Here is a 57,522-nt window from a genome sequence, read left to right on the forward strand (position 1 = left end):
GCATAGTTGCGCCGGGGTTTGAATTTTCTGGCTTTGAATTAGCCCTACCTGGTTGGGTTCCGGGAGGAGAAGCATAATGTTCCGCACTCTACTGCTCTGGGTACTCGCGATCTTTTACGCGATTGTCGGTTATTTGCACTTGGCTGCTCCAAGTGGGTTTATGGTCGTAATGCCCGATTGGGTACCTTACCCAGGTGCAGTCGTGTTCTGGACGGGCGTGGCGGAGCTTCTGGGCGCTGCAGGACTGGTGCAACCATGGTGGCCGCAATTACGCAAGGCGGCAGGGATCGGCCTAGCTCTCTACGCGCTATGCGTATGGCCAGCGAACATCAAACATTTTGTCATGGATATGGCGCGTGATGATGGCGGGATGGGCCTGATCTATCATGTGCCGAGAATGATTGCGCAGCCTATAATCATTTGGCTCGCGCTGTGGGTAAGCGGAACGACCAACTGGCCGTTCCGCTCCCGATAGTCGTTCGACTTAGGTGAGGTGCTTAGAAACAGCAGCCGTCATCTTAAACATCGAAATCTGGTCATTGCCAATCACAGCGCCCAGCTTCGCATCAGGATTGATCTGACGCTTGTCTTTGCTGTCCTGCAGGCTGTTGCCTTTGATGTATTCCCATACTTTCGACGTAACTTGCGCGCGGGTCAGTGGACCTTTGCCGATTACGTTCTCGAGCTCGCTCGAGAGAGTTACAGGTTTCTGAAGTGCATTGTTCTTGCCAGCCATGGTATGTTCCTTTCCTAGATTGGCTTCACTTGGTAATATTCCGGTCTGTTAACCGTCGTCATCCTCATCCCAGTTTTCAGCTAGGTCGTCGTCGCCTTCTTCGCGCTTATAGGTACCTGTTAGCACCGCTGCGGCAACGACATGCCCTTCCATCGCCTTGATAAGCTCGGCACGCGAGGCGCCAGGCATCAAGACCATCGGAAGGTCGAGCGCGAAGATCTGAAAAACATATGTATGGGCATCATCGTCCATCGGCGGCGCAGGGAGCTGCCATTCCGAATTGCGTTGAGAATTCTTGCCAACACGCGGAGGAGCTTCACCTTCCAGCAGCATGCCCTTTTGTCCGGGCAAGCCCCAGACGGTCCAGTGACATGTCGGCGTATCACCAGCAGCATCGGCGTCCTCAACCACAATCACAATCTCTTGCGATCCGGGAGGCGGCGCGTTCCATTCGAGAGGCGGCGCAACGGCGTCTTCCTCATCCGCAGTAAAGCACGGATCAAGGCCTTCGCCATCTTCAAATGCGGGGCTGGAAAGAGAGAAACCGCCACGCCCGAATGCGCGCTGATCGGCCAGTGTTGCAATGGTCAGCTTGGCAGCATTCGCATGCGCTCCTTTCAGAGCATCACTCAGCCAAGCGGGAACTTCTGCAGACATTTACATCTCTCTCCTTGAAATAATGTTCTACGCCCCTTCGCAGAGGGCGGCGAGGCTTCGGCACCAGAAATTAGGGCGAAAATCGGGGTTTTCCACCGATGCGGCATAAAAATCGGGGTCAAATTGCCCTTTTTACGGATGAGCAACCATATTTCTGCGCAATCGCCGCTTGCCCAGCCCCCGTTCAGGCGGCATCGTTCAATCAGCAATTTGGATGCCCGGACGCGGGTAGGGACGTATTTCGGAGTAATTTCACCATGGGTATTGGTCGCAATGTGCTGAGCATGACGCTCGCAGTTTCTCTCGTTGCATGTGGCGGAGGAGGCACCAGCACCACACCGCCAACCACCGGCGGCACACCGACACCTACGCCTACGCCTACCCCGACAACCGCCGGCTGTTCCTTGTCCGAACGTCAGGACTTCGCCTTTGCGGTGTTCGATGAATGGTATCTGTTCCCCGATCTGCTCGACACGACAGTGAACAAAGCGGATCACTCGACCGTGCAGTCCTATATCAATGCGCTGGTCGCTCCGGCCCGCGCGCAAGACAAGGACAAAGGCTTCTCCTTCATCACTTCGATCGCGGAAGAGAACGAGCTGATCAACAGCGGCTCCAGCGCCGGCTTCGGCATCCGCTTGGGTTACGACACCGCCAACAATCGCGTGTTCGTGATCGAAGCGTTCGAAACCGCGCCCGCCTTCCCGCAAGGGTTCGACCGCGGCGTTGAGCTGATCTCGCTCGGAACATCGGCAACCACCTTGGAATCGATTTCGACCGTAATGGCCTCCGAAGGACCACAAGGCGTTATCAACCGGCTCGGCGCATCCGACGCAGGATTGCAGCGCACTTTCGTGATCCGTCAGCTCAACGGCACCGAGACCCAAGTAACCGTGACCAAGGCTGATTTCTCGCTCGATGCAGTATCCGATCGCTATGGCGCGCTGACGCTGAACGATAATGGCAAGCTGGTCGGCTATATCAATCTACGCACCTTTATTGTGGCCGACGCGGCAGATGATCTGCGTGCCGCGTTCCAGGACTTCCGCAACCAAGGCATTACCGAGATCATTCTCGACTTCCGTTATAATGGCGGCGGCTTGGTCAGCATTGCCGAATTGATGGGCGATCTGATGGGCCGCAATTCGGTCGGCCAGGTGTTCAGCCGTACCGTCCTGCGCCCGAGCAAGGCCGCGAATAACGAGACAGAACTGTTCGAGACCGAGGCCGGCTCCATCCAGCCGACCAAAGTCGCGGTGATCGGGCGCGGCGGCACAGCTTCCGCCAGTGAGCTGGTGACCAATTCGCTGCTCCCTTATCTGGGCAACAATATCGCGCTGGTCGGGACCAACACATCGGGCAAGCCGGTCGGCCAATTCGGCTTCGATCTTGCCGCCTGCGATGACCGTATCCGCGCCGTGACTTTCCAGACCGAGAATGCCGACGGCGACGGCGAATATTTCAGCGGGCTGGCGGGCGTGATGCCCAACACCTGCCAAGCGAGTGACGACATCTCCAACCAGCTCGGCGATCCGGCAGAGGCCTCCGTCGCCCGCGCCCTAGCTTTCCTAAGAGACGGCGGCGCATCCTGCACTCCGATCACCGGCACACCGGGCTTCCAAGGCGTGCAAAGCACCGGCGCAAGCCAGAAGCAATTGCTGCAGCCGGACAATCCATCAGCCGTCCAGCGCGAAGTGCCGGGGCTGTTTTAAGACACGCGCGACGTATTATTGTCCTAGGCCGTCATCCCCGCGCAGGCGGGAATGACAGGAGGGTGACAAAGGCGACACCCTGTCACCTTCGCGACTTGCTGATTTAGCACATATTTTCATAATGTTAGCTCACATCGCACGAAGGTGACGGACAGAGAACAGGGGCCCCCACCTGTCGCCTTTGCGCGTGTCTTGCTGAGTGGTGGTTGGGGGTGGTGTGAGCCTTAAGTGAGAGGTCGGTCATGGGGACCGCTTAGGCAGATTTGGGGGTGTAGGAAAGTCTCTAAGCGACCAACTGGTGCGGATATTCATCAAAAGTTTCGCCACGCAATTCTCTACCTGCCGCCTTCTTGTTGCGACCGCCCCATTGCTTGAAGAAAAATGCCGTACCTGCCACCCGACAAGCGGTTTCGATCTCTTCAACCCATGCCTGTTCAATCGGCCTCGACTTCGGTCCAGATTCTCCACCAACGATGGCCCAATGAATATCCGACAGATCAACATTAGGAACGGGGCCGATCAACGGTTCGAAAGAAATAAAACGCGTAACTCCGCGAATAGACTTCAGGGCGTCCATTCTTTCGAGAACTGCACTGTCCTCTACAGATGTTCCAACCCAAACATTTTCAAGAGGTCGCAGCCTGCCATCTGCAAACATATCAGCCATGCGGCTTGGTCTCTTGGTAAGGACTTGGAAATGGTGAATTTCGCAATCCGCCATAGTCGTCCAAACATCTTCGATAAACTCACACGGAACGCCCGGATGGAACAAGTCAGACATTGAGTTAACAAAAACTCGTTTTGGCTTTTTCCAAGTGCGCGGTTCGTCGAGTACCTTTCTGTCAAGATTCACTCGACCTGTCCAAACGTGCCGACCGCCACTCTTTCGTGTAGTTCCTTCGTACTTCGCGTGACCCATAGCTTGCAAACGAGCCGCCATTCTCATCGCGTAGCAATTCGTGCATCCTGCAGACTCTATGCTGCACCCAGCCACAGGATTCCAAGTAACGTCTGTCCATTCGATGTGCGAATTTGAGCTCATTTATCTCGGCCTCAATATGTGGTTTGCGATGCGCAATGCCGTTTGATGTGCGGCAGGGCTAGGGTTTGCACAGGCAAACATCAATGAGAAATCGTGAAGCCGCCCTCTCCCAAGAGGAAGATAATTACGCGCTACACCACCAGCAAAAATTTCCGCTAGACGGTCCCGAAACATCTCTGAAAACTGTTTAGCCTTCGCGACTTTTTCCACCCGATCATCGATATCACCGAACAGATCAGCATCAGTCTCTAATGGTCGGACAGCAAGCTCTCGCCAAGCCGTCGAGCCCCACAATTCATCAATCTTTGTCGCGCTCGACAGGAAAGTACCGTCATTTCGAATCTGTCGAGACATCCCATGCACTGGAACAAGGTACCACAAATCTACTTTCTCAGTGGCCGCAAGAGCCCGCATCGTTTCCCATCTTACGCTCAAGCCGAACGGATCAAGAAAAACAACTGCGCGCTTTCTACGATCAGCACCGAGATCTGCTGCAAGCTCGATTAACCTTTGGTTGGCATCCCCCTGTTGAATCTGAATGTTCTTGTCAGGAAATTCGGAGACCAATGCCGTCAAAGACTCAACATTGCTCTGGTCCGCTTCGATAAAGACGTACTCATCGAAAGCTGGAGAAACTTCAAGCGCTCGAACTGGTGACCCGCGAACTACATCATTCGTAGGGAATAAGTCCGGCTCTTGCACCTCTGCCAAAGCTGCACTGCTCTGCGACATCGACGAACCTGAGCCTACAAAGCCATCCACATAACTAAGCCAGAAGCTCTGTTTCTTCATCACGGTCACATAAGCTTCAAGATAGCCAGCCACGGCATCAAGCTTCTTCTTCGTATGCGCTCCACCGAATGATTGTATTTTGTTGCTCATCAATATTTCCTAATATAGTTCAAAGAACATATCATGAACTATGTTGCCTTGGAAGTAATAATTCTCGTGAAGAATTCCATCGGCCAATTTGCCTGCGCGCCGGTCTTCTGCCATCCTCCACGCATGACCAAGACCTACACCACTTTCGCCGAGTTCTGGCCGTTTTACCTGCGCGAGCATTCCAAGCCCACGACGCGGGCGTTGCATTATATCGGGACGACGCTGGTGATTGCGGTCGCGGTATTTGCGGTATGGACGGGCTTCACCACCGGCAATTGGTGGTGGCTGATCGGCATGCCGGTGGCCGGATATTTCTTTGCTTGGTTGGCGCATTTCACGGTCGAGAAGAACCGCCCCGCGACTTTCACCTATCCGTTATGGAGCCTGATTTCGGATTTCAAAATGTGGTGGCTATGGCTGACGCGGCGGCTTGGGCCTGAGCTGGAGAAAGCTGGCGTAAAAGCCGACTAAGGACACCCATCGCCCGCAAAGGTGCCGTCTATCGGCGGGCTGTCAGTGCACAATATGCCGCCCCACTGATAGGCCTCGCGGCCATCGGGCAGGCGGATCATAAACCATGGGTAGCCGTTCATCATTTCGCCGGTTTTGAGCCGTAATGTTACGGGGGTGCCTTCCCGCAGGCTGGTTACGCGGTCAAACTCCATTCCCGGACCGGCGCGGACAATGCCGCCCCATGACCATGCCTGTATGTCCAGCGCTTCCGCCCATTCTTCAGCTTCCTCTCCCGCAAAGCGGCATGTGGTCGATCCTGCTTCGGTCTCCAGAGTGCCTTCGCCGCCCTTGCTGTGAAAGATCAGGCCAAGGCCCGCATATTTCATGCCCGATGCGGAGACGACTTGCCGCATCGGTTCCAGCGTGGGCTCGCCCTCTTCGGTGCCGTCGCCCGAACTGAACTGGACAGATGCGTTGCTGCTATCGCGGGAGGAGATGATGACCAGCAGATCGACATCGCCAATAGACTCGCACACGAATTGGTCATCGAAAGACGCGTGCGCTGCGGTGGGCAGTGCTGCCATGGATGCGAGGCCGATTATGCCGCTGGTGATGAATTTGCCGATCATTGTTTGGTCCCCCGCCAGTTAAACGTTTGGCCTATCATAGCCTGCCATGAACGCTTGCACAAAACGAAGGGCCCAGTGAAAGGCCGAAAAAGATAGGGCGGCCCCTGCACATGCAGGAACCGCCCCAATCATCGTATCAGATGCGCTGTATTACTGCGGCATCAGAACCGTATCGATCACATGGATCACGCCGTTTGATGCTTCGACGTCTGCTGCGGTAACGTTTGCGGTGTTGCCTGCCGTGTCTGTCAGTATGACTGCGCCCATCTTGGCTTCAGCAGTCAATGTAGCGCCTTGCACAGTGACCAGTTCGGCTTTGCCTTGGCCGTCGACAATCGCCGCATCCAGAGCTTCAGCCATCGTTTTGCCGCTGATCACGTGGTATGTCAGAATGCCGGCCAGATCGTCTTTGGCTTCGGGCTTCAGCAGGCCATCTACGGTGCCTTCTGGCAGCTTTTCAAACGCTGCATTGGTCGGCGCGAACACGGTGAACGGGCCTTCGCCCGAGAGTGTTTCGCCAAGGTCTGCTGCGGTGACGGCTGCGACCAGTGTGGCGAAATCTTCATTGCCCGATGCGACTTCGACCAAAGTGCCGGCTGGCTCTGCAGCAACAGCTTCGGTTGCTTCTGGTTCTACCGTGGTGGTTTCTTCTTCCGCAGGGGCGCCACATGCTGACAGAGCAAGTGCCGATGCGAGAGCGGGAATAGCGAATTTCTTCATTGAGTTAGATCCTCGAAATAGGAGAGAAAGGAAATCCCCGGCGGGGGTGCCGAAGGTTCAGGTTTAGCAATGCGCCAGCAAAGCGGTGGTTCCGAATTGGTCAGAATTTGCCCCCAAATTTAACATTGCGGGCCGTCCCTTTGCTTGCGATGATGTAGCTACGGAAGGGGATGCGATATGGATGCACATTCTGACCTTGAGATGATCGATCAGGCCGAGGGAAAATGCCTGTGCGGCGCGGTGGCGGTTGCGGTCAAACAGCTGAAGCCGCTGGTCGATATCTGCCATTGCGACATGTGCCGCCGGTGGGGAGGCGGACCATTTATGGGTGTGAGCGGCGAAGCGTTCAGCGTGACTGGCAAGGAGCACGTCACCAGCTACCCCTCCTCCGACTGGGCGGAGAGAGCGTTCTGTGCAAAATGCGGGTCTAATTTGTGGTACCGGTTCACGCCGACCGACCATCACAGCTTTGCAGCAGGTCTGTTCGATATCGGCGATGGCGCGGAGATCGAGCAACAGATTTTCGTTGACGAGAAACCCGCCTTCTACGATTTTGCGCAGGAAACCCCGATGAAGACCGGGGCGGAGATTATTGAGGAGGCGAAGGCCGCTGGACTTGAGTTCGATTGAACAGCCAGCGGCTCACCCGGATGCTTGCTTCGTGAGCTAGCTAACCTTCTACGGTTTCCAATTCTTTGGCAGCGGCCAGTTCGGCTGCTTCTGCCTGACGTTTTTCGCGTTCGATGCGGGCGACTTCGCGCTCCTGCTCCATCTGTTTCGCACGGTCGGCCATTTCCCGCCATGCGGTTTCAGACCGGAGTGCACGCTCGCGTACATTGTCCAGCGTTGCCGCAGCTGCTTCTGCAGCGGCTTCGTTGGCACGGGTATTGTAGAATTCGAAATTCTGACTCAAAACATCTCTCCTACGGTATCATTCAGGGTAGTACTATGAGAGGCCGGACACGGTTGAACCGCATCCGGCCGCTCGAAAATTAGGCGTTAGCCGGGCTTATGCTTCTGTCAGGTTCACTGCAGAAGTTTTACCGTTACGGCCTGTTTCCAGTTCGTAATTAACGCGCTGTTCTTTATCCAGCGTCTGCATGCCAGCGGCATGAACGGCTGTGATGTGAACGAATGCGTCATCGCCGCCATCTTCAGGCTGGATGAAACCATAGCCTTTGTCGGCGTTGAAGAATTTTACTGTACCGGTAGTCATTATTGGCGTTCCTTTCGAGAACGTAGAACCCTTCACAGCGGAAGTGCTGCGGCAGGGGTATGCATCAGTGCGTGAAATGAAAGGAAGTCGTCGCCAAACGTGGAATCGCCCAAGTGATAGGCGCTATTCCGAAGTCTAAGTACCGAAGTTCCGTCGCAATTTTCGACGTCAGCGGGAGTGTATTAGCACGGTATTGCGGATTCGCCTAATCACTCGCCCGAACGCGGCTGGTCAATCAAGTCTAGGGCATCATATACAGCGCGCCGGAACTTGGCCTGCGCGGCGAGATCAAAGGGCATGACTTGCGTGTAAAACACCACTGTTAGATCGTTTTTAGGATCCACCCAAAACAGTAGACTTGCCGCTCCATCCCAGAAAAACTCTCCTGTCACGCCATAGGGTTCGTCAGCGCTGGTGGGCGGTGCAATGCGCACCGCAAAGTCCAGACCGAAGCCGACTTGCCCTTTTGTTGGAAGGAAATCACGCTCCCTCAGTCCGGCCGGCAAATGATCACGAGACATCAGCGCAATCGTCTCCGGTTTCAGGATTTGGACGCCGTCAAGTGTCCCCTCGTTCTGCAGCATTAGAGCAAAGCGCATGTAATCATCGATCGTTGAAATGAGGCCGTGCCCGCCATTGAATTGAACCGGTTTGACAGTCTCGAAACCGTAAACGTCGGCATCGGGTATCCGGGTAAGGGCACCACTCACATCACGCATATACCCCGCTGCTAGGCGCGGTTTGGCGGTGGCCGGTACAAAATATCCGGTGTCCGACATGCCCAGCGGTTTCAGCACGCGTTCGGTAACAATGTCTTCGTAACTCTGCCCTGTGACCGCTTCTGCCAAGCGTGCTTGGACATCGACCGACGCACCATAGCGCCACTCTTCGCCCGGGTGGCAGAATAGCGGAGTTGCGGCCAGATCAGCACTCATCTGTGCCAGCGGTTTAGAGCGGTCGAAAACATCGGCTTCGTCCATCAATATAGCCACAGGATGATCGCTCCAGCCATATCCGAGACATGATGTATGCCGGAAGATATCGATCACTTTGATCGGGCGGCGCGGGGCCTCAACAATAGGCTGACCATCAGAACCAGTTCCCGCAAAAACCTGAACATCGGCATATTCTGGAAGGTATTTCGCCAGCGGTTCATGCAGGTCAAACAGCCCGTCTTCGTACAACGACATCAAGGTGACGCCGGTGATAGGCTTGGTCATTGAATAGAGGGTCGCCAGCGTGTCACGCCGCCAAGGACGACCGGCTTCACGGTCGGCGAAACCGACAGATCGAAAGTAGATTTCCTGATCAGCTCTATAGACTAGAGCTGACACACCGTTGACCGAGCCGCTGTCGACCAGCTCCGACAGTACCGCGTCAATCTTGCCTGCATCAATAGGTGTTTTTTGCGTTTCACCGCGCACAGCCACGGCAGAACTCATCAACATCACAATCGGCAAGCATAGCATTAACCCGGCGCGTGCAGTCCATGCCATAAAACTCTCCTATTGAACCTCGATATCAGATTTGACAACGAAGGACAATAAACGGGTACTACAGGGTTAGTTGTTCTATCTCAGGGGCTTGGATCGCCCGTAAACGGCTTCGCATCGGTCCAACCGCACCCTTGCAAAGTGCTGTCGCCGATCCGGACGATGACCACATAGGGATAGGTCCAGTCGGACATACCATCGCTACAATCACCTGGCGTGGCGGCCAGATCGAATGCGCTATCGTTATACTGTCCGCTGAAACTGACACCGTTCAAACCTGCAAAGCGTTTGACCGCTATCACTTGTCCATCGGGATCTTCGGGCGTGTCAAAACGGAGCTGGTCACCCGTCACTTCTCCGCCCCAAAAGGGCTCGGTGCCGCTGAAATTGAGCGTATCTTCGGCACCGATTTCGGTGAAGGTTTCGGCAGTATCGGCAGTGACCGTTCCCGGTTCAGCATTTCCCTGACATCCGGTGAGCAAGATGGCGGTAGTACCGATTAACAAATTTCTGATAATCATCGCTAAGCTCCTGCGGTATTGCGAACCATTGAGCCAAAGCTCGTGAACAGCATCTTTGTTTCGGGTCGGAACTCTTTGGGAAGCGATTCCGTCAGTTCCTTCGCGCTACCTGCCTTGGTGCACGGTACAACAAATGTACGCATCGACCAATCAGGGCATTCGCGCGTAGTTTTGTCCTCTCGCCGGATGATCGCCAGATCGCGATGCCTTGCATCGAGCGATACTTTCTCGATCAGCTCGTCGATCACATCGCGGCGCCCCTCAAGAAGCTGCATAAAGTGCTGTCCATTATATGCCAGCATGCCCGTAACACCGGCGAGGGCATTGTTGGTCGCAGCGGCATCGGCCAATGCATCGACGTCTTCGCGCTTTACCCCGTCTGCAACGGTGCTCACATAGATCAGCGAATGCATCGACATCTCCTCCCCCCTTTTCCTTGCATCAGCTTTCCAACGAAAAGACACTAGACGCAATACTGCCAGATATCTTTCTTCGATATTCCAAGCATTTTCAGGTGAATGACCTGCGTTTGACCGTCAATTTTGTTGTGATCGATCCGGCTTTGTCGCGCTTATACAAGCCAGTGCCACCATGCTGCTGCACAGTCGATAATGTTACCGCTTTGGGCAGGTGGGTGAATTTCAAACTCTCACCCCCTGCCCAATTTCCCTTCTAGCGACTCTCGACAAAACCCCGTTTGATACGCAGAGCGCAGGGATGAGCACATCAGACGAAGACTATGTCTACGACGAAGCAACCGGGGAATGGATGCCCGCTTCCGAATTCGCGGCCAAACAGGATGCGGCCGACAGCGCTGATGTCCTGGAAGTGCGCGACGCGGTCGGTAATATCCTTACTGATGGTGACCAAGTTACTCTGATAAAGGACCTGACCGTCAAGGGGGCAGGTCAGACCTTGAAGCAGGGAACTGTCATCAAATCCATCCGTTTGACGGGCGACGATCAGGAGATTGATTGCAAGTATCCAGGCATCAAGGGTTTGGTGCTACGCGCCGAATTTGTCAGGAAACGATGATGACGAAGAAAATAACGCTCAGCCTAACTCTGGCAGTCGCCCTCGCCACCTCCGCTTGCGTGGGCAAGCCAGGACCGGTCGGCAATATCGCCGTTCCGCAGCCCGCCAAGTCGGTCGAGACGAACAAGTATCTGGGCCGGTGGTACGAATATGGCCGTTACGAAGCACCGTTCCAGAAGGGATGCGAAGCAGTCACCGCAGACTATTCTCTGCGCGATGCCAAAAGTTCGGGGGCAAAAATCAAAGTCGTCAATTCGTGCCGGAAGGGTAGCGTTGATGGCAAGGCTGACCAATCAACCGGTCGTGCCAAGATCGTTGAAGGGTCCAATGGCGCAAAGCTCAAAGTCTCGTTTTTTGGCCCATTCTATGGCGATTACTGGGTGCTTGATCGCGGCGAGAACTACGAATGGTCGATCGTCGGCGAACCCAGCGGACGCTATCTGTGGATGCTAACGCGCGATGAAAAACCTGACGCCGAACTGCAAGTCATGCTCAAAAACCGAGTGATCGAGCTCGGCTACGACTGGTCGCTAGTGCGCATAACCAAACATTGATCGGGCCAGCATGAGAGACAGCCTGCAAATCTTTGTCGATGCCGATGCCTGCCCGGTGAAAGAGGAAATCTACAAGGTCGCGGCCCGTCACAAAGTGCCAGTGGTGATCGTCAGCAATTCCCCGTTCCGGATCCCACAAAGCCCACTAGTCAGCCGTGTTGTGGTCAATGACAGCTTCGACGCCGCCGATGACTGGATCGCCGAACGCGCGGCATTCGGCATTATCGTCATCACCGCCGACATCCTGCTTGCCGAGCGCTGTGTGAAAGCCAATGCACAAGTGCTCGCCTATAATGGCAGACCCTTCACTCAGGATTCCATCGGCAGCGCCATCGCCACCCGTGCGATCATGGCTGATTTGCGGACCGGCATGAATGCAGGCGACGGAATTGGCGGCCCACCGCCTTTCAGCAAGCGTGATCGAAGCGAATTTCTTCAGGCACTTGATCAGGTGTTGGTGAAGATGAAACGCTCCATCTGAAACCCGACCGGACTGGCTGGCCGCTTCGCCACGGGACCAATGCGGCGCCTAGCAATATTTGTTGACCGGATTGCCCAAACACAAATTGCGCTCGTAGCGACGCCAGTTCTCAACATCACGCGAGCTGCTACCGAACGGCGTCGTCGGCGTACGCATCTGGCCGGTCGTCGACGTATATCCATTGTTATTCGCTTGAGTGCGCCAAGTGGTTGTGCGCTGCGCAGCGGCTTGCCGACGCAAGTCAGCCTCCAGCTTTGCCTGTGCCTGGCGGTTTTCGTAGTCGACGCGGCGTTTCAGTCGTGCGGCATCTGGGCAGCTTTCCTGCAAACCGGACTCGCACGACATCTTGTGGAATTTGTATGCTCGGCGATGATCCCAATTGGCCTCCAACGCCTCCGCCCAAGCCCGGCAGGCGGACCCGGCACCGTAACGCTCGCACAAAGTGCGCGATAGATCATAGGTGATCGCGTTGTGGTAACCCTTCTGGTTCCGGTAGTAACCCAGCGCTTGCCAGCATGTATTTGGTGACGCGCCCTGCAAGCACACATCGGCCATGACCAAAGCGCGCTTACCCGGATCGGTTGTTTCGAAATCATCCCACGGACGGCACAGATCATACATGCCGGCAAAGCAGGATATCCGCGCGAACATATGAGAGATCGGACGCCCGTCTTCTTCAAAACTGGTTGTGCGGAAGCGCCGATAGCCGATCTCGCAACGGTCCGAGTCACCCGCCATACAGACCTTCATCCAGGTCGTTGCGACATCACGGTCAGTCCGTCCAAACAGTCCTGCCGCCAGTTCGACTGCTTTGTGACATGGCGGTTGGTTCTCGAAACTACATGCTTCGAGATTTGACCACCATTGCGCCTTCTTATCCTGCGCTACGGCACTGCCAGACGACAGCATAGCTCCGCCAAAGATCAACGGCACGAGCAACAGACGAACCAACCGAGAAATCAAAGTCACGCTCCTATCCACGCTTCCCTGTGTGCCAATCAGCTATTGTCGTCAGAGCATTTTTCCATCGCATTGTAGACGGCGCCTTTGCCCTCCCATGTGAAGGGGCCGTAGCTATTGCCATCAATCTCGACTGTGAAAGAGCTGGCGTCCGCAAAGCCTTCATACATCACATCGGAAGCCTCACCAGCGCCCCAGCCGCCCCAGACATATTCGCGGAAACTGCCGGTATTGTAGCCGCCCGAACGCGATGGAGCGCTTGTGCCACTATCAAACTTCACGGTCATGGGATGGTTGGTCTCATTGTCTTCGCCACGAAATTTGCTGACGAACGGTCCCGTCATCCGAAGCGCCAGATTGCCATCGCGCAAGCGGTTGGAAACTTCCGCGCGGATACGCTCGCCATCGTTATCTTTGCCAAATACGCTGATCCGGCAGACGCCGCTACCATATTCCGCTGCCAGTCCCGATGAATCCGCCTGCGGTCCTTCGACCAGCGTGACGCCCTGCAACGCCACCAGACTAGCTGCCAATACGATACTCATTTCGTGATCCCCATTAGTTTACGTCCAATGAGGGGCAGCTAGCACGATCTCCATCGCACCAGTTTGTAAAGAAACGACAATTTTCGCTCAAGCAAGAAAGATATCGCTATCCGTGAATGATCTGGTTCTCACTCCAAGTCGCCGACCACACCGCTGCACTGTTGTCGACCTCGTAGAAGCTCTCCGTATAACCGCCATCTGCTCTCAGTTCGACCACTGCATAGCCATTCTTGACCCGCGTTCGCGCACCATTTGACGGGTCGCCATTGGGCGCTTTGGGATCGGGCGTATTGGCGAAATAATCGACATTGCCAATCGGCTGGCCCGAACTGTTTTCCAGTCCCCATGCGTGGCCAAATGGAATAGATCCGTGCCCGCAGCAACGGCCCTTGGTGATGCTGATCCGCTGGCGGTTCGCCGTATTGAGTTTGTTATAGGCAATCCCGTTATGCAGGTGCCCCCAATACCAAACCGAAGGCGCAATGCCGAGCGCATCGGTCACTTGGGTGTATAGCAAATTGGTGTTCGCCCCTGTCAGATCGCAAGCCGTATGGTGGGTCATAACCATAATCGGCCCGTCATGCCCCTTAAACTGCGATACCCAATCGATCTGCTTGGTGTAGGCCGGTGACCCGATAGCGCCTTCCATATAAAAGTGGTGCGGCTTCTCCGCCGTGGCATTGCCCTGATCCGAATAATAAGCGGAATCGAGCCCGAGAATGAGCCATTTGCCATAGGTCATCGCAAAATAGCTAAGCTTGTCCTGCAGTCCGAACTTGCCACTCTGGTCTAGCGCGGTTTTGTAATACCCCTCCGCTGCGCCATACATCTCGTGATTGGAATTGAGCGTGTAGCTCTTGCTTGCCCATTCCTGCGGCCACAGATCGGTGAAGTTCTCGCCTTCCTCATTTGCGGGCGCGCGCAATGCACCGGTCCCGGCATAATAGGCATCGCCCAGATGGATGACACGATCCATTGCAGGTGCTGCGGTGCTGGTCATATCGCCTAGCACGCGGATCGCAGGACATACTTCGCCGTTGGTCTCATAATATTTGCCGGTTCCCCAATCGCCGACGATACCGAGCGAAAGCGTTTTCGCGGTACTCGTGCTATCTGGATTGATGGCAATTGCGGCCGGCAAGTGCGGCTGCGACCCGGTACGGAAATCCTCAACCAGATGGGGGAACGCCAGATTGACGGCATAGTTGATCGCCGAGATAACCCAGCGATAATCGAGCTGCTCATACTTCCCGAGGCCGATCATCGTGCCATCGGTCCACCCAACACCGCCATCACCAATTGCAGCCAGTACCGCATCATACTCACATGTGGTGATCTTGGTCGGTGGCGCCATTTGCTGGAAGCAATGGAAGACCTCTTGCAGCAATTTATGATCGGCAAGCAGATCGGTCAGTTCGGACGGCGGATTGTGTATCCAATAGAGGATGAAACCGAACTCGATGCTGCCTTCCGCCGGATCAGCGGGAGGATTCGATGGATCTTTGATAAAGTCGAATAGCGCGATCATCTGCTGCTCATCCTCCTGCAGATGCGCAAAGAACGCCTCGAGCGCAGGAATTTTGATCCAACTGCAATCGAGCAGACTATTTTCTAGAATATCCAGCAATCCCTTAGAATTACTTTCACCAGATCCGTTGCTATCATCACTCACGATCATCACCTTCCATTGTTTCAATAGGAAGATAGTACTTATTGCATTCTAGGTTTTGATTGGATGATAGCGACATCAATTGAGCCGCTATTGTCGCTAAGCTCGCTAGTCCGCGGCAATATGTTTGCAAGCCGGATCGCTCAGCACATCGCGATCGTCACCTGGCAGAATCAGGCAGGACGGTTCAATCTTGTGCCACAACGGTTCCGAACCAAAGTGGATATACATCTCGCTCGCAAAGGTTAGCGGATCTTTGTCAGTGTCGATCAGGTCAGGCCCGTATTTGCCGCGCACATCGGCAGGGCGGTACCCCATCAAACGCAGCAGGCTAGGGAATATCTGGAAGTGGCTTTTGCTATCGATATTGGTGTTTGCCGCTTGCTGCCAATCGATGTTGGTGGGTTCACTCTCAAGGACCGCAAGGGGGACTGCGCCCTCCTCGATTACCGCGTTCTTACGGCAGTGGGTGAGAAGTCCGGGACGTTTGCGCTCATGAAACTGCTGGCCATGGTCCGATGTATACACGATGGTGAACGGCAGTGGGGCATCGGAAGCTCCTTCGTATAATCGGTCGAAGAACCCACCGACCGAGCGGGACACTGTCCGCCGATATGCTGCTTTATAGCCGCTCCAGCCATTCGGTCCGGACGCCTCTTCACCCATCGGGATTGCGCCCGATATGATCGCTGCTCCTTCAGCATCAGGTTCGCGAGCTCCTTCGACCGGAACGATGTCTTTGAGCGGAAAATGGGCGCCATATTTGTTGATCAGGATAAACTCGGGGACCGCATTGTTCAGCCGTTTCGCCAATGCGTCTGCAATGTAGAAATCGCGCAGTGACGCATCGATATCCTCGAAATAGACTTCCTCGTCGATCTCCAGCTTCTCGGCATCGGTCATGTAATTTTCGGAGCGCCCGCCGCGCTGGCCATACATATAGATCGTGCGCATGTCCGCTTGCTTTGCATAGGCCCAGATCGACGGAGCTAGCGCGATATTGCGCTGAAAGTCATCGCGCTGCGCGCCAAACCGCAAGCCAACATTGGTGCCCATGCTGCAATTGGTCATCGAACTGGCGACGCCAAAATTGGCGACACCCCAAGATCGACCAGTATCGAGCAAACCGGATCGCTCGCCATTGGGATTCATCAGATCGAGATAAGGCCCGGCCACGCTCTCATCCACGATCAATACGATATCGCCCGCTGGTGCAGCGCCGGTGCGCTGCAATGACACCTCCTCGCGCTCTCCAACATGGCCCTGCGCACTTTCATAGCCGTAAAGCACAGCATAGCTGAGCCCCAGCCATGGCGCTGCGTGGACTTTCACGGCACCTTGCGTCCCGTGGACATTCTTGGTCAGCAAGCCAAACGCGGCGATTGGCAACAAGATCAATCCGGTTTGGACCAACTTGGCATTGAGCCATTTCGGAGATTTTGGCGGCGCCAGCCCGACGCCAAATAATGCCAGCAATGCCGGCAAGCTCGCCCAGGCAATCGTACCGCCATGCATCGCATACATATCGGGCAGCGCACTGCGCGCATCCACCATCGTCACAAAATCGAAAAAGCTGATCGCAACGCCCAACACCGCGCCCGCCCCCAGCACAACCGCCGTCGACAAAGCCAAAGCCACCGCAAGCATCCATCGCGGCGGTGCAAACCGGATATAGGCGGCGGCGAACACCGCCACATACATCAGCCAGAACTTGATCGGCATCACCGTTACCGACCAGCCGCGGTCCCGCCCGGCATAGATCTCGGTCCAAAAGAACAGATCCGCGGCCAGCAGTGCCAACAGCAAAGCGGGCTTCACCACGCTGGATAGGCGCGATTGCGCACGGTCAGTCATGCATTCCGGTTTAGCCAAAAATACCGGCGATGCCACGCATTCCTAACAATCGCTTCACTCTCTGGCCGGGTACCACGACAGGAGGGCCGCCTTGACACAGCAACTGTGTTAATTCAGTAATACAGCATGAAGCGCAAGCTCGCCATCGTTATCTGCCTCTTGTTTCTCGCCTCGGGCCTAATCAGGATTGGCGTGAGCCTGCTGATGATCGGGCAAGCAGAAGGCTGGTGGCTGTTTGACGGCGAGGCGGTGGAAGCGCTCGCAGACACCAAACGCTTCATTGCAGAGGCTGACTCCAATCTGGTCGGCTTCACCCCGCTTACCTATTTCGGATATATCCTGTTTATGGGCGTCACGATCAGCGTGGGCGCAATCGGCCAGATTTGGCGCAAGCCATGGGGCCTGATGCTGATCTGGATTTACGTGCTGAGCCACGGCGCCCTGTTCGTGAACTTTATGACCGTGAACCCGAAAGTAGCCTTATGGGGATTGTCGGTGGTGATGATTCTGGTTCTGATCTGGGCCAATCGAGTGCCCGAGGGCGAGACTGCCTAAGCAGACGCGAACCATGTGCGAGACAAAATCCGGACGAAGGTGACACCGTGTCACTTTTGCCGATCACGCTCAGCCTCTTGTAATACCGCGATTAATTCATCGTCGTAATAGGCGGACGGACAGGGACAGGCGCCCTTATTTTCGCTCCTGCCCGACCCGAAACCGCGCAATGTCTCCAACTCGCCCGGATCATCGGGGGCAGGAGCGCCGGTCTCGACGGTCTCTCCGCTTTCGAGTTTGCCAAGCAAGTCCTCGAAATCGCGCGCATGCTTCTCCGCTGCTGGACCAAGCCGCCCCATCACCGGATTGCCGCCAAACGTCGTCATCCGCATCATCGCGACCATCAGCCGCTCGTCGAACTTGCGATAGGAACCGATCTGCTCGCCCTGAAAGAATACCGGCATCTCCGTCCCGTTCAGCGCGCGGTCGAGCGCCGCATGGGCGAGCACATCGAAGGAATGATGAAACGCAACCTCCCAAGCAAGATCAAACGCCTGCCCCTTCAGCTTGGAGCGGAGCCGATAGGCCGATTGCCGCGACATAGACACCGACATGGCTGCCTGTGTGACCGAATGGGTGGCGGATAGCTGGCGGAGGCATGCAGCTTGTTTGGGGAGGGTCCATGCCCCCGAACGAACGACGCGGCACTCGGTGCGGTTGGGGGGAGTGGCGGAGGTGAGGGATGTGTCGTGCTTGCTTATCCGGCAGGATAAGGCAGATTTTGGGCGTGTAGGAAAGCACGGAGTAAGCATAGCGAACGCAGCGACCCCGCGCAGGCGGGGGTCTAAGGCAATAGGCGCAGCCAATTAGGTATACTAAACCGTATTTCAACGCCATATTCTAGGCTAAACATGTACCGGCGAACGCTATCCATTGCCTTAGGAACGAACAATAGAATGAAAAACACCGCTCCAATTCCTGAATCGGAAATTAGGGATTTCCTAGCCAAGAATCCGGGAATGATTGAACCAGGCATGACCGTCGTCAAGGCAGAGGAGTTTTTACCTAACGACCAAGGTGCGCGTGGTTTCATCGACTTGTTCTGCCGAGATAAGTCCGGAAAGTACGTGATAGTGGAGATAAAGCGCAGTGACGCCGCCAGCAGGGAAGCGATCACTGAACTTTATAAATATACAACTCTTCTAAAGAGAAAATATCTGCTTAATAATACCGAGATCAGGTTGATCGTCGCCTCGACCCATTGGCATGAACTCTTGACTCCTTATTCCGAGTTTTTCCACGATTCGAGCTTTGATATCTCGGCAAAGCAAATCGAACTAGATGATAGCAATAAGCTCGAGTGCCTGACCGATTTGGCACCACTCCCGCCTGTCGAAGAACGTGAGATAATCAGAAGGCACCACATTTGGGAATTCGAAAAGTCCGAGGCTGCTGTCGCAGCCATAGATAAGCTGTCCAATCAGATAGTGTCTTATGGGATCGAGGATTTTGTCATCCTAAGCATACCTTTGAACGAGCCCGTTTGGGGGGTGGAACATATCTTGTATGTGGCGCTGCTCAGTCGGCCTTTCGAATTCTTCAACGCGCTGATTCAACAGAGGTTCTCACCGGAGGAAATCGAAGAATTTGAGTGTTGGATCGAGGACATGTCCGAGCCGTCGGACAGGCTAGGGGAAGCCGCCGACAAGGCAATGGACAGCAGTTCGAGCGAGCGATCCACATGCACAGAGATCAAATCAAGCGGATACCAGATTAGCCATCCGGAAAAGGCTCGGCAGTGGATCCCGGGCCAAGAGAATATTGAGATTCACCGCTTCGGACGCTTCGTAGACAAGACGCTGGACGACCGAAAGATCATCGATGGCATTCTAGGAGATGAGGGCGAATCCTTCTTTCACTTGGACATAGCCTGCTCACTTTCCTCAAAGCCGGAAATACTCAAGGTGAAGACGGCCATCGACAACGTCTTCTTCAACAATCCGGCTTGGCGCCAAGCTTGCCATGATGCGCTGGACTGGGCGTTGGCCACGGATGCCGACAATGTCGAAATTAAGGCCTTCAACAATGACGATATCGTAAGGACGATCGCAGCAGCCGTGTGCGGTACGCCTCAATTCCTGCCTGGCCTCGACATCTCGGTAGATGGCGGCGCTTCTCGCTTTGTAGGATCATTAGGTTGGAACGGACAGAGCGATACGCTTGAGACCGTTACCAAGGAATTCTTTGATTCCGACCTCACTTCCTACATGATGATGCATCATTTCGGTGAGGACAGGAAGATCAATTCAGATCTGATGGAAGCGTTGGGTCTCAAATACACGATCAACCGGCTGGAAGGCGGGCGGCCGGTGGAAATCAGGTTCCGCGGGCGCTCGATCGAAGATGTGAAACGCACATCGAAGGAATTCGGAGAATTCTTGGAAACCAGCGACTTTACAATCGCTTTTGTGCGTCTGCTGGAAGCGGATATGGGCTTCATGAATGCCCGGGCCGAGGCTGAGCAGATACCACTGGAACAGGCCGAGCAGTGGTGCACCGCACAGCGCGATCCAGTCATGGTCTCAAAGAACTTACATTGGAGTGGAGACCTACGAAACTGCGACTTATGTCATCGTGATTTCAACTCAGTGAAATTCATGATCGACGGCAGTATTGAAGGCGGACCATGGGCGTGCATGTGCAGCTTGTGCTTCATGCAGTTAGGCACGGGACTCGGGATAGGAAAAGGCCAGTTGTACGAGCAGACGCCGGAAGGCTGGCTCCAGACCGCAGGAGGCTTTCCTCCAGAGAGCGACGAAGACGATCTGACTTAACCAAGCCTACTACGCTATTGATGTAGCTTCCTTCTCACTCCTCCGCAACTTCACTCTCAGGCAAATACAGTTCCTGCCCCTTATCTTTATAGACCTTGGACATCTCCCGCATCCCTTCCTCAGCAGCCTTGCGGCTTGCTTCGGCGGTATCCGCGCCCAGTTTCTCGCTGGCGATAAAGCCTTCGGGGGACTGGTTCTGCTTTGCCGCGAAATCGCGCACCTCTTGGCTGATCTGCATCGAGCAGAATTTGGGCCCGCACATGCTGCAGAAGTGCGCGGTTTTTGCGCCCTCTGCCGGAAGCGTTTGGTCGTGATATTCCTCGGCGGTTTCGGGGTCGAGCGAGAGGTTGAACTGGTCGCGCCAGCGGAATTCGAAGCGGGCCTTTGACAGCGCGTCGTCGCGGACTTGGGCTGCGGGGTGGCCTTTGGCGAGGTCGGCTGCGTGGGCGGCCAGCTTGTACGTCACCACGCCTACTTTCACATCGTCGCGGTCGGGCAGGCCGAGGTGCTCTTTCGGGGTGACATAGCAAAGCATTGCGGTGCCGTACCAGCCGATTTGCGCCGCGCCGATGCCACTGGTGATGTGGTCGTAACCCGGCGCAATATCGGTCACCAAGGGGCCGAGGGTGTAGAAGGGCGCTTCACCGCAAACGCTCAGCTGCTTGTCCATATTCTCTTTGATCTTGTGCATCGGGACGTGGCCCGGCCCTTCGATCATCACCTGCACATCTTCTTTCCATGCGCAGTGAGTCAGTTCGCCCAGCGTGTAGAGCTCGGCGAATTGTGCCTCGTCATTGGCGTCGGCGATGCTGCCGGGGCGCAGGCCGTCACCCAGCGAATAGGCGATGTCATAGGCCTTCATGATCTCGGTGATGTCGTCGAAATGTTCGTAGAGGAACGATTCTTTGTGATGCGCGAGGCACCATTTCGCCATGATGCTGCCGCCGCGGCTGACGATGCCGGTAACGCGTTTTGCGGCCATCGGGACATAGGGCAGGCGCACGCCGGCATGGATGGTGAAATAGTCGACGCCCTGCTCGGCCTGTTCGATCAACGTGTCGCGGAAGATTTCCCAGGTGAGGTCTTCGGCGACGCCGCCGACTTTCTCTAACGCCTGGTAAATCGGCACGGTGCCGATGGGGACGGAGGAGTTGCGGATGATCCATTCGCGCGTGTCGTGGATGTTGCGGCCGGTGCTGAGATCCATCACCGTATCCGCGCCCCAGCGTGTGGCCCAGACCATCTTGTCGACTTCGCTAGCGACGTCTGACGCGACCGCGCTGTTGCCGATATTGGCGTTGATCTTGACTAGGAAATTGCGCCCGATCGCCATCGGCTCGGTTTCGGGGTGGTTGATGTTGTTGGGAATGATCGCGCGACCACGGGCGACTTCATCGCGGACGAATTCAGGCGTGACGAATTTGGGGATCGCAGCGCCGTAGCTTTCACCGCCCGACGGGGCAGAACGAGCGATCTCGCGGCCGATATTTTCGCGCGTGGCGACATATTCCATCTCGGGCGTGATGATGCCTTTGCGGGCGTAGTGCATCTGGCTGACGTTCTGACCGGCCTTGGCGCGGAGGGGCTTTTTGATCACGTTGGGATATTCGGGCACGCCGCCGCTGCGGTCGGGGCCAAGCTGCCCGTTATCTTCCGGCTTTACTTCACGCGCATCATATTCTTCGACATCACCGCGGCCCGTGATCCACTCACGGCGGAGTTGCGGCAGGCCCTTATTGATGTCGATCTGCGCCGCCGGATCGGAGTACGGGCCAGAGGTATCATAGACGCGCACCGGAGGCTCGCCGCTGGTCGGCTCCAGCTCGATCTCGCGCATCGCGACTTTCACATCTTTGTTGCCCGGCGACGGCACATGGACCTTGCGGCTGCCGCGAATGGGGCCAGTGGTTACGCCGATTTCGATGTGTGAGTTGATGTCAGCCATGCGCGTATTCTCCAAATGTACGGCCAATAGACGGAGAACGGATGTCGGAGTGCCAACAACCCGCTCCCTCCGCCGAAATTAGTCGGTTCAGGTTCAACGGGTCGCAGAATGCCATTCTGCCTCTCAGCGTATTTTTTCAGCCGCATCCAAGATGCGGGGGCAACGCTCCCCGGGGATGCGAGAGTGTTAGGGGTTAATCTGAGTCGGGTCCAGCGGCGGGTTCTGGATCGGGATTGTCGTCCGGCTTAGCATCCGGATCGCAGCCATTGTCTTTGAGGAATTTGCGGAACGTCGGGCGGTGGCGGATTGTATCAAAATCAGAGCTTTCGCGGATTTTCTCGCAATCCAACGATCCTGCGAATTCTCGATAGCGAGCCAACGCAACTACGGCTTCTGTGACCTTATTCATTTTTGCCAGTAGAGAAGCTCTGTTAAATAGCGCCACTTCTCTAATTTCCTGAATTTTCTCATTTTGGCTCCCATCAATTATCTGTTCCGCCAATTCCAAACGTTCAACTGCCTCCTTGTATCTCTCCTGCATGCCCAGACGTGCGCTGAGGTTTATCAAAGACTGAACAATGGGACGATCGTAAGCGGGAACTGCTGCCGCCCGGTATCGATCTACAACCGATTGATAGGTCGCAATAGCCTTCTCGGTTTCATTAGTTTTACCATATGCGACACCTCTATTGTAAAGAGCCCATACAACATGAACCGTAATACTATCGGTATTCACACCGTCAAACTTATCGATAATCTCGTCGCAAATCTTCGCAGCCTCTTCAATTTTGCCTTGTCGACCGAGCGCTACAACACGACTAATGAGCGCTTCACTCAGAATCTCATCTGTTGCTTCTGCTCCAAACAGGTAGAGCAAAGCAGATGCTCTTTCCTCCATGGCATCCCAGTCCTCATCAATATGGGCTGCACTAACTAAAGCTCTAAAATCGTCGAGCGACCGTTCGATACGCGGTTTCTTGAGTGCCTCCGCCGCCAAAATTTTGAGTCCTTGCCGTTTGCTGATTTCCGGCGGAAGCTCTCCGGCCGGCACGTCGAACAACAGCTCCGAAGCCGTTTGTCGATCCTGGCGAATTGCATCTAAATGTTCTTGCGCCTCACTCAACAATGCTCTGATTTCATCAGTTTCGCTGCTAATGGCAGCCTTTGCTTCCACAACTGCTGCGCGGCCTGTACAAGTTGCGACACTGGGCGAAGACACTATCGTTACCGAGCTCCCGCCCGAATTCGCTCCGGCAGCGGGCACCCGCACAGCCGCCAACATCAGCAACACCACTAGCGTGGGCATCACCGCACCGGCAATATCGGCGGTTACTGACGCGCAATTCGGAGCGCTCTCCGGCCGCGTGACTACATTGGAAAACCGCGTTGATGCGCTGACTTTCCAACTTGGTGATGTTGAACGCTCGGCCAATGGCGGTATCGCGGCAGCAATGGCGCTGGGTCAGGGCAAGATCGTCCCGGACTCAGGCATCTCTATGACCGTAGCGGCATCGACCTATGGCGGTCAGCAAGGCTTTGCCGGTTCACTGACCGGTCGGCTTGACGAAAAGGTCTATGTCTCGGCTGGGGTCAGCGGCAATACCGGTGACGGCAAAGTCGGCGGCACCGTCTCGGCTACGTTCGGGTTCTGATCAAGCCGCGGGAGGCCGGATAACGGCGCGGAGCATATTGCCTCGGCAGGTGGGTCAATGCACAGCAACTAGGCATGACTCACCTCTTCCGTCTTGACGCTAACGCCGCGACAATTGCCGAGATCTTCGGTGCCATACAGGGTGATGATCCGTGGTCTGGCGGCCACATTGCGCCTGCCAGTTTCGCTCCGATAATCACCGCGGGGCGCGAACTGATACCCGGGCCGCTGCGCAAGCGCGGCAAGCGGCGGGTCACTCCGCGCGTGTGGGGCGTACCGCCTCCACCCAGCGTTCAATATGACGGGCGCAACGCCGTTCTGACCGTGCGCAATCCGCATAGTCCGTTCTGGATCGGCAATCTGCGCAATAGCGAGTTCCGCTGCCTGATCCCCGCAACCTCGTTTATGGAATGGAGTAGCAGTGTCGATGCTCAGGGCCGCCGTAAACAATTGTGGTTCGCGCCGAGCGATCAACCGGTCTTTGCGATTGCCGGTGTATGGAAGGACAGCGAAGTGCCCAGCTTTGCTCTGCTCACATGCGAAGCCAATGCGGCATTGCGCCGCGAAGGTCGCGACCGGATGCCCGCTATCTTACCCGCTGATCCAAAGGCGCAAGAGCTGTGGCTCCATGGCGAATGGCGCCGTGCAGAAGCTTTGCTCCAGCCCTATTCATCGTCACTGATGTGTTCGGCCGAGCGCGGGCCGCGCGGCTAAAGCCCGATCGCTGCAAGCAGATCTGCGTGCCAGGTGCCGTTGGCCGCGCGGAACTCAAAGCTGTTGGTATACCCCCACACGCAGCCATCAATGTCCGCAGTCCGGAAAGCAGTGCTTACTGCGCTGTAATAGCTGACCCGCTGGTCCATCGGGATGACATCATATGCGCCATATTCGCCCATGAACACCGGCCGTCCGGTCGCTGCCATAAAATCGCGTGCTTTCTGGACCGCGCCTTCCAGCTCTTGCTGATTGGCTGCCGAGCCATAAGTGGTGCCAAGCGGCGGCGGGTTTCCTACCCACGGCGCACCCTGATGGGTGAAGCTAAACGGGTCGTAGAAGTGGAATGTGGCGATCAGATAGGGATCATTTGGTAGCGGCAAGCTCGCCAAGGAATTGATGCCGCTGTAGTCGCGCCCACCGATAACGACGGGCCGCGTCGGATTGGTCGCGCGTACTTCGGCCAGCGCAGGTTCCAGGATCGACAGAAGATTGGCATCAGTGACTTGGTTATGCGGCTCGTTCATCAGCTCGAACCAAACCATGTCATCTGCACCGCTAAACCGCTCTGCAATCTGTTTCCAGATCGCAGTGAATCGATCTTTCTCCGCATCGGGGTTTTGGAACATCGCATCATAGTGGTGATCGTTGAGAATCACCCGGAGACCAGCAGCGCGCGCTTGCCCCACGACCTGCTCGACCCGCGTCATCCACCCTGCGTTCACCGTATATGGCGGCGTGTCAGCGGCATGGTTCGACCAGCGGACGGGCAAGCGGATAGTCTCAAATCCGGCTGCTGCGATATCGGCGAAGTCGGTGTCATTAATCGCACGGCCCCAGCTTCCTTCGGTCGGGTCGGCTTCCAGATGATTGGCCATATTTACACATGCACCAATCCGCGCATCTGCTTGCGTCAACCGCGAGGCGGATGTGGTCTGGGTCGGTGTTGGCGTGGGTGTGGGCGTTGGGGTAGGGGTAGGGGTAGGCGTCGGCGTGGGAGTAGGGGCGGGCGTTACCGAGACACTACCGGTGGATGCACTGCCACCACCGCCGCAACCGATCATCAATGCAAGTGCCGCCGCACAAGCGCTCTTGCCAAGCAAATTTTTCGCTGCCGTCACACGCACAATTCGTCTCCCATCACGCCACTATATGACGATAAGATCTGCCATATGTCAACGTTGTCATATTTGCATCACTGAGGAGTGATTTTGGCTCGCACCACATCTGTGACTATTAACTCTCGCTGCGTTTTGCCGCCATCAAGCCGGCAATCGCGGCGAACACAGTCGCCACTGTTCCGGCAGCACCTGCGGGGAAGATCAGGCTCATTCCCGCGCCGAGTGCACCCACATTGATCAGCACAGCAGCGAGCCCGGCCAGCATAGCAATTCCGGATACAACCTTTGCCGCCATCGCCTTATTCGTCTTGAGCAATGACAAGCCAAAGCCGATCGCCGCGAGACCGACAAATACCTTGGCAAGGAAGTAAAACCAAAACGCCCCGCCCACGACCAACCAGAACATCCAGGTATGTTCTTCGCCCGCCAGTGCGACAGGTTTGAACAGCGACAACCCGATGCCGATTTGGACGAGGTTGAACATGCCAGCCAAAGCAATTGCGGCCCACGCCAGACGGCTACCGCCGCCACGCACCATTGCGATCAAACCGCCCAATGCGATCGCAGCAAAGGCCACGGCTTCAGTCGTCCACACTATTGCAACTTCGCTCCACCGGTCAGTGAAATAGCGCGCGATGTCGGCGTTAGTCAGGCCCGCCGCAGGATCAGCAGGCTGCGGACCGCCGAGTGTCGCCATATACAAAATCTGGGTCACCACAGTCGCGATCAGCGCTACGGTCACGATCTGTGCGGCGCGATGTGCGCTCATATACTTGTCCATCAGACAATCCTCTTTCTAGACCCCATTTCCCTTGATTGCGTATCCAGCAGATGCGGCGCTCCAGCGCTATCGTCACCCGACAAACCGCTCAATCGGTCCGACAGAAGCGTGTGCGAGAACTCCTTCACAATCCCGTACAGTCATTCGGCGTCTGTACGGCCACCATTGACAATCGCCGCCCATCCGCAAAAGAGACTGCAATGGGTCCGGCTGAATGGATCGGCCCGTAGTGTGAGATGGGGACCTCCGCTTGAATACAATCACAACCGACCGGTCGGAGCCTCCGAAGGCTGGCACGATGTCCATCGCGCTGGTCGATGATCATCGGTTGTTCCTGATGGGATTCTCGCTCCTGCTTGAGCGGATCGAGCACGATTGCAGCGTCGAGCCATTCGATACACCAGTCGATCTCTTGAAAGCACTGGATAATGGATCGCGGTTTGATCTGGTGATCTGCGATTTGATGATGAACAGCATGAACGGCCTCGCTTTCATTGCGGCTCTGCGCGGGCGGCATGATGTACCGGTATTGATGATTTCCGGGATCAACACGTCGCCGCCGCTGGCCGAAATGCGCCAGCTCAATGCACAGGGCTTCGTGCACAAATCATCGGACGATGCGGAGCTGGTCGAAGCGATTGAAACGGTGCTGCAAGGAGGCACTTATTTTCCGCATTATGCTCCGGATGGTGACGGCGGTGCTGACGGCAATTTCGGTGATGTTGCAGATATCTACGAGGACGGATCGGAAGTGCCGGTTCTGACCACGCGGCAGATTGAGATTCTCACGCTGATTTCCAACGGTGCAACAAACAAGGAAATCGCGCGGACACTGTCGATCAGCGAGAACACGGTGAAGACTCACATCAAGCAGATTTTCGAATTGCTGAAAGTCAACAAGCGCACTGCGTCAGTTCGGGCTGCCCAAGCCCTCGGCATTCTCTGATTTGAGTGTCTATGCGTTCGCGGGATGCGCGTTCTGCAACATATCTTGCATCGCCACCTGAAGGTCACCGGGCTCAATCGGCTTGTTGAGGTAAATGATGGCATCGCCTTCATTGTAGCCCGCCAGATTGCCGAGATTACCGCTCATCAGAATAGCCGGGATCTGCGCATTACATTCCTCACGAATGGCCGCAATCAGATCAACACCGTCATCATCGGGCCCAAGCCGCTTGTCGATCAGAAGCAGCGCCGGATCGCTTTCGGTCAGTGCAACAATCTCCAGCGCTTGTTTGGAACTGCTCGCCGAGATGACTTGGCATTTCCATGAGGTCAGTACTGCTGCCATCGCTTCAGTGACCGCAGGCTCATCATCGACGAGAACCACTAGCGGAGCCCCATCGAAAGGGTCACCGTCATTTGCGATAGCAGCCGGTCCTTCAGCCTTAGCGCCAGCGAGCGGCACGGAAAGATAGAAGGTAGTTCCCTCGCCCGGTGCGGATCGCAGATCGATACCGATATCGAGCAATTCGCAAAGGCGCTGAACAATCGACAGGCCGAGACCGAGACCGGGTGTGGCACCTTCCCCGCCGACGCGGACATATTCGTCGAAGATCCGGTCCTGATCCTCTTGTGAAATTCCTTGTCCGCTATCGCTGATCGTGATCCGGGCGATCTGTCCGACCCGTTCGGCATAGAAACTAACATGGCCATCTTGCGGGGTGAACTTGCGCGCATTGGAGAGCAGATTGCGCAGGATACGCGCAAGTAGCAGCGGATCGGTTTCAACCTCGACATCGTCGAACTGGACCTTATCCAACGGCGGGCTGCGCTCGTTTGACGTAAATTCATCGACCAGCTTGTGGCATTCCTCTGCCAGTTTCACCGGGACAATACGCGGGACAATTGCCCCGCTATCGATCCGCGAGACATCCACTATGCCCTGCAGCAAATCCTTTTGCGCACGCCACGATTCCTCGACCTTGTCGAGCATGTCATGCTGCGATTGTGTCTCCAGCATGTCGCGCAGCGCCTTCATGAAAAAACCTTGCGATTGGAGTGGCTGCGACAGGTCGTGACTGGTCGCGGCGAGAAAGCGCGACTTCTCTTCACTCGCTTGCAGATAAAGCCGGTTCTGAGTGACGATCTTTTCGTTGAGCGTTCGTGCGTTACGCGCTGCAATCGTCTCCCGCGTATCAATTTCCACTCGCGCGCTGATAAACATTGCGAACAGATAATAGACGATCACACCCATCCCCAGCAGCGCGAGGCCGCCCGGTGCAGTGAAAGCAATATAAAAACCGAGCGGTGGCAGCGAGGTGCTGGCCAATGCGATATAGGTCGCGCGATAGGCAGAGCTCGGCAGCAAGCCGCCGATAGTAATGCTGAACACCGTCAGGCAGCCGAGGAAGATCGTCAGCTCTGACGCATAGTCAATCTGGTAAATCGCGAAGCCGCCCCAGACTAGGCCAGTAACTGCCGAAACGATCCGGTGCCCGCGCAAAAAGCCGCTGACATTTTCCTTTGTAATTCCCTCCCGCGCGGCGAACTTGCCGAAGAAATAGGCAACCACCACCATTGTCGTACCCAGCGCGAACCACACCGCTGCGATCACTCGCGAATTGACCAGCGCCATGATCACCGCCGTGTACACGACGATAAATTCAACCAATACACTGGATCCCCAAGCGCGCTCTTTCAGCAGCCGCGCTTGTTCCATACGCAGCAGCGCAAGATCTTCAGATTCAAGGAGTTCGGGCTGATCCATTACCTGGGGCGTATCACGAAGCCTGCGCAATATGGAAGTCCGGGCCGCGCCGCATGATTACGATCGCCACGCATTTTAGCGCGACCGGGATCAAAGCGAAAAACCCCATAAAGGTCAGCATTGTAACCGGATCATGCGTCCCGCTCTTCTCGAACTCCAGATAACCGAGAACCGGAAACGCAATTCCCATAGGTGCGGCGAAGGCGCATTTCGATACCGCGTTCTTGACCGACAAATACACACCCGACAGCCGGTCTCCCGTGTCACTTTCATGATCGGACGCAATGTCGGCGAGCAGAGATGTTGGCATCACTGCATCGCAGCCAAAAGTACCGCCGATCACCGCGAAGATGATACAGATCGCCACCACATCGCCCTCGCCGAATAGCGGTAATGCCAACAAGGCAACCATGCTGATCATGATCCCTGCCTGCCAGCATTTTGCCTTACCCACCCGGCGCGCAATCGCGAGCCATAGAGGCAAGAACAGCGCGGTCGATAGGAACAGCAGACCAACAAATATCCCGATCAGATCGGGCGCTTTCACGATGAAGGTGACGTATAAAAGGATCAGCCCACTGAACAACGCATTGGCGGTCTGGACGATGAAGAATGGCCCGAGCAGATATTTGTACCGGCTCTCCGCCAAGATGGTTTTGAGTGACGCGCCAATCCCCATGCTGGACCGCTGGTCGACACGGTCACGGCTTGGCACGAAAATGACGAATAACAAGAAGCCCAGCGCCGCCAAACCAATCGCGATCATCGCAATCGCGGGCAGTGAGCCTGATGCGCTGGTCGCCAGCAGTAACGGCATCGTTCCCGCGAGCATTGCACCGGCCACTTGAAAGCCTGCCTTGGAACTCGCCAATCGAGAGCGCTCATCGACATAGGGCGATATCTCCAACCCAGTGGAAGAATAGGGCACATCCAGCATCGTCAGCGAGATGAAGAATACCGCCCCGACAATTATCAGATAGGCTGGCCCGATATCGCCCGGAGGAACAAGCAGAAACCACAAGGCAACACAAAAACCGATAATTCCAGCCGCCATCCACGGCTTACGCGGACCGAAACGGCTGCGTGTGCGGTCACTGAGATTGCCGATCAGCGGATCGGTCAGAATATCCAAGATACGCCCGCCCAGAAAAATCGCGCCGACGACTCCCAGCCCGAGACCCATATCAATCGCGTAAAATGTGGGCAGGTAAGTGAGCAGCGCCAGCCCGGCCATCGCCAGCGGCATGGTCAGCAAGCCGTAGCTGGTCAGTTGCCACGCCGTGAGACGCGGAATATCTCTCTGATTATCCTGTGGAATTGTGCTTTTCATAGTGTCTGAACATTTCGAAAATCTGCGACCGATTCGGTCCAGTCAATCGGATTTCAGCCTCCCCCGCAATCACCCGTTTGGGCGATACAGCCACCCGCCGCGCAATGATAGTCCGCCCCTTAGTTAAGAATCATTAACCAATGAGGGCACCGTTATGATCCGCTTCACCAAATCAAAATCCGCATATCTCCTGAGCGCCGGCGCGGCCGCGTTTGCTGTGGCCAACTTGGCAATGGCGCCTACCGAAGCGCAGGCAGAGGACTGCGTGCTCGATACAGACGATGACGGGATCATAGACGGTTTCGCCAACGCCGAAAGCAATGGCGACGATAACTCATTAGCCTGTGGAACGAATGCAACCGCAACCGGTGGTAGCGCGACAGCAATTGGAGCCAACACAAACGCCACGGGTGGAAGCTCAACAGCAGTCGGCATTGGTGCAACTGCTTCAGGATCGATCAGTACCGCTTTAGGGCAATCTGCTTCGGCAACTAACACCGCAGCCACCGCCATCGGCCCGTCTGCATCAGCAACGGGCAATGGTGGAATTGCTATTGGTTTCCGAACGCGAGCGAGCAGCACAGCCACTGTTGCTATCGGTACGAACGCAAATGCTTCCGGCGGCAACGCGGTCGCAATAGGCGCTGGTTCGATAGGTAGTGGTGGTGGCGCTGCAGCTTTCGGTTCGAGCGCCCAAGCCAGCGCCGGCCGGGCCGTCGCGCTTGGCATATCAGCATCGGCAAGCGGGATTAGCAGCGTGGCGCTCGGTGCGGATTCTACCGCCGACGAAACATTTACCGTTTCGGTCGGCCGCGAAGAAACATCTGTCGGCGCAGGTGACGGCATCACGCGTCGTATCGTCAATGTTGCGGACGCCACAGATGACAATGACGCGGTCACACTGGGCCAACTCAACACCGCTATCGCCGGAGCAGGCGGCGGTAACGACTATGTCGATATCAACAGCACCGGCACAGCCGCGAGCGCAACGGGCGATGATGCTGTGGCGATTGGCGAAAGTTCGACGGCCACAACAGACGGATCGGTAGCCATCGGTCTGGCCAGCGCCGCGACGGGGGCAGATTCGACAGCAGTGGGTGCTGATTCAGCCGCGACAGGTTCCGATGCAACCGCCGTTGGTTCGGGCGCCACGGCAAGCAACTTTGCGTCTGCTTTTGGACGGCTCGCAGTTGCCAGCGGAAGCGAGGCAACCGCAATCGGTCAAAACGCCGATGCAACGGGTGTAGCTTCAATCGCCGTCGGCACTGATGCGCAGGCCACCGCAACTGGCGCTATCTCGATGGGCCGGCAAGCAAACGCATCGCAAGGCGATGCAGTGGCGATCGGCCGCGGATCAATCGCTTCGGCATCCAATGCGCTCAGCTTTGGTGCCTTCGCCAATGCAGCGGGCGCTGGCAGCCTCGCCTTTGGCGGCAACTCGGCAGCATCTGGCGCAAGCTCGATCGCCATAGGCAATGTATCGAACAGCAGCGCACCGAACAGCGTCGCTATTGGCGTAGCTGCGCGCAATGACGCCACACCTTCATTCGGCAACAGCGTTGCCATAGGTGGTTCGGCAAGGACTACGTCCTCCAATGCCGTTGCAGTGGGTTCATCAGCCACCGCCGGAACGCAAGGCACCGCGCTAGGTCAGCGCGCCAATGCAAGCGGCTTCAACTCAACCTCAATCGGTTTCCTGTCGAACTTCAATGTGACTGTCGGGTCACTCAGTACAGCGGTCGGTTCAAACTCGGTCAGCACCGGAACGCTCTCGACCGCTTTGGGCACGCGCGCTAATGCATCCGCCGAACGTTCGGTCGCGCTCGGGTCGGACTCTGTCGCAGATCGCGACGACACCATCTCGGTTGGTAGCGCCACCGCCACACGGCAAATCGTCAACGTCGCCGCGGGTACGCAAAATACTGACGCGGTCAATGTCGCCCAACTCAATGCCGCCATCGCAGGTGCTGGCAATGATTATGTCTCGATCAACTCGACCGGCGCGGCGGCTAACGCAACTGGAACCGATGCTATCGCCATTGGTGAGGCCACCACTGCGACGCAATCCGGATCAATCGCAATTGGCGGCGACGGACTAAACGCAAGCCGTCCGGCTACAGCGGCGACGGGCCAAGGTACGGTGGCAATCGGGCGAGAAGCAGCAGGCGGCGGCAATGGCAGTGTTGCTTTGGGGCAAATTTCCACCACCACCGGCGACCGGGCGATTGCGATTGGTAGCAATTCAAACGGACTAGCGAACGACACTGTTTCGATTGGTGCTTCGTCACAAGCGCTGGCAACGGGTGCGACAGCACTTGGTGTTGGGGCAGCTGCGAGAAATTCCGGTTCTCTGGCACTTGGTCAGTTTGCCGGAGCATCGGGGGACCGCGCGATCGGCATCGGGGCGCAATCTGCAGCCCGCGGCGCAGAATCCATCGCGATCGGCCGCCTGACGCAAGCTCAGTCAACCAACGCGATTGCGATCGGCAACAACGCGGAAGCGCGCGCTTTCAACACAATCGCGCTAGGCACAGATGCACACGTCACCGCAAGCGGCGGTATGGCATTCGGCGAAGAAGCAACGGTCAGCGGTACACGCGGCATTGCGATTGGCGGAGATGGCACAGATGCAGGTGATACAGGCGCAACCGCAGACGGTATTGATGCCATTGCATTTGGTACTGACAGTAATGCCAGCGGTGAAAGCGCGATGGCGCTGGGTGAACTGGCCAATGCCACGGGTGATCGAGGCGTTGGTCTTGGCTTCTTCACGCAAGCGACCGGGCGCGATTCTTCGGCTCTTGGTTCGCACGCAGATGCGTCGGGAACAGAGGCCGTGGCAGTTGGCTTCCGGTCGGAAAGCTCTGGCCTGCAAGCCACAGCTGTGGGGTCTGGTGCACTAGCACCGGGCTTGCGCGCTGCAGCCTTTGGTAACGCAGCAGACGCCGCTGGCGACATGAGCGTTGCGATTGGCGGGCTGGCCAGCGCCGCTGCCGAGCGTTCAATTGCAGTTGGCGGTAATGCGTCAGGTAGTGCCGACGGCTCGATAGCCATTGGCAGTGACGGAACCGATCCCAATACCGTCGGCGCGCTCGCCAGCGGGGTCGACGCGGTCGCCATCGGCACTGATTCCAGCGCCAGCGGTGAAAGCGCCCTGGCACTTGGTGAGCTGTCCAACGCAGAGGGTACGCGCGGAGTTGGCTTAGGCTTCTTCACGCAGGCCACTGGCCGTGATGCAGCCGCGCTTGGTTCATTCGCCGATGCATCCGGCGTTGCTTCACTGTCGGCCGGTTTCCGGTCGGAAGCATCGGGCCTACAGGCCGTTGCTCTCGGTTCCGACGCAATCTCTTCGGGCAGCCGCTCTGCCGCGCTAGGCTATGCATCCGAAGCAGCGGGCGCAGGTTCCATCGCCATTGGCGGTGACGGATCGGATCTGGATACCGCAGGTGCGCTGGCAAGTGCCGATGGCACAGTAGCCGTTGGTCAAGATAGCGCAGCAACCGGCCTCAACGCCGTTGCACTAGGTACGGAAGCCGCGGCCAGTGGTTCCGACGGTGTTGCTCTAGGCCGCTTGGCCGAAGCATCCGGTGACGGTTCAACCGCGCTCGGCCGTCTGGCTAAAGCAGAAGGTGCCAACGCACTTTCACTTGGCGGTCTGGCGACAGCGACCGAAACACGCGCCACAGCGCTTGGCTTCCTTGCCGAGGCTACTGCGACTGATGCCACTGCGGTTGGTTCGCTGAGCGAAGCGTCCGGTACAAACGCAATCGCAGTCGGGTTCAAGGCCGACAGTTCAGGCTTGCAATCATCGGCCATCGGGCCCCGTTCGATTTCGAGCGGTACGCGCTCAAATGCGTTCGGTTATGATGCCAGAGCGACCGGCAGTCTCAGCGTTGCCTTGGGCTCCTTTGCTCGGGCAGGCTTCGACAATTCGGTTGCCATAGGTAACGCGGCAATGGCCACGCGGGCGAACCAAATCGTGCTGGGCACGGCGAGCCATACTTATACGCTGCCTGGACTGCCGCAGATCGCCTCGAACAATATCCAGTCGGGCGATACATTCTACGTCACCGTCGATAGCGCGGGTAATCTAGGCGTCGTGAACACACCAATTGGCTCAGCGCCGCCACCGGCAGCAATGTCGACCGCACCCAGCGACTCGCAAACAACAGCGGCAACGACCAACACGATGATGGCGATCGCTCCGTCATCGGCCCCAACTGTAGCCGCTGCACCAGCACCAGGTAACTTTGCCCAAACAAGCACCGATGGCGGTCCCGCATTGGTATCGAATGCTCCGATTAGTGCAGCTCCTGAAGGTCTCACTGGTCAGTCGATTGTCGAACGGATTGTACCATCGGGCCTGGCCGCACCAACTAACGCGCAACAGGCACCGGGTGATGTGGAGGCTGCAGCGACACCGGCTCTTGCCGCCGCAGGACCGCAGGAACTGACCACCGCAGCCCAACCGGTTCAAGTCGCGGCACTGGGGGAAGAAGCCACCGTTACCGAGCTTCCCCCAGAGTTCGCCCCCGCAGCAGGCACACGAACCACAGCGAATGTCAGCAACACCACAAGCGTTGGCGTGGCGGTTCCAGCTCTATCCGCGGTAACCGACGCGCAGTTCAGCGCGCTCGATACGCGGGTCGGCAATCTGGAGGGTCAAGTGACCGAACTGTTCGATCTGGCGGCCGTGCAAAGCAAGGATCTGCGCCAGAGCATCGCCGCAGTCGCCGCGATGGCACAGCCACACTTCCCAAGCGAAGCGGGTAAGACCAGCTATGCATCCAACGTGTCCTATTTTCGCGGACATGTCGGATTCTCGGCCGGTGTAACGCACCGCTTCGAAGGTGATTTCGCGATCACATTGGGGGCCACCTATGGCGGCGGTAAAAACACCGCAGTCAAAGCGGGTATCGCTGGCGAATTCTAATGCCCATTGGTTAAAACCGGCGAAGCCTGAAACGGAAAGGCGGTGGAGTGCGACCCCCACCGCCTTTCTTATTTTGCAACGAGCAGATTAGGCTTCGGCGTCTGACTTGGACATCAGGATAGCCAGTGCAAGCAATAGCGTAGCCGCAGTTCCAGCGGCGCCTGCAGAGAGAAGAATTACGTTCTCGTCGCCCATGCCCTTTGCCATGCCGAGCAGGTTGGTCAGCAATGCGGCAATGCCGCTCAATATTGCGAGTCCGCCCACTGCTTTGGCCGCACCAGTACCGCGGAGCAGAACCGCACCGAGCACTATGCCAGCGAAGCCGAACGCAAACTTACCGGCGAAATAGAGGAAAAACGCTCCAGCAAGCACAGCATCAAATGCCGGAGCCATTGCCTCGCCAGCTTCTTTGAGAGGGCCGAACATTGCCAGCCCCATTCCGACCTGGATAACGTTCAACGTGCCGCCGACTGCGAGCGCAGCCCAAGCGGCTGCATTGCCCAATTGGCGCGCCAAGGTGACGAGCGCGAGAACCGACAGACCGAGGAAGACGACAGCCTCAGTCGTCCAGATAATCATGCGTGGAGGTGTCCCTCCACCTGAGGAGATTGCGAAGTAAATGATCTGCGTGACGACGGTAACAATCAGCAAGACAGCCGATAGCTTCGCCGCACGATTGGCGGAAATATCCATGATAAAAGTCCCTGTTGCGGGACGCAATTTGTCCCAGTCCCCGGTTCGCACTAGCATGCGAACCGGTTACACGGGAAATCAGAATTTTTTGGTCTCAGCTTTTGCGCCGATTACATCGACTGGCTGGCAATCCAATCGTCGATCTTCTTCTCCAGCACAGGTAGTGGCAACGCACCCGTATCGAGCACTTGCGCATGGAAACCTTTGATGTCGAAACCATCGCCCAATTCAGTCTCTGCCTTCTTGCGCAGCTCCTGAATTTTCAGCGCGCCGACTTTGTAAGCAAGCGCCTGTGTCGGGATCGCGATGTAGCGTTCGACCTCTGCCGTTGCGTCAGTCTGCCCCATCGATGAATTGTCGATCATATATTGGATCGCCTGATCGCGGGTCCACCCTTTGGTGTGGAGCCCGGTATCGACCACTAGCCGCATTGCACGAAGCTGCTCGTCCGCCAGTGTACCCATCCGCTGATAGGGATCATCGAACAGGCCCATCTCGTAACCGATAGTCTCCGAATAGAGTGCCCAGCCTTCGACATAAGCGGTGTTTCCACCGAAGCGCATGAATGCCGGGATATCCTCATTCTCCCGCGCCAGACTGATCTGGAAGTGATGCCCCGGCGCCCCTTCATGCAGATAGAGCGTGGTGTTGCCAATGATATTGCGGCTCGGCAGATCATAGGCATTAAAGTAAAAAATGCCTGGACGCGATCCGTCAGCCGAACCGGCCTGATAGGACCCGCCCGCCTGGAATTTCTCGCGGAACGGCTCGTAGGGGCGAATTTCGAGCGGAGTCTTGGGCGTGAGCGAGAAATAGTCGCCGATCTTGGCATCCACGACTTTACCAATCCGGTAATAATCCTGCGTCAGCCACTCGCGGCTTTCGGGTTGGAACTTTGGATCGGTTCGCAGGTGCTCAAAGAATTCCTGCAGGGTTCCTTCAAAGCCGACCTCCTGTTTGACGCCTTCCATCCCTTCAAGGATGCGTTTCACTTCGGACAGTCCGAGATTGTGCAGATAGTCCGCGCTTAACGGCAACGTCGTCGTGTTCTCGATCATTTGAGCATAGAGAACATCGCCGCCCTTCATTTGACTAAGACCGACGGTTTCGCGCGAGACGGGTAGATATTCTTCGACCAAGAAATCGCGCAGCCGTGCATGGGCAGCGTAAATTGCGCTGATGGCTTCCTGATGATCTGCCTCGAGACGGGCCTTGTCTTCATCGGAAAATTCGTCGGGGAATTTCTTCATCGGACCCCACAAAGGGGATTCTGTGATGCTCTGACCCAGCTGTGTGTTGAGCTGCTCGATCACATTGTTGATTGTCAGCTGCGTTTCGAACACGCCGCTGGCCATGCCCTCACGAAACTTGGCAATCGAGCGATCGGTTATCGCGACATAGTCCTTATGCCGCGATACATTGTTTTCGTAATCTTCCACGGTCGCGAAGGGCGCGCTGCCCTGCCCGCTGGCAAAGGTCGGGTAGAATGTATGGAACCCGCTAAAGTGGTTCACCGGACGCACTTCGGTCAGCGCGCGAATTTCGGGTGCATTACCCTTGAGCGATTGCTCCTGATTATATTTGAAAACGTCATATGCAATCTTATCGGTCGCATTCAGTACCGTGCGGTCAATCTCAGCAAGAGCCGCCAGATTGACTTTTGCGTTCGCGATATCCTGCGCGACATATTCGTCAGTCAGGAAATCACCGATCTTGTCCGCATAACGCATATCACCGCGGAACAGCGCACTGATCGGATTGAGTTTGAGATTGGCTTCGTCAGCAGCTGCGAAGAGTGCCGATAGCTTCTCGCTTTCTACCTCTGCGTTTGGTGCTGACTCCATGACATCAGCTGTTTCAGCCGGGGTAGCCGCTACAGTATTCGCAGAAGCGACCTCGGCATCGTTAGCGCCGCAAGCAGCGAGCGCCAAAGCCGATGCGCCAAGCAGCGCGGTGCGAAGAATCGTCATGTGGTAGTCCCCTGAGAATTGAATTTTCTGACTGTGGGTTAGGCGGGTTGGTGCCGTCAATACCCGGCCCTATCGACCAATGGGTATTGCAGTTCGATCAATCGAGACAGAACCTGTCGCCGCGCCGCGCGATATTGAAGCCGTTTGCCCCGACTTCACGGCTCTCAGCACTTTCTGGATCGCGGATCGGGTTGGTGTGGTTGTAGTGGATGAAATGGACCTTGGCGCGTTCTTTGGGCGGTAGATCTTTCAATAGATCCATCGTCTCGGTGACGCGCGGATGCGGGATCTGCGACATGTCACGGCCAGGTAGCTCATTGTCGTCATAGAAAGTCGCGTCGATAAAAACGGCTTCTATGCCGTCCGTCAAATTTGCGGTCCCGCCGCCAAGCTCATCCATTTTTTGCCAACTGTCAAAGTCGGGCAGATACATCACGGATTTGCCAGCAACGATCATCACATAGCCCACGGTTTCCGAATATTCATCGCGGTGAGGTGCAAGGAACGGCGCAACAATAAGATTCTGATCTACAGCATGAATAGAGGGCGCAGATAGGACTTGGATATCGATATTCTCAAGCTCAACCAATTGGCTCCAGGGACCATTTGTACGTAAAAATTCCGCCATACGCGGCATCGCGTAAACCGGTACATTCTTTGCTCCAGCGGCTTCTCGCCCCAGATAGACCAGGCCGAGATAGTGCCCGATATGCGCGTGGGTAAGGAAGATGCCATCTATACCGAGCCCCTCCTTAGGAGGCTCAATCGCATCAAGCATCGCTAGCTGTTCGGTAATCGCGGGCGTGGCATCGAACAGATATCGCTTCCCCGCGACCCGGTCGATCAGAGCCAGTGAACTCGGTAACAAGCGCGGCCCATCATCATCCGCATTGCCGATCTGCGGTGCGCCAGCATCCTGTCCTGCGCCCAGAACCACCAGTTCGTTCTGGCAAATCGGTGCCTCTTGCGCTGCGGTGGGTGCAACCAACAGCATAGTGCCAAGCATTGTCAGAGTCTGTTTTATCCTATCGGTCATCATGTCCGCTCCGCAATATTCGCATCACAGGCTTATAGGATGTTCGATTGTCCCGATAGGCCATCTTGTTACAGCGATGTCTAAGTGAGGCCCGGAACCTATGCCGCCAACAATACGATATCCCGGAGTATATGTTACGGAGGTGGATGCTTTTCCGCCTTCAGTTGTCGGCGTCGAGACTGCGCTTCCCGCTTTCATTGGCTACACCGAAAGAGCCGATATTGGCGGTAAATCCATGTACGGCAAGCCGGTCAAAGTCGCCTCACTCGCCGAGTTTCTTGCGGTATTTGGTGGACCTTATCAGCCAAGTTTCAAGATTTCAGAGGTCCCTGCACCGGCAAATGCGGGATCGGTTGATGCGACGATTATCGATCGCGCTGCCGGAACCGAACGCTATTATGCGATCAAGCATGACAATGCCGCTCGATTCAACCTCTATCGCAGCATCAAGCTGTTTTACGAAAACGGTGGCGGGACTTGCTACATAGTCTCTGTCGGCACCTTCACCGACAATGGCGCTAACACCGTAGTGGCGAAAGACGACCTGCTGGCCGGAATCGATGCATGCAAAGAAGCGGAAGACGCAACGATGCTCGCCATTCCCGATGCTGTCCTGCTGCCGCCGAATTCGGATCAAAAGTGGGCACAATCGAACGATTTCTACGATGTAGCCAATGCTATGCTGGCGCAGTGTAACACGTTGAAGAACCGCATTGCGCTGATCGATGTGTATGGAACAGGGCACCTCAACGGCGAGACAGCTTTGCAATTCCAGAAGGATCTCAATACGGTCGTATCCGCCTTCCGCGCGGGAATAGAGGCCGATGATTTATCCTATGGCGCGGCCTATTTCCCATTCCTGCGAACGTCCGCTTTTTCGTCAATCGACATCACCTACAGATTCTTCGATCACACCGATCTGAAAGAGATACTCAAGACGCAATGTGCATTGTTGTATCAAGATGCACATAAAGACGCCGTTGATGCGCTGATTGCCAAGATCGACCCTGATCATCACGACGCGCCCGCAGACGACGCAGCAATTGCGACGTTAGAGAGTGAACTAACCTCCGTACTACCAGTACTCAAACAGCTTGAAGATCGTTTGGCGCGCACTTTGGGAACTCTACCCCCCAGTGCAGCCATGGCGGGCGTCATGGCGCGCGTCGACAACACCAAAGGCGTCTGGAACGCTCCGGCGAATGTATCGCTCAATTCTGTGATCGCACCGACAATAGACATTACCAATGATCAGCAAGAGGATTTAAACGTTCCGCTCGACGGAAAATCGATCTGTGCGATACGCAGTTTCCCCGGACGCGGCACGGTGCCGTGGGGTGCCCGGACATTGGACGGCAACAGCAATGATTGGCGCTACATCCAAGTGCGGCGCACGCTGATCTACATCGAGCAATCGATCAAGAACGCGATGATGCCTTTCGTCTTTGCAGCCAATGATGGAAAAACATGGGCCACTGTAGTGTCCGCCATTTCCAATTTCCTGCAGCAGACTTGGGCACAAGGCGGACTGATGGGGAACACCCCGAGCCAAGCTTTTTCGGTTGAATGCGGTTTGGGTTCAACCATGACCGCGCAGGACATATTGGAAGGCTATATGGTCGTGGAGGTCCGTGTATCGATGCTCCACCCGGCCGAATTTATCGCCCTCAACTTCAAACAAAAAATAGCGGAGGGCTGAATGGCCGGAGAAACGCAGGACAATGTGTGGCCAATGCCGAAATTCTATTTTTCAGTCGATCTTGGCGATGGCGAAACCGTCTCATTTCAGCAGGTCGAAGGTTTGGAAAGCGAGAGCCAAGTGATCGAATATCGCCACAGCAATAGTCCGGCCTTCGCCCCAACAAAAATGCCCGGCATCGCGCGGGTCGGCAACATTACCATGCGCAAGGGAATGTTCACCCAGAGCAGCAAGTTCTGGGACTGGTATGAGCAAATAAAGATGAACACGATAGAACGGCGCACCGTTACGGTAGCGCTGCTGGACGAAGTTGGTGATCCAAAAATGACTTGGACGCTGAACAATGCGTTCCCGACAAAACTAACCGGCAGCGATCTGAAAGCTGAAAGCAACGAAATTGCCATCGATACGCTGGAACTTGCTTATGAAAAGCTGACCGTCGCTGAAAAGTAATTTTGCCGTTGGATTATCATTCCACGACCCGCCCGCGCACCATTACCCAATCAACATCTTCAAGCACCGTTACATCGGTCAGCGGATTGCCATCCACCGCGATGATATCGGCTGAATAACCCGGTGCGATACGGCCAATCTCACTTTCAAGCCCAATCACTTCGGCAGCAATTGTGGTCGCACTTGCGAGCGCTTGACGGTTGGTCATCCCGCCTTTGGTCAACAAAGCGAACTCGCCCGCATTCTGTCCATGCGGGAAGACACCGGCGTCCGTGCCAAAGGCAACCTTTACGCCATATTCGCTGGCTCGTTCGACAATGCTTTCTGCAAATGGTCCCACTTCGCGGATTTTGTTCTCGACAACCGGCGTGTAGAAACCCTTGCCAAGGTTCACCCTGATGCCTTGGAACGCCATTAGGGTCGGGACCAGAATAGTACCATTTTCCTTCATCACACGACCAGCCTGCGCATCGATATAGGTGCCGTGTTCGATCGTATGGACACCAGCACGCGCCGCCGCCTCGATACCGCGCGCACCGTGCGCATGGGCGGCAACTTTCAGACCAAGCGATTCAGCCGTGTCGACGATCGCTTTCATTTCGGGATCGCTGAAATGCGCCTCTAGCCCGCGCCCCTGCTGGCTCAGCACGCCGCCGGTAGCAGTGATCTTGATCAGATCTGCTCCGTATTTCGAAGCCGTCCGCACCATCTCGGCGCATTGGGTCGCTCCAGTGCAGGCAAAGCTGGTGCCGAGCGCATCATTCACTTCGCGGCGAAAGCCATTGATGTCGCCGTGCCCGCCGACAATCGCAATGGTCCGACCCGACGTTACAATGCGCGGCCCCGGCACTACGCCCGATGCGGTGGCGCGGCGCAAGGATTGGGTGACTTGATCGCTACGCGAGCCTAGGTCGCGTACTGTCGTGAAGCCAGCGAGCGCCGTGATCCGCGCATTCTTGGCCGCTATCAAAGTGTACCATTCGGGAGGATTGGTCGCAGCACGCCAGAACTCGCCGCTTGGATCGCCCGACAAATGTGTGTGCAAATCGATCAGACCGGGAAGGACGGTCTTTCCGGCAAGGTCGACCACTTCGGCCCCACCGACAGGTTCTGCATGACCGCTTTCAATCGATACGATTTTACCATCCGTGACCACGATGGTCGAAGGACCACTTGCCGCACCCGATGCATCGGCAATCACCGAACCTGCGTGGATATAAGTGGTCTCCGCAAGCGCCGATGACCCGGCTAATGCAAGCGAAACCGCAGCAGCGCCCGCTAGTAATTTGGTAAGCCCGAACATTGTGGTATCTCCCTGTTGCACCCTTCATGCAGCGAACCGTTTGCTTCGGCAAGAACATAGCAAGCCAGCGGAAGGCGAACCAACCGAGCGAGGCCATTCAAACCGGATCAGACAACGCCGCCCATATCCTATCGACCACCGGATTGTTATTTTCGACCGAGCGGTAGATGCGAATACTCATGGCCGACATCCACTCCTTCGGAATCAGTTCCGCCCTTGGAGCGCCCTCTCCAATCAAACTATGCGGAACCCAGCAAAGACCGAGCCGTTTTTCGGCGGCGGTCATAAGACTTTCGGCCAGCGACGCGCGATACTTCGGGACTAGGCGAGGCCCGAAGTCATTTGCGGAAATGATCGACCGGACGACATGCGCCATAAATGTCGAATCTGAATATTTGAGATAAGGAATTTCATTCTTTTCGGCTTCGCCGATATAAAGCCTGGCATCTTGGGGGCCGCAGTAAGGCACCATTGCATCTTCACCGATCACCAGGTTCGGAAATTTTTCCTGGTCGATATCGAACTTTACCGATGGATGACTGTAGCACAAAAACATGTCGCTGCTGCCATTTGTGAGGCTGAGAAGATACTCTTCAACGGTTCTCGCATCGGCAGTGATCGAGATGCCAAAAGGTCCGATCCGTTCGGTCAGATCCGCCACAAGCTTCGGCACGAATGCGAGCGCAAGAGTATGCAAACAGGCGAGATGCACCTCATAGTCTGCTGTGCGCGCCGAGGCGGCAATGCGAGACTGGGCTTCTTCACTCATGGCGACGATCTCTCGTGCTGTCTGGATAAAGTCTTCACCTTGCGGTGTGAGCGTTATTGGATGGTGCGAACGATCCAACAGTTCCGAACCGGCCCATAGTTCGAGCGACTGGATGCGTCTGCTAAGCGCTGACTGGGTGACGTGGCGTGTTTCGGCAGCCCGCGAAAAGCTGCCCAACTCAACGACATGAAGCAGATCTTCTAGCCATTTGATGTCCAACTAGATGCACTCCGCAACGTTATGCAAATTTTGCATAGGTATTTCCTAATTACGAACTGGCACAATGGCAACGACTGTGAGCAATCTATGAACAAATATTGATTTGGGAGGAAAACAATATGTCATCGTTCAAGAGCCGTCTGTTGGTGTTCACTTGCCTTGCATCTGCCGGATTGGTGTTCGGCGGCACAGCCGCGTCGGCGCAAGATAATAGCGAGCCCGATACAACGCTGCCGCGCGACCAGCCTGTGATACCGGATAACGACCCTATCATTGTGACCGGATCTCGCATCGAACGTCCGATCGAAAACTCATCGGTCCCGCTTCAGATACTCAGCGCTGAAGATATCCAAGAAACAGGCACGGTCGATCTGCAAGAGGCCTTGATCGAACTTCCGGGCGTTTCCCCTTCTATTTCACCGCAAAGCAGCAACAATCTGATCCAGACCAGCGGGCTGTCAACAATCAGTCTGCGCCGTCTCGGTGACGATCGCACATTGGCCCTGATCAATGGCAAGCGGGCTGTTTCCAATTCGGGTAACTCGGATCGCGTAAGTCTTTCAACCATACCAGAAGGGTTGTTGAAACGAGTCGATGTTGTCAGCGGGGGATTTTCTGCGGTTTACGGCTCTGACGCCATCGCCGGAGTCGTGAATTTCATCCTCGAAGACAGCTTCGAAGGTCTCGAGTTTAACGCCCGTTATATGACACCCGAGGCAAGCGGAGGTGAAGATTTCCGCGTTGGCTTCACGGCCGCGCAGCGATTTTCCGATGATCGTGGCTACGTCCTGCTTTCAGGAAGCTACCGTGATGTAAACGCCATCCGGGCCGACGCCACGCGCCCGGAATCAATCTTGGCGTTAGAGTTTGACGATCCGCTCAACAACAGTGCAAATAGTTTTGCCAACGAAATCAACCAACCCGGGTGCGATCCGGCCAATGAAGATCGCCATTGCCTGCTCGGATCTCTCAGTCAAAGCACACCCGGGGGCGTGTTCGAGAATACCGACGCGTGGTTCGTCAACGGACGTTGGTTCAATGACCGTTCGCTGCAACCCGACGACCGAACCGGCTCACAAGATTTTCTTGGCGATTTCGACGGGTACAATTTCCGCCCCGGGCTAAGCCTGCTGGGCGCACGCGAGATCTTCAATGTTGGCGCGAATCTGACCTACGAGTTCTCGCCCGCATTCGAAGTTTCGGTGCTTGGTCTGTATAACTTCGTCTCATCGAACACTTTCGGTGGTTTTGAAACGCTCAATCACAGCGATACTTTTGGGCCGAATGCCGGCCAGATCGGGAATATTGCCGCCGATCACCCATTTATTCCGCCCGAAGTCGAAGAAACCCGTTCTGGCTCGGTCGATTATGACCGCCGTTTGGTCGAACTGGGCCAACAACAGCGGCTCAATGATCGCGAAACCTACCGGTTAATGGCCGAAATCACCGGCGAACTTGGACCGAGCTTCCGATACGAAGCCTATGCGACGTTCGGAAAATTCCGTCAGGACCAAGTCAACACCGGTGAATACAACATGCGTAGGGCACAAGATGCCTTGAATGTAGAAGTCTCGGCCGGAGGGGCCGTCCAATGTGCGCGTGCGTTGGCCAGAGCAGAGGGCTGCGTGCCGTTGAACATTTTTGGCGAAGGGACCGTTTCTCAAGCAGCTGCCGACTATATCCGGTATATCGGTAGAGCGGCGCAAACACGCACCCAGTTCAGCACCGGCGCATTCGTGCGCGGAGACCTGTTCGATATCTGGGCCGGTCCGGTCAAGGCTGTGTTTGGCGTGGAATATCGTTATGAGGGGCAAGAAACCTTCGGCGACCCCGATGGTGATGACTTCGCGGGCATCAACGGTGTGCGCGATCTCAACGATGGCGCGACTCGCGACACGCCGGGCTTTGTCCCCGATATCGACTTCGATCAGACCAGCCTCGCAACCTTCCCGAGCGTCGATGTGAGCTACAAGGTCAAGGAAGTCTTCGGCGAGCTCGAAATTCCCTTGATCGACAATATGCTCGATCTGCAACTTGCGGGCCGGATTGCGGATTACAATACAATTGGCACGATCTTTAGTTACAATGCGGGCCTGAGTTTCCGCCCGACCGACTGGCTGCGGCTACGCGGACAATATGCCCGTGCACAGCGCGCGCCGAACTTGACGGAAATCTTTTCTCCGCCTCGCCCTGACGCGGATGGCCTGACTGATCCGTGCGAAGGCCTGTTGCCCGACGGGTCGGGACTGAGCACTTTGTCGGGAACGGGCGGCGAAAATGCCGACCTGGCGATCGTCGCGGCGAACTGTCTCGCAGAGCCAGGTATTCAGGCCTTTTTTGCAGATCCGGCAAACATCGATCCGGACACCAATCAGGTAATCGGTTTCGATGGCCCAGGATCGGTGCAGGGTCCCAATGCCGGTAATCCCAACGTACAGGAAGAGACCGCCGACACATTCACGGCAGGCCTTGTGTTTACACCGAATTTCATTCCCGGCCTGACTTTGGCGGTGGATTACTATCGTATCGAAATCAGCGATGCGATCACCTCGATCAGCACACAAAATACGGTCGATCTATGCTATTCCGCAGCCGACTATCCCAACAACAGGTTCTGCGACGTGATTACACGCAATCCTGCCGATGGCGCGGTTACCGAAGTGATCAACTTCCAAGAGAATCTCAATGAGGAATTGGTCGAAGGCATCGACGCACAGCTGCTGTATCGCTTCGAGCCGGGGTTCATTCCTGGCCGGTTCGACATCGACATGCGCTATAGCCATTATTTCACGGATGAAGTCACTTTCGAAGGGATCGGCGGGACAATCATAACCACCTCGCCGCTCGGCGAGATTGGCAGCCCGAACGATGAATTCCGTCTGCGGGTGGGATATCGCACTGGCGGCTTCCGCCTCTCTTACACCATGACTTACGAAGGCGGCGGGGTTGACGACATCGAAAGCGATCCCAATCCGACCGATGACCGCTTTTATCGAGTTAGTGGGCAGGATTATCATCGTATTTACGCGGCCTACGATTTCGGACCCGACGAGAATTTCAGGATTTTTGGCGGGGTGAACAACCTGTTCGATGACTACGGCCCGTTCGTTCCCACCGGGCTCGACAATGGCAGCTCGCTGAATATCGTCAGCGGCCTTAACGATCCCGCTGGTCGCGAATTCTACGCAGGCGTCCGAGTCCGTTACTAGATTTCCAATGGACGTTCTTTGTGGGGGCCACGGCACCTTCGTTGCCCCTGCTTCGTGCTCCGCCGCAAGCGCGCCGCTGACGGGGATCACTGTCCGCTCGCCCGGTTGCATCGGAAACTACTTTCGGTATTGAGCGTTGCCATAACAGTTCGTCACGAGAGGAAAATTCACAATGACTCGCAAGCTTCTGCTCGCAGCCACTTTGCTTGGCTCGGTATCGATTGCCGCAACCGCATCCGCCCGCCCGATGACACCAGAAGATGTCGCGAAGCTGGAAAGCGTCGGCGCGATTGTTGTCTCCCCTGATGGTAGCCGTGTTGCCTATACGACGTCGAGCATGCCTGATGTCACCGAAGGCGAAGACAATGGTTCTTCCAAGCAGCAGCTCAGCGTTGCGACCGGTCCCGATAATGCGCGCGTTTTCCTGCCTGCTGATGTCAGCCCATCCGGCGTAACTTTCTCACCCGATGGCAGCATGATCAGCTTCAACTGGAAGCATGACGATGATGATGGCCGCGCGGTTTGGGGTATCCCGGTTGATGGCGGCGCACAGCGCAAGCTTGCCGAGGTTGCAGATTCCAGCGTCCGTTCGCACGCTTGGAGCCCCGATGGATCGACTCTCTATATGCTGGTCGGTGCGGAAAAAGATAAGCAACGCGACAAACAGAAGAAGGGCGGCTTCAACGCTATCGTCTATGAGGAAGAAGCGCGCCTTAATCGCATGTTCTCTGCCTCAGTCGGCATGGAAGTCGACGCAGAGCCGGCAGAAATTAGCGTGCCCGGCTATGTCAGCAGCTTCCAGATTGCTCCTGATGGCACAAAGGCCATCGTCAACACTGCCCCAACGCCGAATGTCGATGACAGCTATACTCTCAAACGTGTCAATGTGATCGATCTGGCCAGCGGCAATGTAACCGCGGTCGTCGAGACACCCGGTAAAATCGGCGACGTGGAGATCTCGCCAGACAGCACTAAGTTGTCTCTGATCGCGGGCGTTGACGAGAATGACCCGGCCTCCACCACATTGCACCTCGTGGACATGGCAACTGGCGAATATTCCGCCGTCAATGCCGGTGCCGCTGAAGCAGCCGTGGACGCTGAATTCCTTGGCACCGGGCAACTGGCCACAGTCATCCACAAAGGCGCGACGAGCTTCCTGCGCTTATACGACGCTAACGGCACCCAGCTGAATGAGATTGAAGCGCCAGGCCTCGCAGTGACAGGAATCGATGCTGGCGGTACCCGCGTGGTCTTCCGGGCCAGCAGCGCGGAACATCCCAGCGAATTGTTCGAAGTAGACCAAACGGGCACCATCACCCGCTGGACCAATCACAATGATTGGTTGTCAGACATCACTTTCGGCAAGCAGAGCGTGGTCACTTACACAGCGCGCGACGGACAAGAGATTGAAGGCATTCTGATCGAGCCTGTTGGCGGCGCCCCCGCCGGCGGCGCTCCGCTGATCATGAATGTCCATGGCGGCCCAGAGGCGCATGAGCGCAATGGCTGGCTGACTGCCTATAGCAAGCCTGGCCAAGTTGCCGCAGGCCAAGGCTACGCGGTGTTCTTGCCAAACTATCGCGGTTCTACTGCCTATGGCGTTGCTTTCTCCAAGCAGCACCAGAACGATTATGCCGGCAAAGAATTTAACGACATCATCGATGCGAAGCGGCACCTTGTCGCCGAAGGCATAGCTGATCCTGATCGCACTGGTATCACCGGTGGTTCTTATGGCGGTTATGCCACGGCATGGGGAGCGACCGCGCATTCGGACGAGTACGCAGCCAGCGTGATGTTCGTCGGTATCTCCAACCAGATCAGCAAATTCGGCACGACCGATATTCCGCGTGAAATGTTCAATGTTCATAGCCTCAAATGGCCATGGCAGGATTGGCAGAGCATGCTCGAAGTTAGCCCGATCTACCACGTTGAAAACGCCGAAACACCGATCCTGATTATGCACGGCGCTGAGGATCCGCGCGTTGCCCCGTCGCAAAGCTACGAGCTCTATCGCAACATCAAGGTGCGCAAGCCCGATACGCCGGTGCGGCTCGTGCTCTATCCGGGTGAAGGTCACGGCAACCGCATGGCTGCGGCGCGCTATGACTATAATCTGCGGATGATGCGGTGGTTCGACACCTACCTCAAGACCGGCGACCGCAAGGCACCAATTCCGGGTCCGCGCCCTGAGCTCGCTGAGAACGCCAAGGGCGCGGCGGCTCCGGACGACGAATAAGTCTTAACCTTAAACCGCTAAAAGGCTCGCCGACCGGAGAACGGGAGGCGGGCCATGCGCGGAATATTGGGTTTGATTGTCGGGATTGGACTGGTTGCTTTTGCGGCCGGATATGTGACGACCGATAACGAGCCGCCGCTGTTCTTGCAGATCATTTTGGCTCTGTTCGGTCTCATGCTGATCTGGGCGAGCCTGCACCATTCACGTCTGCGTATGAAACGCTGGTCAGTGCATAATGGCGGCCGCGAGAAGCATGGTTTTGCCCGATTGCAGAGGCATATCAGTGAAGACGACCTCATTGCCGAAGTCACTTTCAAATCAACCTATGATGAGTGGCTGATCACGCTCGATTCAGCGAGCATGAAGGCCAAGCTGGAAACAATCGGCGATGAAGTGCAGGCTGTCGCTTGGCTGGGCGAAGACGGTTTAATCTACGGCTTGGACTTGGATGGACAACGCACTCTGCCGCTCTCACCCGGAAAACCAATCACCCGCGAGATGCGCGAGAAGATGAACCGCCAGAGCCAGCGCCGCGAACTGAGAGCGCAAAAACTCTCGTCTTAGAACGTATAGCCCAGCCCGACGCCGACAAAGAACTGATCTGCCTTACCACGTATCGCGGTATATGGATTGTTCTTCGCATCATCGATCAGCCGCGAATAGCCGCCGATGACCACGGCGTTGAGTCCGCCATTCAGCGCGTTGCCATCCATATCGACGGCCACCAGCGTAGTCGCGCTGACTTTGGTGAAACCGCCATCTGCAACGAACTGCGGCAGGCCGCTTGCCGCGCTTTGGGTTGCGCTCACCGAGTAATAATAGTCAGCGAAATCATCGCTCGCATATTCGGTCCCAAGCGACAGCGATACAAACGTCCCGCGATTGACCGGCGTCGAATAGGTAATGCTCGGGTCAATAACCATACCGCCATGCGCGCCAGCGACATCCCAGCGGATATCCGCGCCCAGTGTCAGGCTATCGAACGGATTGAGCAATTTCGGAAAGCTGATCCCCGTCGCTGCTCCAACCTCGACAGCGCGATCAAGCTCACCCGCAGCGATAACAACCGGATCTTCAATTTGGTCGGCACGATCGTTGCGCAGACGGATAGCAGGGCCAAAAGTGATATTCGGGCCATCATCGGTGTCAGGAATGAAATCGAGCGCCAGCCCGGCTGGACGCGGGCTGATATCAACGCCAGCCACGCTACCCTGCACCACGGGCAGCGGATTAAACACGTAATCGTCCGACCCACTATAGCTGGGGCTATACGCGACACCGAAGCCGATATTGATCCAAGTGTCATCAAACACAGAATCGGGTGGTCCGCCTTGTCCGGCTTGCACGCCCTCAGGCGGACCCGCTGGTGGGCCGGTCGGCGCTTCTTCGGTCTGCGCCAGAGCAGGTGCTGCAGTAAGGGTGAGCGCGCTGCATACGAGCCCGGTTAGAATGCTTCGTGTCATATCAAACCTCTGTTTGATCGTTATTACGGTGCAAGAAGTCCGCTGTTCCTGCCGGGTAGCAATTAACCCATGCCCTGCCATTCTCTAATCGCTTCAAACGGCCAGACGAGCATGATCACATTGAGCGTAAGATTGTCGCGCACGACCATTGCCGCGACAATCTCCATGATAATGGCGAGCACCACGGTGACCCGCACCGGCAATTTCAGCGCGAGATAAAAGCCGAAGCTCATCCAGGCCAGATCGGCCAAAGAATTGATGATGCTATCGCCCGCATAACCAAAATTGACTGTGACCGAGCGATACCGGTCGATCACCATCGGGGTGTTCTCCACGATCTCCCACGCCGCCTCCAATGCGATAGCCAACGTGAAACTCCAGCGCGCAACAGGTTGACCGCCATCTTTGGCTCCCAGGCCGAGTTTCACGAACAGCAACCACCCCAGCCCATAGAACAGCATCCCGTGGATGATATGGCTCGGCGTGTACCAATCTGACAGATGCTGGCTGTTACCTGAGGAATTGATATCACCGTACCACAGGCTGACATAGCCGCATTCGCAGATCGGCGGCCGATCCATCGCGAACAACACGGCGAGCGTGATGAGAACCAGAACGATAGAAGCGATGATCGCCCTGCGGTGAGGAAGAAGTGTGCTTGTCAGTGTCATACCACCTTGTGCCACAGCAGTTTTGTTGTGCAAGGCAATTGCTCCGCGAGAGGTTGCACCCTAGGGCAATCTGATAATGACCGGGCGTTCGCAAACATTACCAGCAGATAGCCGAACCGAGATCGCGATAGTTGGCGGCGGTCTTGCTGGCGGACTGATCGCACTTGCCCTGCGGCGGCGGCATCCGGAAATGCAAATTACCTTGATTGAAGCCGGTGAAACGCTGGGCGGGAACCACCGGTGGAGCTGGTTCGACAGCGATCTCGACGATGCTGGCACTGATCTTATGTCGCCATTCCGCAAGGCCGAGTGGGACGGATATGAAGTTCGCTTTCCTGCATATCGCCGCAAGCTGAACTCGATCTACCGATCTTTAACATCGAGCGATTTCGACGCTGCGTTGCGCCGTGAAATGGGCAATCAAACGATCCTGACTAACCGCCCGGTCGCAGCGCTCGACGGCAAGGGCGTCACGCTCGAAAACGGGCAACGTATTTCCGCACGGACGGTTATCGATTGTCGCAGCTCAAAACCGGGTGAGCAATTCACTGGCGGTTGGCAAATTTTCATGGGTCGCCGCACCCGAACCCACAAACCGCACGGTGTCGAACGCCCGATCATCATGGATGCAACGGTCGAGCAACTCGCGCCCTATAAGGAAGCTGGTGCGTACCGGTTCGTCTATGTTCTACCGCTCGGCGTGAATGAGCTATTTGTCGAAGATACATACTACGCCGACGAGCCTGTGCTCGACCGTAGCGCCTTGTCCAGCCGCCTCGACAAATATTGCGCGAAGCATGGTTGGGACGGCGACATCTTGGGCGGCGAGTCGGGCATTCTCCCTGTCATTACCGGCGGCGATTTCCGCGCCTATCAGGCCGATCAAGAGATTGAAGGTGTCAGCATTGCGGGCGCACGCGGCGGCTTTGTCCATCCGCTGAGTAGCTACACACTGCCATTCGCCGTCGAGACAGCACTCGCGATTGCTGAAGACGCTTTGCTTCCCGGCGAGCAATTGGCTGCTTTGCTGGAAACGCGCGCGCGCCGCCATTGGAAGCGCACCAAATTCTACCGTAAGCTCGGCTCAATGCTGTTCGGCGCCGCGGAACCCGCCAAGCGGTACAAGATATTCGAGCATTTCTACCGCCTGTCTGAATCGCTGGTGGAGAGGTTCTACGCAGGAAATTCACGCCTTGGGGACAAAGCACGCGTCCTTATTGGCAAGCCGCCCGTATCTGTCTTCAGAGCCATCGCGGCTCTGACCGGCAAAGGCGCACCATTGGCTGCGCATAAGGAGAAGAATTAGATGAGCGGCACCACCGTCACAAGTACCGATCCAGGCACCAAGTCGCCCGAATTGGATATTGAATCCGGGCCTAAAGGCGCAGTCGCGCAGACTGCCCGAAACACGGGTAAAACCGCCTGTGTCGTAGGCTCCGGCTTTGGCGGTATGGCGCTCGCCATCCGTCTGCAATCGGCAGGCATTCAGACGACTGTGATCGAAGCGCGCGACAAGCCGGGTGGCCGCGCGTATTTCTGGGAGAAGGACGGTTTTACTTTCGACGGCGGACCAACCGTCATAACCGATCCGCCCTGCCTGGAAGAATTGTGGGAACTGACCGGCCACGACATGAAGGAAGATGTCGAGCTGATGAAGGTCCATCCCTTCTACCGGCTCAACTGGCCTGATGGACACAATTTCGATTATTCCAATGTCGAAGCCGAACTAAACGCAGAGATAGCCAAGCTCGATCCCGAAGATGTCGAAGGATATCGCCGTTTCCTCGAATATTCGGCTGGTGTTTATGAAGAAGGCTACGTCAAGCTCGGTACTATCCCGTTCCTTGACTTCAAGAGCATGCTCAAAGCCGCCCCTGCGCTCGTCAAAAAGCAGGCATGGCGCAGCGTCTATTCGATGATTTCCAGCTTTGTGAAGAGCGAGAAATTGCGTGAGGCGCTGAGCTTCCACACGCTGTTAGTGGGCGGAAACCCGTTCAAAACAAGCGCGATTTACACTCTGATCCACAAGCTGGAAAAAGACGGCGGTGTCTGGTGGACGCGCGGCGGCACCAACCGGTTGATCGCAGGAATGATCCGCCATTTCGAACGGCTCGGCGGGACAATGATGGTCGGCGATCCGGTGGTTCAGGTCCACACGATTGGCAACAAAGCGACCGAAGTTGAGACCAAGAGCGGCTTCAAACAACGCTTCGATGCGGTGGCCAGCAATGCCGATATCATGCATTCCTATCGCGACCTGCTGTCAGACAGCAAACGCGGGAAAGACAATACCAAGAAGCTGGCGCGCAAAAGCTACAGCCCCGGCCTGTTCGTGGTGCATTTCGGACTGGAAGGCACTTGGCCCGGCATCCCGCATCACATGATCCTGTTCGGCCCGCGCTATAAAGGCCTGCTCGATGATATTTACGATCACGGCGTGCTGCCGCAGGATTTCAGCATCTATCTGCACCACCCGACGGTCACCGATCCGAGCATGGCCCCCAAAGGCAAGAGCACATTCTACGCGCTGGTTCCGGTCGCCCATATGGGCAAACTCGCGGTCGATTGGGACGAGATCGGCCCGATTTTGGAAAAGCGCATTCTCGACGAAGTCGGTCGCCGGCTGATCCCCGACATCCATGACCGGATCGTGACCAAATTCCACTATGCGCCGAAGGATTTCGAGCAGGATCTGAACGCGCATTTGGGCAGTGCATTCAGCCTCGAGCCCGTCCTGTGGCAAAGCGCCTATTTGCGCGGCCACAACCGCGACGATGTGATCGACAATTTCTACCTGACCGGCGCTGGCACACATCCCGGCGCGGGTATTCCCGGCGTGGTCGGCAGTGCTAAGGCGACCGCCGGATTGATGATCGAGGATTTAAAGGGATGAGATTTCTAACGTACCCTATCCTTCTTGCAGCAACGATGACTCTGCCAATATCAGTGCAAGCCGAAACGGCGCTCCCTGTACCCGCCGGATATGCGGTAATCGAAGGCACGAATAACAGCTTCTATCTAAAGACCGACAGCATTCGCAGCAACACCACAGGCGGAGGACGGATCACAACAGCGGCAATTTTATCATTCGCGAAAATTGATGGCGACAAAGATATTTACGCGCTCGGCGATTTCCTTGCGAAGTGTGATGAGAAAGAACTGATGCGCACGAAAGTGCTATATGTTTCGGCGGATGAAAAACTATTGGGCCGGGATGACAAAGCTATTGTCGTGCAGGTCGCCGAGGGTTCATCCGACGCCGCCATTCATGCACGCCTCTGCTCAGACTGGGACCAATATGACTAGCATCTTGGAAAGTACGCAATGAAACGAATCGCTGTCTATTGCGGCTCCGCCACACCCGAAGATCCGCGTTATATGGAACTTGCCCACCATGTCGGTGAGACACTAGCGCAGCGCGGCATCGGCGTCGTCTATGGCGGCGGGCGGCTTGGCCTGATGGGATCGGTTGCCTCAGGCGCCCTGGATGCAGGCGGCGAGGTTATCGGTGTAATTCCCGAGGCGCTCGCAGGAAGCGAAGTCGCCAACACGGATTGTACAGAACTCCACACCGTCCCCGGAATGCATGAACGCAAGAAGGCATTCACCGATCTGTCCGATGGTTTCATCACCATCCCCGGCGGCGTCGGGACAATGGACGAATTGTGGGAAGCGATGAGCTGGGCGCAGCTGGGTTATCACAGCGATCCGGTGGGCCTGCTCAACGCATTCGGTTTCTTCGACGATCTGATTTCATTCAATGCGAAGATGGCCGAAGTTGGCTTTGTCAGGCCTGCGCACCAGAATATCCTGATCGCGGCGGACACGATGGACGCACTGCTCGACAAAATGGCCAGCTACGTCCCGCACACGCCGATCTTCAAAATGAAGGCGGATGATTTGTGACCACAGAGCGTCCGCTCGCGCCGTCGCGGTTTATGCGTGACACGCCCAATCAGGCAGGTGGCGGACGCAATCGGGCGGCGCTGGTGGCCAAGGCCCGTGCATCCATCGAAGAAGGATCCAAGAGCTTCGCCGCCGCCTCCATGCTGTTCGACAAGCGCACACGCGAGCGGGTGTGGCTGCTCTACGCATGGTGCCGCCGCTGCGACGATATTGCCGATGCGCAGGACATGGGTGGTGAGCTGGGTGACCAATCCAATCCCGAAGACCGGCTTAAATCGATCCGCGTCCTTACCGACCGCGCCTTTGAAGGGCTGCCGACCGCCGATGTCGCATTCGATGCGTTCGGGCTGGTCGCGAAGGAATGCGGGTTGACCCGCGAAATGGCCGATGATGTGATCGCCGGATTCGCTCTCGATGCCAAGGACTGGCGGCCGCGCGGCGAAGGAGATTTGCTGCAATATTGCTATCACGTCGCCGGAGCCGTCGGAGTGATGATGGCCGTGGTGATGGGCATCGCGCCCGATGATGAAGACACGCTGGATCGGGCTTGCGATCTGGGTCTCGCATTCCAGCTTGCCAATATCGCGCGCGATATCACCGAAGATGATGCGGCTGACCGCTGCTATCTGCCTGTCGAGTGGCTGGTCGAGGAGGATATCGAGCCCGGCCAACATACAAAGCCGCACCACCGGCAAGAACTCGCCGATATGGCGGCCAAGCTGGTCACGCTAATGGAAGGCCATTCCCAGGCCTCCAAATTGGGCGCAGCTAAGCTGCCGTTTCACAGCCGCTGGGCGATCCTGTCCGCCGCGCGCATCTATACCGCGATCGGGCATGAGGTCCGGCGGCTAGGCCCTGCGGCGTGGGATCACCGGGTCTATATTTCTAAAGCCGCAAAGCTGCGCCATGTGTCGGCTGCATTCATTGAGGCACTGGCAAACAATCCGCGCCAACCCGACGAAATGCCGCGCTGGTCTCGCAGAGAGTTAGCAGCAAGCACGACCTAACCAACCGTTCGCATCGAGCGTAGTCGAGATGCCTCGCTTTATGTGTCTCGACTACGCTCGACACGAACGGAGAGTGGTTCTAATCCTGCCAGCATGATCAAAAAGCTCCTCATCGCCAATCGCGGCGAGATTGCCTGCCGCATCATCCGCACAGCCCGCGAAATGGGCGTAGCGACCGTTGCGGTCTATTCGGATGCCGACGCCAAAGCCCTGCACACTCGCTCGGCTGACGAGGCCGTGCATATCGGCCCCAGCCCCGCCGCCGAGAGCTATCTGATTGGCGAGAAGATTATCGCTGCGGCCAAGCAAACCGGCGCCGAGGCGATCCATCCGGGATACGGCTTCCTGTCGGAGAATGCCGACTTCGCAGAGGCGGTGCAGAAGGCCGGTCTGATCTGGGTCGGTCCCAACCCTGACAGTATCCGTTCAATGGGTCTGAAAGACTCAGCTAAGGCGCTGATGCAGGAAGCGGGCGTTCCCGTGACACCCGGCTATCTGGGGGAAGATCAATCGGTAGAGCGTCTCAAGAAAGAGGCCGATGCAATTGGTTTTCCCGTCCTGATAAAGGCCGTTGCAGGTGGCGGCGGCAAAGGAATGCGAAAAGTCGATGCTGCGCAGCATTTTGAGGCCGATCTGGAATCTTGCCGGCGCGAAGCCAAAGCCAGTTTCGGCAATGATGATGTGCTGCTGGAAAAATGGATTACCTCGCCGCGCCATATCGAAGTACAGATCTTCGGCGATAGCCACGGCAATGTCGTGCACCTGTTTGAACGCGATTGCTCGCTGCAAAGACGCCACCAGAAAGTCATCGAAGAAGCCCCCGCACCAGGCATGGATGCTGCAACGCGGGAAGAAATATGCTGCGCAGCAATTCGTGCAGCAAAAGCGGTCGATTATGTCGGTGCAGGCACGATTGAATTTATCGCAGACGCCAGCGAAGGCCTACGCGCGGACCGCATTTTCTTCATGGAAATGAACACGCGGCTTCAGGTGGAGCATCCGGTGACTGAAGAGATCACGGGAGTGGATTTGGTGGAATGGCAATTGCGTGTTGCGAGCGGTGAGGAAATACTGCTGAAGCAAGAGGATTTGGCGATTAACGGGCATGCGATTGAGGCCCGGCTCTATGCGGAGGATCCGGCAACCGGGTTTTTGCCGAGTACTGGGCGAATTGCCCGCTGGCATATGCCCGAAGACTACGTTCGCGTCGATACT

The 57,522-nt window shown here is 56.3% G+C and carries 55 protein-coding genes and 1 riboswitch (2 of these 56 cut by a window edge); of the genes, 25 read left to right on the forward strand and 30 right to left on the reverse strand.

The features are described from left to right. A protein-coding gene (locus J9777_RS09225; protein WP_209348411.1) for a cupin domain-containing protein crosses the window boundary here: on the forward strand, positions 1 to 77 show its end. The gene continues 367 nt to the left of window position 1, outside the view; the window shows 77 of its 444 coding nt (coding positions 368–444); the start codon falls outside the window, past its left edge; its stop codon occupies positions 75 to 77. Next, positions 77 to 475, forward strand: a complete 399-nt coding sequence (locus tag J9777_RS09230) for a DoxX family protein (RefSeq protein WP_209348412.1) — start codon at positions 77 to 79, stop codon at positions 473 to 475. The genes J9777_RS09225 and J9777_RS09230 overlap by 1 nt, the downstream gene beginning before the upstream one ends. A 9-nt stretch (positions 476 to 484) precedes the next feature. On the opposite strand, the gene J9777_RS09235 is transcribed toward J9777_RS09230, so the two are convergent. Continuing rightward, positions 485 to 736, reverse strand: coding sequence for an SWIB/MDM2 domain-containing protein (locus J9777_RS09235; protein ID WP_209348413.1), 252 nt, complete (start codon positions 734 to 736; stop codon positions 485 to 487). Between the two features lie 48 nt (positions 737 to 784). Next, entirely contained in the window at positions 785 to 1,393 is a 609-nt protein-coding gene (locus tag J9777_RS09240; RefSeq protein WP_209348414.1) for a YbhB/YbcL family Raf kinase inhibitor-like protein, read from the reverse strand. 257 nt (positions 1,394 to 1,650) lie between these two features. Here J9777_RS09240 and J9777_RS09245 point away from each other — a divergent pair, with 257 nt between their 5' ends. Then, positions 1,651 to 3,105, forward strand: a complete 1,455-nt coding sequence (locus J9777_RS09245; RefSeq protein ID WP_209348415.1) for a S41 family peptidase — start codon at positions 1,651 to 1,653, stop codon at positions 3,103 to 3,105. A 283-nt stretch (positions 3,106 to 3,388) separates the two neighbouring features. Here the strand turns inward: J9777_RS09245 and J9777_RS09250 are convergent, their stop codons facing one another. Both J9777_RS09250 and tcmP read right to left on the reverse strand, forming a co-directional pair. Then, positions 3,389 to 4,147: a DUF5131 family protein gene (locus tag J9777_RS09250; RefSeq protein WP_209348416.1), complete on the reverse strand. Its 759-nt coding sequence runs from the start codon at positions 4,145 to 4,147 to the stop codon at positions 3,389 to 3,391. Continuing rightward, positions 4,148 to 5,029 (reverse strand): three-Cys-motif partner protein TcmP, encoded by an 882-nt coding sequence (gene tcmP / locus J9777_RS09255; protein WP_209348417.1) that lies wholly within the window; start codon positions 5,027 to 5,029, stop codon positions 4,148 to 4,150. A gap of 123 nt (positions 5,030 to 5,152) precedes the next feature. On the opposite strand from tcmP, the gene J9777_RS09260 reads away from it, so the two are divergent. Further along, positions 5,153 to 5,500: a DUF962 domain-containing protein gene (locus tag J9777_RS09260; RefSeq protein ID WP_209348673.1), complete on the forward strand. Its 348-nt coding sequence runs from the start codon at positions 5,153 to 5,155 to the stop codon at positions 5,498 to 5,500. On the opposite strand, the gene J9777_RS09265 is transcribed toward J9777_RS09260, so the two are convergent. Both J9777_RS09265 and J9777_RS09270 read right to left on the reverse strand, forming a co-directional pair. Beyond that, positions 5,497 to 6,111, reverse strand: coding sequence for an MliC family protein (locus J9777_RS09265; protein ID WP_209348418.1), 615 nt, complete (start codon positions 6,109 to 6,111; stop codon positions 5,497 to 5,499). The genes J9777_RS09260 and J9777_RS09265 overlap by 4 nt on opposite strands. 150 nt (positions 6,112 to 6,261) lie before the next feature. Beyond that, positions 6,262 to 6,831 carry a fasciclin domain-containing protein gene (locus J9777_RS09270; protein WP_209348419.1) on the reverse strand — a complete coding sequence of 190 codons (570 nt, stop codon included), beginning with the start codon at positions 6,829 to 6,831 and terminating at the stop codon, positions 6,262 to 6,264. A gap of 177 nt (positions 6,832 to 7,008) precedes the next feature. On the opposite strand from J9777_RS09270, the gene J9777_RS09275 reads away from it, so the two are divergent. Continuing rightward, positions 7,009 to 7,461 (forward strand): GFA family protein, encoded by a 453-nt coding sequence (locus J9777_RS09275; protein ID WP_209348420.1) that lies wholly within the window; start codon positions 7,009 to 7,011, stop codon positions 7,459 to 7,461. 40 nt (positions 7,462 to 7,501) lie between these two features. Here the strand turns inward: J9777_RS09275 and J9777_RS09280 are convergent, their stop codons facing one another. The 6 genes from J9777_RS09280 to J9777_RS14740 form a co-directional block, all read right to left on the reverse strand. After that, positions 7,502 to 7,744 (reverse strand): hypothetical protein, encoded by a 243-nt coding sequence (locus J9777_RS09280; protein WP_209348421.1) that lies wholly within the window; start codon positions 7,742 to 7,744, stop codon positions 7,502 to 7,504. A 96-nt stretch (positions 7,745 to 7,840) separates the two neighbouring features. Then, on the reverse strand, positions 7,841 to 8,047 hold the full coding sequence (locus tag J9777_RS09285) for a cold-shock protein (protein WP_209348422.1): 207 nt from the start codon (positions 8,045 to 8,047) through the stop codon (positions 7,841 to 7,843). A 209-nt stretch (positions 8,048 to 8,256) separates the two neighbouring features. Then, on the reverse strand, positions 8,257 to 9,543 hold the full coding sequence (locus J9777_RS09290) for a serine hydrolase domain-containing protein (RefSeq protein ID WP_245228557.1): 1,287 nt from the start codon (positions 9,541 to 9,543) through the stop codon (positions 8,257 to 8,259). Between the two features lie 80 nt (positions 9,544 to 9,623). Further along, entirely contained in the window at positions 9,624 to 10,061 is a 438-nt protein-coding gene (locus J9777_RS09295; RefSeq protein ID WP_245228558.1) for a hypothetical protein, read from the reverse strand. A 2-nt stretch (positions 10,062 to 10,063) separates the two neighbouring features. Further along, a complete protein-coding gene (locus J9777_RS09300; protein WP_209348423.1) occupies positions 10,064 to 10,474 on the reverse strand; it encodes a BLUF domain-containing protein in 411 nt (136 codons plus the stop codon). A 97-nt stretch (positions 10,475 to 10,571) separates the two neighbouring features. Further along, complete coding sequence (locus J9777_RS14740; protein ID WP_280842177.1) at positions 10,572 to 10,706, reverse strand: hypothetical protein; 135 nt, start codon at positions 10,704 to 10,706, stop codon at positions 10,572 to 10,574. 72 nt (positions 10,707 to 10,778) lie between these two features. On the opposite strand from J9777_RS14740, the gene J9777_RS09305 reads away from it, so the two are divergent. The 3 genes from J9777_RS09305 to J9777_RS09315 are packed head-to-tail and all read left to right on the forward strand — an operon-like array spanning position 10,779 to position 12,131. Beyond that, a complete protein-coding gene (locus J9777_RS09305; protein WP_209348424.1) occupies positions 10,779 to 11,096 on the forward strand; it encodes an alkylphosphonate utilization protein in 318 nt (105 codons plus the stop codon). Beyond that, positions 11,093 to 11,650: a lipocalin family protein gene (locus J9777_RS09310; RefSeq protein WP_245228559.1), complete on the forward strand. Its 558-nt coding sequence runs from the start codon at positions 11,093 to 11,095 to the stop codon at positions 11,648 to 11,650. The genes J9777_RS09305 and J9777_RS09310 overlap by 4 nt, the downstream gene beginning before the upstream one ends. 22 nt (positions 11,651 to 11,672) lie before the next feature. Further along, positions 11,673 to 12,131 carry a YaiI/YqxD family protein gene (locus tag J9777_RS09315; protein ID WP_209348677.1) on the forward strand — a complete coding sequence of 153 codons (459 nt, stop codon included), beginning with the start codon at positions 11,673 to 11,675 and terminating at the stop codon, positions 12,129 to 12,131. A gap of 48 nt (positions 12,132 to 12,179) precedes the next feature. On the opposite strand, the gene J9777_RS09320 is transcribed toward J9777_RS09315, so the two are convergent. The 4 genes from J9777_RS09320 to J9777_RS09335 all read right to left on the reverse strand — a co-directional run bounded on the left by J9777_RS09320 (position 12,180) and on the right by J9777_RS09335 (position 17,159). After that, positions 12,180 to 13,100 (reverse strand): hypothetical protein, encoded by a 921-nt coding sequence (locus J9777_RS09320; RefSeq protein ID WP_348631969.1) that lies wholly within the window; start codon positions 13,098 to 13,100, stop codon positions 12,180 to 12,182. A 29-nt stretch (positions 13,101 to 13,129) separates the two neighbouring features. Further along, positions 13,130 to 13,636, reverse strand: coding sequence for a hypothetical protein (locus J9777_RS09325; protein ID WP_209348425.1), 507 nt, complete (start codon positions 13,634 to 13,636; stop codon positions 13,130 to 13,132). A 106-nt stretch (positions 13,637 to 13,742) separates the two neighbouring features. Next, positions 13,743 to 15,308 (reverse strand): hypothetical protein, encoded by a 1,566-nt coding sequence (locus J9777_RS09330; protein WP_209348426.1) that lies wholly within the window; start codon positions 15,306 to 15,308, stop codon positions 13,743 to 13,745. 105 nt (positions 15,309 to 15,413) lie between these two features. Then, positions 15,414 to 17,159, reverse strand: coding sequence for a hypothetical protein (locus tag J9777_RS09335; protein WP_209348427.1), 1,746 nt, complete (start codon positions 17,157 to 17,159; stop codon positions 15,414 to 15,416). A gap of 126 nt (positions 17,160 to 17,285) precedes the next feature. On the opposite strand from J9777_RS09335, the gene J9777_RS09340 reads away from it, so the two are divergent. Beyond that, entirely contained in the window at positions 17,286 to 17,714 is a 429-nt protein-coding gene (locus J9777_RS09340; protein ID WP_209348428.1) for a hypothetical protein, read from the forward strand. Between the two features lie 50 nt (positions 17,715 to 17,764). On the opposite strand, the gene J9777_RS09345 is transcribed toward J9777_RS09340, so the two are convergent. Then, entirely contained in the window at positions 17,765 to 18,256 is a 492-nt protein-coding gene (locus J9777_RS09345; RefSeq protein WP_209348429.1) for a hypothetical protein, read from the reverse strand. A 354-nt stretch (positions 18,257 to 18,610) separates the two neighbouring features. Here J9777_RS09345 and J9777_RS09350 point away from each other — a divergent pair, with 354 nt between their 5' ends. Further along, positions 18,611 to 20,488: an endonuclease NucS domain-containing protein gene (locus J9777_RS09350; RefSeq protein WP_209348430.1), complete on the forward strand. Its 1,878-nt coding sequence runs from the start codon at positions 18,611 to 18,613 to the stop codon at positions 20,486 to 20,488. A gap of 34 nt (positions 20,489 to 20,522) precedes the next feature. Here the strand turns inward: J9777_RS09350 and thiC are convergent, their stop codons facing one another. Continuing rightward, a complete protein-coding gene (thiC, locus tag J9777_RS09355) occupies positions 20,523 to 22,433 on the reverse strand; it encodes a phosphomethylpyrimidine synthase ThiC (RefSeq protein ID WP_209348431.1) in 1,911 nt (636 codons plus the stop codon). Between the two features lie 46 nt (positions 22,434 to 22,479). After that, positions 22,480 to 22,615, reverse strand: a riboswitch (TPP riboswitch). 11 nt (positions 22,616 to 22,626) lie between these two features. Next, positions 22,627 to 23,607: a tetratricopeptide repeat protein gene (locus J9777_RS09360; RefSeq protein WP_209348432.1), complete on the reverse strand. Its 981-nt coding sequence runs from the start codon at positions 23,605 to 23,607 to the stop codon at positions 22,627 to 22,629. On the opposite strand from J9777_RS09360, the gene J9777_RS09365 reads away from it, so the two are divergent. Then, a complete protein-coding gene (locus J9777_RS09365) occupies positions 23,588 to 24,085 on the forward strand; it encodes a YadA-like family protein (protein WP_209348433.1) in 498 nt (165 codons plus the stop codon). The two genes, J9777_RS09360 and J9777_RS09365, sit on opposite strands and share 20 nt — an antisense overlap. A gap of 74 nt (positions 24,086 to 24,159) precedes the next feature. Then, positions 24,160 to 24,798, forward strand: coding sequence for an SOS response-associated peptidase family protein (locus J9777_RS09370; protein WP_209348434.1), 639 nt, complete (start codon positions 24,160 to 24,162; stop codon positions 24,796 to 24,798). Here J9777_RS09370 and J9777_RS09375 read toward each other — a convergent pair. Together J9777_RS09375 and J9777_RS09380 are read right to left on the reverse strand one after the other, a co-directional pair. Beyond that, positions 24,795 to 25,925 (reverse strand): glycoside hydrolase family 5 protein, encoded by a 1,131-nt coding sequence (locus tag J9777_RS09375; RefSeq protein ID WP_209348435.1) that lies wholly within the window; start codon positions 25,923 to 25,925, stop codon positions 24,795 to 24,797. The two genes, J9777_RS09370 and J9777_RS09375, sit on opposite strands and share 4 nt — an antisense overlap. A 109-nt stretch (positions 25,926 to 26,034) precedes the next feature. Further along, positions 26,035 to 26,688, reverse strand: coding sequence for a hypothetical protein (locus J9777_RS09380; RefSeq protein WP_209348436.1), 654 nt, complete (start codon positions 26,686 to 26,688; stop codon positions 26,035 to 26,037). A 262-nt stretch (positions 26,689 to 26,950) separates the two neighbouring features. Here J9777_RS09380 and J9777_RS09385 point away from each other — a divergent pair, with 262 nt between their 5' ends. After that, the gene (locus J9777_RS09385) at positions 26,951 to 27,646 is read left to right on the forward strand and encodes a response regulator transcription factor (RefSeq protein WP_209348437.1); all 696 of its coding nucleotides are present in this window, start codon (positions 26,951 to 26,953) and stop codon (positions 27,644 to 27,646) included. 9 nt (positions 27,647 to 27,655) lie between these two features. Here J9777_RS09385 and J9777_RS09390 read toward each other — a convergent pair whose 3' ends face one another. Together J9777_RS09390 and J9777_RS09395 are read right to left on the reverse strand one after the other, a co-directional pair. Then, on the reverse strand, positions 27,656 to 29,410 hold the full coding sequence (locus J9777_RS09390) for a hybrid sensor histidine kinase/response regulator (RefSeq protein ID WP_209348438.1): 1,755 nt from the start codon (positions 29,408 to 29,410) through the stop codon (positions 27,656 to 27,658). 13 nt (positions 29,411 to 29,423) lie between these two features. Next, positions 29,424 to 30,740: an MFS transporter gene (locus J9777_RS09395; protein ID WP_209348439.1), complete on the reverse strand. Its 1,317-nt coding sequence runs from the start codon at positions 30,738 to 30,740 to the stop codon at positions 29,424 to 29,426. Positions 30,741 to 30,894: 154 nt separating this feature from the next. Between J9777_RS09395 and J9777_RS09400 the strand changes: the two genes are divergently transcribed. Beyond that, positions 30,895 to 35,673, forward strand: coding sequence for a hypothetical protein (locus tag J9777_RS09400; protein WP_209348440.1), 4,779 nt, complete (start codon positions 30,895 to 30,897; stop codon positions 35,671 to 35,673). An 87-nt stretch (positions 35,674 to 35,760) separates the two neighbouring features. Here J9777_RS09400 and J9777_RS09405 read toward each other — a convergent pair whose 3' ends face one another. The 3 genes from J9777_RS09405 to J9777_RS09415 all read right to left on the reverse strand — a co-directional run bounded on the left by J9777_RS09405 (position 35,761) and on the right by J9777_RS09415 (position 39,375). Further along, positions 35,761 to 36,366 carry a hypothetical protein gene (locus J9777_RS09405; RefSeq protein ID WP_209348441.1) on the reverse strand — a complete coding sequence of 202 codons (606 nt, stop codon included), beginning with the start codon at positions 36,364 to 36,366 and terminating at the stop codon, positions 35,761 to 35,763. A gap of 110 nt (positions 36,367 to 36,476) precedes the next feature. Next, a complete protein-coding gene (locus tag J9777_RS09410) occupies positions 36,477 to 38,336 on the reverse strand; it encodes a DUF885 domain-containing protein (RefSeq protein ID WP_209348442.1) in 1,860 nt (619 codons plus the stop codon). A gap of 97 nt (positions 38,337 to 38,433) precedes the next feature. After that, complete coding sequence (locus tag J9777_RS09415) at positions 38,434 to 39,375, reverse strand: MBL fold metallo-hydrolase (protein ID WP_245228560.1); 942 nt, start codon at positions 39,373 to 39,375, stop codon at positions 38,434 to 38,436. Positions 39,376 to 39,514: 139 nt separating this feature from the next. Here J9777_RS09415 and J9777_RS09420 point away from each other — a divergent pair, with 139 nt between their 5' ends. Together J9777_RS09420 and J9777_RS09425 are read left to right on the forward strand one after the other, a co-directional pair. Then, positions 39,515 to 41,071, forward strand: a complete 1,557-nt coding sequence (locus J9777_RS09420; protein ID WP_209348443.1) for a phage tail sheath C-terminal domain-containing protein — start codon at positions 39,515 to 39,517, stop codon at positions 41,069 to 41,071. Next, complete coding sequence (locus tag J9777_RS09425) at positions 41,072 to 41,524, forward strand: phage tail protein (RefSeq protein ID WP_209348444.1); 453 nt, start codon at positions 41,072 to 41,074, stop codon at positions 41,522 to 41,524. It begins immediately after the preceding gene. Between the two features lie 16 nt (positions 41,525 to 41,540). Here J9777_RS09425 and J9777_RS09430 read toward each other — a convergent pair whose 3' ends face one another. Continuing rightward, the gene (locus tag J9777_RS09430; protein WP_209348445.1) at positions 41,541 to 42,827 is read right to left on the reverse strand and encodes an amidohydrolase family protein; all 1,287 of its coding nucleotides are present in this window, start codon (positions 42,825 to 42,827) and stop codon (positions 41,541 to 41,543) included. A 97-nt stretch (positions 42,828 to 42,924) separates the two neighbouring features. Continuing rightward, entirely contained in the window at positions 42,925 to 43,815 is an 891-nt protein-coding gene (locus tag J9777_RS09435; RefSeq protein WP_209348446.1) for a LysR family transcriptional regulator, read from the reverse strand. Positions 43,816 to 43,934: 119 nt separating this feature from the next. On the opposite strand from J9777_RS09435, the gene J9777_RS09440 reads away from it, so the two are divergent. From J9777_RS09440 to J9777_RS09450, 3 genes are all read left to right on the forward strand, one after another. Next, complete coding sequence (locus J9777_RS09440; RefSeq protein ID WP_209348447.1) at positions 43,935 to 47,024, forward strand: TonB-dependent receptor; 3,090 nt, start codon at positions 43,935 to 43,937, stop codon at positions 47,022 to 47,024. 172 nt (positions 47,025 to 47,196) lie between these two features. Beyond that, positions 47,197 to 49,260: a S9 family peptidase gene (locus J9777_RS09445; RefSeq protein WP_209348448.1), complete on the forward strand. Its 2,064-nt coding sequence runs from the start codon at positions 47,197 to 47,199 to the stop codon at positions 49,258 to 49,260. A gap of 54 nt (positions 49,261 to 49,314) precedes the next feature. Further along, positions 49,315 to 49,824, forward strand: coding sequence for a hypothetical protein (locus J9777_RS09450; protein WP_209348449.1), 510 nt, complete (start codon positions 49,315 to 49,317; stop codon positions 49,822 to 49,824). Here J9777_RS09450 and J9777_RS09455 read toward each other — a convergent pair. Together J9777_RS09455 and J9777_RS09460 are read right to left on the reverse strand one after the other, a co-directional pair. Further along, positions 49,821 to 50,723: a MipA/OmpV family protein gene (locus tag J9777_RS09455; protein WP_209348450.1), complete on the reverse strand. Its 903-nt coding sequence runs from the start codon at positions 50,721 to 50,723 to the stop codon at positions 49,821 to 49,823. The genes J9777_RS09450 and J9777_RS09455 overlap by 4 nt on opposite strands. Before the next feature lie 62 nt (positions 50,724 to 50,785). Further along, complete coding sequence (locus tag J9777_RS09460; RefSeq protein WP_209348451.1) at positions 50,786 to 51,394, reverse strand: DUF2585 family protein; 609 nt, start codon at positions 51,392 to 51,394, stop codon at positions 50,786 to 50,788. Positions 51,395 to 51,470: 76 nt separating this feature from the next. Between J9777_RS09460 and crtY the strand changes: the two genes are divergently transcribed. The 6 genes from crtY to J9777_RS09490 all read left to right on the forward strand — a co-directional run. Beyond that, positions 51,471 to 52,700, forward strand: a complete 1,230-nt coding sequence (crtY, locus tag J9777_RS09465) for a lycopene beta-cyclase CrtY (RefSeq protein WP_209348452.1) — start codon at positions 51,471 to 51,473, stop codon at positions 52,698 to 52,700. Next, positions 52,701 to 54,287: a phytoene desaturase gene (locus J9777_RS09470; RefSeq protein WP_209348453.1), complete on the forward strand. Its 1,587-nt coding sequence runs from the start codon at positions 52,701 to 52,703 to the stop codon at positions 54,285 to 54,287. Further along, positions 54,284 to 54,700 (forward strand): hypothetical protein, encoded by a 417-nt coding sequence (locus J9777_RS09475; protein WP_209348454.1) that lies wholly within the window; start codon positions 54,284 to 54,286, stop codon positions 54,698 to 54,700. Before J9777_RS09470 ends, J9777_RS09475 begins: the two co-directional genes overlap by 4 nt. A gap of 18 nt (positions 54,701 to 54,718) precedes the next feature. Beyond that, positions 54,719 to 55,300, forward strand: coding sequence for a TIGR00730 family Rossman fold protein (locus J9777_RS09480; protein WP_209348455.1), 582 nt, complete (start codon positions 54,719 to 54,721; stop codon positions 55,298 to 55,300). A gap of 32 nt (positions 55,301 to 55,332) precedes the next feature. Then, positions 55,333 to 56,307 carry a phytoene/squalene synthase family protein gene (locus J9777_RS09485; RefSeq protein WP_209348680.1) on the forward strand — a complete coding sequence of 325 codons (975 nt, stop codon included), beginning with the start codon at positions 55,333 to 55,335 and terminating at the stop codon, positions 56,305 to 56,307. Between the two features lie 93 nt (positions 56,308 to 56,400). Then, on the forward strand, positions 56,401 to 57,522 hold the 5' portion of the coding sequence (locus tag J9777_RS09490) for an acetyl/propionyl/methylcrotonyl-CoA carboxylase subunit alpha (RefSeq protein ID WP_209348456.1). Its footprint extends 759 nt past the window's final position; the window shows 1,122 of its 1,881 coding nt (coding positions 1–1,122); the start codon lies at positions 56,401 to 56,403; the stop codon falls past the right edge of the window.

It is taken from the genome of Pontixanthobacter sp. CEM42, assembly GCF_017812015.1.
Lineage (GTDB): Bacteria > Pseudomonadota > Alphaproteobacteria > Sphingomonadales > Sphingomonadaceae > Pontixanthobacter.

What these genes read in the sequence shown, in the direction of transcription:
- J9777_RS09475 (WP_209348454.1), top strand. Translation starts at nt 54,284, where the DNA reads ATGAGATTTCTAACGTACCCTATCCTTCTTGCAGCAACGATGACTCTG.
- J9777_RS09305 (WP_209348424.1), top strand. Translation starts at nt 10,779, where the DNA reads ATGAGCACATCAGACGAAGACTATGTCTACGACGAAGCAACCGGGGAA.
- J9777_RS09380 (WP_209348436.1), bottom strand. Translation starts at nt 26,688, where the DNA reads ATGAGCGCACATCGCGCCGCACAGATCGTGACCGTAGCGCTGATCGCG.
- J9777_RS09285 (WP_209348422.1), bottom strand. Translation starts at nt 8,047, where the DNA reads ATGACTACCGGTACAGTAAAATTCTTCAACGCCGACAAAGGCTATGGT.
- J9777_RS09390 (WP_209348438.1), bottom strand. Translation starts at nt 29,410, where the DNA reads ATGGATCAGCCCGAACTCCTTGAATCTGAAGATCTTGCGCTGCTGCGT.
- J9777_RS09345 (WP_209348429.1), bottom strand. Translation starts at nt 18,256, where the DNA reads ATGTCGCGGCAATCGGCCTATCGGCTCCGCTCCAAGCTGAAGGGGCAG.
- J9777_RS09310 (WP_245228559.1), top strand. Translation starts at nt 11,093, where the DNA reads ATGATGACGAAGAAAATAACGCTCAGCCTAACTCTGGCAGTCGCCCTC.
- J9777_RS09470 (WP_209348453.1), top strand. Translation starts at nt 52,701, where the DNA reads ATGAGCGGCACCACCGTCACAAGTACCGATCCAGGCACCAAGTCGCCC.
- J9777_RS09415 (WP_245228560.1), bottom strand. Translation starts at nt 39,375, where the DNA reads ATGATGACCGATAGGATAAAACAGACTCTGACAATGCTTGGCACTATG.
- J9777_RS09230 (WP_209348412.1), top strand. Translation starts at nt 77, where the DNA reads ATGTTCCGCACTCTACTGCTCTGGGTACTCGCGATCTTTTACGCGATT.
- J9777_RS09235 (WP_209348413.1), bottom strand. Translation starts at nt 736, where the DNA reads ATGGCTGGCAAGAACAATGCACTTCAGAAACCTGTAACTCTCTCGAGC.
- J9777_RS09325 (WP_209348425.1), bottom strand. Translation starts at nt 13,636, where the DNA reads ATGAGTATCGTATTGGCAGCTAGTCTGGTGGCGTTGCAGGGCGTCACG.
- J9777_RS09370 (WP_209348434.1), top strand. Translation starts at nt 24,160, where the DNA reads ATGACTCACCTCTTCCGTCTTGACGCTAACGCCGCGACAATTGCCGAG.
- J9777_RS09365 (WP_209348433.1), top strand. Translation starts at nt 23,588, where the DNA reads ATGGCAGCCTTTGCTTCCACAACTGCTGCGCGGCCTGTACAAGTTGCG.
- J9777_RS09400 (WP_209348440.1), top strand. Translation starts at nt 30,895, where the DNA reads ATGATCCGCTTCACCAAATCAAAATCCGCATATCTCCTGAGCGCCGGC.
- thiC (WP_209348431.1), bottom strand. Translation starts at nt 22,433, where the DNA reads ATGGCTGACATCAACTCACACATCGAAATCGGCGTAACCACTGGCCCC.
- J9777_RS09450 (WP_209348449.1), top strand. Translation starts at nt 49,315, where the DNA reads ATGCGCGGAATATTGGGTTTGATTGTCGGGATTGGACTGGTTGCTTTT.
- J9777_RS09340 (WP_209348428.1), top strand. Translation starts at nt 17,286, where the DNA reads ATGAAGCGCAAGCTCGCCATCGTTATCTGCCTCTTGTTTCTCGCCTCG.
- J9777_RS09300 (WP_209348423.1), bottom strand. Translation starts at nt 10,474, where the DNA reads ATGCATTCGCTGATCTATGTGAGCACCGTTGCAGACGGGGTAAAGCGC.
- J9777_RS09410 (WP_209348442.1), bottom strand. Translation starts at nt 38,336, where the DNA reads ATGACGATTCTTCGCACCGCGCTGCTTGGCGCATCGGCTTTGGCGCTC.
- J9777_RS09265 (WP_209348418.1), bottom strand. Translation starts at nt 6,111, where the DNA reads ATGATCGGCAAATTCATCACCAGCGGCATAATCGGCCTCGCATCCATG.
- J9777_RS09290 (WP_245228557.1), bottom strand. Translation starts at nt 9,543, where the DNA reads ATGGCATGGACTGCACGCGCCGGGTTAATGCTATGCTTGCCGATTGTG.
- J9777_RS09425 (WP_209348444.1), top strand. Translation starts at nt 41,072, where the DNA reads ATGGCCGGAGAAACGCAGGACAATGTGTGGCCAATGCCGAAATTCTAT.
- tcmP (WP_209348417.1), bottom strand. Translation starts at nt 5,029, where the DNA reads ATGAGCAACAAAATACAATCATTCGGTGGAGCGCATACGAAGAAGAAG.
- J9777_RS09440 (WP_209348447.1), top strand. Translation starts at nt 43,935, where the DNA reads ATGTCATCGTTCAAGAGCCGTCTGTTGGTGTTCACTTGCCTTGCATCT.
- J9777_RS09445 (WP_209348448.1), top strand. Translation starts at nt 47,197, where the DNA reads ATGACTCGCAAGCTTCTGCTCGCAGCCACTTTGCTTGGCTCGGTATCG.
- crtY (WP_209348452.1), top strand. Translation starts at nt 51,471, where the DNA reads ATGACCGGGCGTTCGCAAACATTACCAGCAGATAGCCGAACCGAGATC.
- J9777_RS09275 (WP_209348420.1), top strand. Translation starts at nt 7,009, where the DNA reads ATGGATGCACATTCTGACCTTGAGATGATCGATCAGGCCGAGGGAAAA.
- J9777_RS09405 (WP_209348441.1), bottom strand. Translation starts at nt 36,366, where the DNA reads ATGGATATTTCCGCCAATCGTGCGGCGAAGCTATCGGCTGTCTTGCTG.
- J9777_RS09335 (WP_209348427.1), bottom strand. Translation starts at nt 17,159, where the DNA reads ATGACTGACCGTGCGCAATCGCGCCTATCCAGCGTGGTGAAGCCCGCT.
- J9777_RS09245 (WP_209348415.1), top strand. Translation starts at nt 1,651, where the DNA reads ATGGGTATTGGTCGCAATGTGCTGAGCATGACGCTCGCAGTTTCTCTC.
- J9777_RS09350 (WP_209348430.1), top strand. Translation starts at nt 18,611, where the DNA reads ATGAAAAACACCGCTCCAATTCCTGAATCGGAAATTAGGGATTTCCTA.
- J9777_RS09260 (WP_209348673.1), top strand. Translation starts at nt 5,153, where the DNA reads ATGACCAAGACCTACACCACTTTCGCCGAGTTCTGGCCGTTTTACCTG.
- J9777_RS09295 (WP_245228558.1), bottom strand. Translation starts at nt 10,061, where the DNA reads ATGATTATCAGAAATTTGTTAATCGGTACTACCGCCATCTTGCTCACC.
- J9777_RS09240 (WP_209348414.1), bottom strand. Translation starts at nt 1,393, where the DNA reads ATGTCTGCAGAAGTTCCCGCTTGGCTGAGTGATGCTCTGAAAGGAGCG.
- J9777_RS09455 (WP_209348450.1), bottom strand. Translation starts at nt 50,723, where the DNA reads ATGACACGAAGCATTCTAACCGGGCTCGTATGCAGCGCGCTCACCCTT.
- J9777_RS09395 (WP_209348439.1), bottom strand. Translation starts at nt 30,740, where the DNA reads ATGAAAAGCACAATTCCACAGGATAATCAGAGAGATATTCCGCGTCTC.
- J9777_RS09485 (WP_209348680.1), top strand. Translation starts at nt 55,333, where the DNA reads ATGCGTGACACGCCCAATCAGGCAGGTGGCGGACGCAATCGGGCGGCG.
- J9777_RS09430 (WP_209348445.1), bottom strand. Translation starts at nt 42,827, where the DNA reads ATGTTCGGGCTTACCAAATTACTAGCGGGCGCTGCTGCGGTTTCGCTT.
- J9777_RS09460 (WP_209348451.1), bottom strand. Translation starts at nt 51,394, where the DNA reads ATGACACTGACAAGCACACTTCTTCCTCACCGCAGGGCGATCATCGCT.
- J9777_RS09480 (WP_209348455.1), top strand. Translation starts at nt 54,719, where the DNA reads ATGAAACGAATCGCTGTCTATTGCGGCTCCGCCACACCCGAAGATCCG.
- J9777_RS09270 (WP_209348419.1), bottom strand. Translation starts at nt 6,831, where the DNA reads ATGAAGAAATTCGCTATTCCCGCTCTCGCATCGGCACTTGCTCTGTCA.
- J9777_RS09250 (WP_209348416.1), bottom strand. Translation starts at nt 4,147, where the DNA reads ATGAGCTCAAATTCGCACATCGAATGGACAGACGTTACTTGGAATCCT.